The following is a 56,308-nucleotide window of genomic DNA, read 5'->3' as shown; positions in this document are numbered from 1 at the left end:
CTCTTTTTTCCATGCCAATTGTGCCAGCAGATGAAAGGCACCTGTACGGTATGCAATGGATCTACCGATCGGTGGAAACGTTCCGTCAGGCGAGATCATGCGCTCCAGCTGCTCTGCATGCCGCTGTGCCCGTATTTTCATTTTCTCAAAACGATTCGACCAATCCGGATATACCTCCCCAACTGTATCCAAGATATCGATCAGCATGGGTTGGATGACAAAGCTGTTGTAATAATCGGCATGATAGTTCACACCATCTCCATAAACGCCATCGCCTACATACCATTGTTCATGCTGCTTGATGCCATAATCAATCCTCATCGGATCCCAATCATCCTGCTGAAAGGCATACAATGCAGCCTCTATCATTCCCGAAAACAACAGCCAATTGTTAAAATGCGGTTTTCTACTGCGGGTTTGCTTCCAACCTTGGATCAAGTTAGCCTTTACACCCTTACTCTGCTGATGCCAGAGTACATTTGGCGCACGCAAGAAAGCTTCGCAAAGAAATGCAGTATCGACAATCGGTTGATAGCCTTGCGAAAGGTTCATATAGTCTTTGGCTTCAGGGTTAAACGCGTGTTCTAATGCTCTTGTAGTAAGCTGCCGCAATTCGGCTCTCAGCGCCTGCTCACGCTCATCCCCACCCTCAGCTTCCAGCCACGGTGAAATGCCGCATAATAGACGTCCTAGCGCCTCTAGGTGGGTGTATAAGGCCCTATCCTTGCCAGAGGATTCAACGGGCATAATCTCCTTCAAGCGATCTTCTGCTAGCGCTTCCAAAATTGGTCGAGATAAACGATCTAGACAATCCAGCCAATAAGCTCGATCCTGCTTGGCTTTATTATCTGCATGCACCGTCATGTGATGTTCAAGCTTGGTATGATCCACAGTCTACACGCTCCCATCTGATGGAAAAGTTCATTCTATAGTCCATTCTTCAAACATAGTAAAAAACCTCCCTCCATTATGGAGAGAGGTGCATCATCAGCTTGAATACTAGTCCTTAGTCGTAAAATGATATCGTTGCTGTTCCGCCAAACGCCTTATATACGTAGAACTCTGCTCGTTTGTTGTCACCATCTACAAAGCCGCCAATGCTGCGAAACGCTCCACAAGCACCCGGGTATAAATATACATATCCGACGCGGTCGTCAGCATTATCGGGGTCATACTCATACAAATTATAGTATCCAGAAGGACCTGATTCTAAGCAAATTAAGAAGTCTCCCCCAGCAGATTTCGCTTGAGCGCTTGTCGTGACAAATGTCGATGACCCCAAGTAATCCCATTCTCCTGCCCCCATTGGAGAAATGACATTTTCTCCGTCAGCCGCAAGCGCAGTCGATAGCGGGACACTGAACACCAATAGGAACGTCAAAACAAACATCATCGATTTCTTTGAAACCATTGCCTTCAGCATACTCTTCAAAATATCAATCCTCCATTGAAAAAGATTCATCACACAATGGAAAATGTATCACAGTCCCCTTGTCAAAGTAACCCAATGGATGTCGACTTTGTTAAAGAACTGCTAAAGAGTATATGAATTTTGCCATATAAAAAACCCCGAACCATATGATTCGGGGTTTGCAATCCTGTAAACAGGATATTAACGTTTCGAGAACTGAGGCGCACGACGTGCAGCTTTGAGTCCGTATTTCTTACGTTCTTTCATACGTGGGTCACGAGTCAAGAAGCCAGCTTTTTTCAATGCTGGACGAAGCTCAGGATCCGCTTTGAGCAACGCACGGGAGATACCGTGACGAATTGCGCCTGCTTGACCGGAGATACCGCCACCATGAGCGATAACCAACACATCGTATTTACCAACTGTCTCTGTAAGGTTCAGAGGTTGTTTTACGATCAACTTCAAAGTTTCCAAACCGAAGTATTCATTAAGGTCACGTTTATTGATAACGATGCGGCCTTCACCTGGTACAAGGCGAACACGCGCTACGGAATGCTTACGACGACCTGTCCCATAGTATTGTACTTGTGCCATGAAACTGTCCTCCCTTTTAATTAACCGCGAAGTTCGTAAACTTCAGGTTGTTGTGCTTGATGTGGGTGCTCTGCGCCAGCATATGCTTTCAAACGAAGCTTCATTTTGTTACCCATACGAGTCTTTGGCAACATACCATGAACAGCAAGCTCGATCATACGCTCAGGCTTGTTAGCCAACATTTCTTGAGCTGTTGTCACTTTCAATCCACCTGGATGCAAGGAGTGACGATAGTATTTCTTATCAGTGAGTTTCTTACCGGACAATACAATTTTGTCTGCGTTGATGATAACTACGAAGTCACCGCCATCCACATGTGGTGTGAATGTTGGCTTATGCTTACCGCGGATTAAAGCCGCTGCTTCAGTAGCAAGACGACCAAGCGTCTTTCCTTCAGCATCAATAACGAACCATTTGCGTTCTACTTCAGCTGGTTTCGCCATATATGTCGTACGCATGAGAATAATCCTCCTCTAATCATTTGCTGCGACCTAAGGGTGCTTTACAAATTCAAGTTCACTTTATATGTCATTCAGTTACGTAATTACATATCCAAAAAAGGTACTTCTCTTGTTGTGTCTCTTTACTGGGGGCCGTGGGAAGCCGTAAAGAAACACAAAATTTATTGTACAGGAATCCGGGCATTTATGCAAGTTGTTTTTTACGATAATACCGTATTACAACCGCTCTAAACCATCATACTCTACTTTCCAGAGCATAAGCCCACATGGTACTGCCGTAGGACCTGCTTTATAACGATCTCGAGCTTGAATAATCTCAGGAATTTGATCAGGTCTACGCTTGCCTTGACCAACTTGAAGTACGGTTCCTGCGATAATACGCACCATATTGTAAAGAAAGCCGTTGCCGGTGATATAAAGATGTATCCTGCCTCGATCCGGATGCCCCGTACAGCTTGGCTCATGCTCCAGCCAGGATTGATAGATGGTGCGAATATTGGAAGTCTTGGTCGACTTCGGCGAAGCGAAAGACGTAAAGTCATGCTCTCCTTCGAAATACGACATCGCTTCCTTCATCGCGTCAATCTTAAGAGGCCGTGGATGAAAGAGCTCCGTTCTACGCGTAAATAGATCCGGAACACGTTCCGAATAGATGGAGTAACGATACGTCTTGCGTTTCGCCGAATAACGAGAATGAAAGTCTAGTGGAGCCTCCCATACCTCTGTTATTACGATATCCTTAGGCAGCCTGGAATTCATGGCAATCATCCATCGTTCAACGGGAATCTGCGACTCCGTTAGGAAGTTGAAGACTTGTCCTTGAGCATGAACGCCTGCATCCGTACGCCCAGATGCCAAGATCGATATCGTTTCGCCAGTAAGCTGCTTTATCACCGCCTCAATACAACCTTGAACAGTTGGATCTTCAGGCTGTGCCTGAAAGCCGCAATAAGCAGTGCCCTCATAGGCAACAGTCATTCCAATATTTCTCATACTACCCTCCGAAACTGCCGATTACATGATAGTAGGATTCCTAGCATGACAAAAAGAAAAGCTCCTCTAAGGGAGCCTTCTTTCACACTGCTGAAGCAGTCCTCATATCGTGCGCATCAAGCATGCAATTACGCGCGGTCAACCAGTTCCAAGTAAACCATAGGCGCGGAGTCGCCACGGCGAGGTCCCAGTTTCATGATGCGAGTATAGCCACCTGCACGTTCAGCATAACGAGGTGCGATATCGGAGAAAAGCTTTTGGATTGCATCTTTTTCTCCATCAACCGTCTCGCGGCGAACGAATGCAGCAACTTGACGACGAGCATGAAGATCACCTTTTTTAGCTTTAGTGATCAGCTTTTCAGCGATAGAACGAACTTCTTTCGCTTTAGCTTCAGTCGTTTCGATACGCTCATACAAGAACAAATCAGTTACCAAGTCACGGAACAACGCTTTACGAGCGCTGGAATCACGACCTAACTTTTGGTATGCCATAATAGTTTCCCCTCCTTCTCTGTACCTAGTCCCGTATTAATCTTCTTTACGCAGACCTAAGTTCAGCTCTTCAAGCTTCTCTTGTACCTCTTCCAAAGACTTGCGGCCCAAGTTACGAACCTTCATCATGTCTTCTTCCGTCTTCGTGATCAGCTCTTGAACTGTATTAATGCCCGCACGCTTTAGACAGTTATAGGAACGAACAGAGAGATCGAGCTCTTCGATGGTCATCTCGAGCACTTTCTCTTTCTTATCTTCCTCTTTTTCAACCATGATCTCAGCGTCTTTCGCTTCGTCAGTAAGTCCTACGAATAGCATCAAGTGCTCTGTAAGAATCTTAGCGCCGAGGCTTACCGCTTCCTCAGGTCGAATGCTGCCATCGCTCCAGACTTCAAGCGTAAGCTTGTCGTAGTTCGTTACTTGACCAACACGCGTATTCTCTACACTGTAGTTCACACGAGAGATAGGCGTATAGATCGAATCTACTGGAATGACTCCAATAGGTTGATCGTCACGCTTGTTGCGGTCAGCAAGAACAAAGCCACGTCCACGATTCGCATAAATGCGCATGTGTAGTCTAGAACCTTCAGCTAAAGTTGCAATGCGGAGATCCGGGTTCAAAATTTCCACATCGCTATCCGCACGAATGTCACCTGCTGTTACTACACCTTCGCCATCCGCATCGATCTCAAGAATTTTCTCTTCATCGGAGTGGATTTTGAGCGAGAGTGCTTTTAAGTTCAAGATAATCTCTGTAACGTCCTCATAGACACCAGGAATTGTCGAGAACTCATGCAGTACGCCATCAATCTGAACAGATGTAACAGCTGCACCTGGCAGGGAGGACAGCAAAATACGGCGAAGGGAGTTCCCCAATGTTGTGCCATAGCCGCGCTCAAGCGGTTCTACCACGAACTTGCCATATGATCCTTCCTCATTGACCTCTACGGTTTCGATTTTCGGTTTTTCGATCTCAATCACTCTATAACCCTCCTTCAAAACGTCGCTCACGTTACCTTCTATACACCTACGGTCGGTTTATTCGTGCAGTAATGCCTAAACAACCATTATTACCAACAGGCGTTAGTTATATACGACATAAGCGCCCCGCGTATGAATTATACGCGGCGACGTTTTGGCGGACGGCAGCCGTTGTGCGGAATTGGAGTTACGTCTTTGATCATGCTAACTTCCAATCCTGCAGCTTGCAAGGAACGGATGGCAGCTTCACGGCCTGCGCCTGGACCTTTAACCATAACTTCAACTGTTTTCATACCATGTTCCATTGCAGCTTTAGCAGCTGTTTCAGCAGCGAGCTGAGCTGCGAATGGAGTAGACTTACGCGAACCTTTGAATCCGGAACCGCCGGAGCTCGCCCAAGAAATTGCATTACCATGCGGATCTGTGATCGTTACGATCGTGTTGTTGAACGTAGAACGGATGTGTGCTACGCCAGATTCAATATTTTTACGGTCACGACGTTTAGTACGAACTGCTTTTTTTGGTTTAGCCATTGCTACTTATCCCTCCTTACTTCTTCTTATTCGCTACCGTACGACGAGGGCCTTTGCGTGTACGAGCATTAGTTTTAGTACGTTGACCACGAACAGGCAAGCCACGGCGATGGCGGATACCACGATAGCATCCGATCTCTACCAAACGCTTGATGTTCAGGGAAATATCACGGCGGAGGTCACCCTCTACCTTAATGTTCTTGTCGATTACCTCACGGATTGCGTTTACTTCCTCTTCAGTCAAATCACGAACGCGTGTATCTTTGTTAACACCCGCTTGCGCGATCACTTTCTGAGAAGTTGTTTTACCGATCCCAAAAATGTATGTTAAGGCGATCTCAACGCGTTTATCACGTGGCAAGTCTACACCAGCTATACGAGCCATTTACGCTACACCCCCTTCTAAATTATCCTTGTTTTTGTTTGTGCTTCGGATTTTCACAGATTACCATAACATTACCTTTGCGGCGAATGACTTTGCATTTTTCGCAAATAGGTTTAACAGAAGGTCTTACCTTCATGATGAATACCTCCCAGTTCTTAAGTTGCTCACACGACGAGTGCTACTTTCGATATGTGATGCGACCTTTGCTCAAATCGTAAGGCGACAACTGTACGACCACTTTGTCCCCAGTTAGGATACGGATAAAGTGCATCCGCAGCTTTCCTGAAACATGGGCGAGAATTTGATGTCCGTTCTCGAGTTCCACACGGAATGTTGCATTGGGCAACGGTTCAATAACCGTTCCTTCGACTTCAATCACATCTTCTTTAGCCAACGTTAATCCCCCTTATCTTCCACATTTGCAGCGGACAGCTGCTTCGTATAGTTTTGTATCACGTAACGGAGCTTGCTGTTCGTAACCCGTCCGCTTTCTTTTAAACTATCGACAACCTCATGACTTATCGCTTGCTGCAGCTCTACATGAAGCATGTTTTTGCGTTTAGGCTGGTCAAACTTTCGTTTATCCCCATCCGCTATGATAACGAATCGCGGTTCTTCAATACCAATGATAACGGCGTAAGAGCCTTCATCACGACCTTGAATGACTTTAACCAACTGACCAAGCACTGGAGTCGGAATGTCTTTCATCTCCGTCACCTACTCTTCAAGTTTCGTTAAAATCTCGCAACCATCTGGTGTTACAGCTACAGTATGCTCAAAGTGAGCACACCATGTCCCGTCCACCGTCACTACCGTCCAGTTGTCCGCTAGCGTCTTCACATAACGCTCTCCGATGACAACCATCGGTTCAATTGCAAGCGTCATACCCGGCTTAAGCCGTGGTCCACGGTCAGGTGTACCGAAGTTTGGGATCTGCGGTTCTTCATGCAGATCTGCACCAACCCCATGCCCTACGTATTCACGCACGACAGAAAAACCTGCATCCTCGATCACACGTTGTATAGCATGAGATATCGTGTATAAACGAACATCTGGCTTAACAAGTTCAAGTCCGGCATAGAGCGAACGCTCTGTCACCTCAAGCAGCTTCTTCGCACTGTCTGAGATCGTGCCTACTCCATATGTCCAAGCAGAGTCACCGTGATATCCACGATACTGTGCACCAATGTCGATGCTGATGATGTCGCCCTCGTTTAAGACGCGATCACCGGGAATGCCATGCACCAATTCATCATTAACTGATGCGCAAATGCTTCCGGAGAAACCGTTATAGCCTTTGAAAGAAGGGGTAGCCCCTTGACTGCGAATGAACCGTTCCGCAATGTTATCAAGTTCACGGGTTGTTATACCCGGTTTGACGGACTCCGCCATAAGACGGTGCGTCATAGCAACAATTCGCCCAGCTTCTCTCATGAAGCCAAGTTCCACTTCGGACTTACAAATGATCATGGAGTTAACCTCTCAGTAGCGATACGATCTCGGATGTCACCGTATCGATTTCCTTCTCCCCGTCAAGCTGACGCAACAAGCCTTTTTCTGAATAGTAGTCCAGCAAAGGAGCAGTCTTGTTGATATACTCATCGAGGCGAGTACCTACTTTTTCTTCCGAATCATCGGAACGTTGGTAGAGCTCTCCTTGATCCTTATCGCAGATGCCTTCTTGTTGTGGCGGATTAAAAATGACATGGTACGTTGCACCGCAAGTCTTACAAATCCGTCTGCCAGTGAGGCGTGCAAGCAAAAGCTCACGGTCAACATGAAGGTTCACAACATGATCTAGCTTGCGTCCCATGGCTTCAAGGATGTCGTCAAGTGCTTCCGCTTGTGCCAACGTACGTGGGAAGCCGTCCAACAGGAAGCCCTGTTCACAGTCTGGCGCTGCGAGTCGTTCGCGCACGATACCGACTGTGACGTCATCCGGAACGAGCAGACCATTATCCATGTATTCCTTTGCCTTTAAGCCGATTGGCGTTCCTTCTCGCATCGCTGCACGGAATGCATCGCCTGTGGAGATATGAGGAATACCGAACTCTTGAACAATGCGTTCAGCCTGCGTCCCTTTACCTGCCCCAGGAGGCCCCATGAATAGAATGTTCATCGAATGTCACTCCCTTTATGGTAAGCATAGGCTTAACTACTTCGGAAGTGTTATCTTTCGATGGCATTCGTTAAGCCTCTGCTCTGCAAGAAACAGCACAATAGGTGCCGAGGGGCCTTAACGGCTCCATCAGAACCTATTGCCTATTTATTAATAAAACCTTTGTAATGGCGCTTGATCAATTGGCTCTCCACTTGTTTCATCGTATCCAGCGCAACGCCGACAACGATCAGCAAGGAAGTACCACCAATCTGAACTCCACGTGGCAACCCAGCAAGAGCGCCGAAGAATACCGGAAGTACAGAAATGATAGATAAGAACAAAGCACCTGCTAGCGTAATACGAGACATGACTCTTGTCAAGTATGTTGCTGTTGCTTTACCTGGACGGATGCCAGGAATGTATCCACCGTTCTTCTTCAATTGATCCGCCATTTGCTGTGGATTCATTTGAACGAACGTGTAGAAGAACGTAAAGCCGATGATTAACAGAACGTACAACACCATACCAAGCGGTTTGTCGTAGTACATGTTGTTAATAATCCATTTTGCCCAAGATTGGTCAGCCCAGAACTGAGCGATCGTAATTGGGAACATGAGCAACGATACTGCGAAGATGACTGGAATTACACCCGCACCGTTCACTTTGAGTGGAATGTGGGTATTTTGACCGCCATACATCTTGTTTCCTACAACACGTTTTGCGTATTGAACTGGAATTCTGCGATTACCTTGCTGAATGTAGATAACCCCAACAATGATGAAGATGACGAAGAGCAAAATAACAAGCACTTTCACAATGCTAAGGAACAGAGATCCTGAATTTTCGACAAACTGAGATTGATAGATCTGGCCGATATGTGTCGGGAAAGCCGCCACGATACCTGCGAAGATCAAAATCGAAATCCCGTTACCGATTCCCTTCTCGGTGATCTGCTCACCCAACCACATCAGGAATGCTGTACCTGCAGTCAATACGATTGCAATGACGATATACGTCATAAGCGTTGCATTCGGAACCATTTGCAATCCGTACAAGCGGTTGAATCCAATCGCTGTACCAAATGCTTGAATGAGACCTAAGCCGATTGTTGCATAACGCGTTACCTGAGCGATCTTACGCTTACCAACTTCACCTTCCTTGGACCATTGCGTGAACTTAGGCACGACATCCATGGAAAGCAGCTGCATAATGATCGATGCCGTAATGTACGGCATGATCCCTAATGCGAAGATGGAAAACTTGAACAAAGCGCCGCCCGAGAAAGTATTTAACAAGGCGAACAAGTCAGTACCTTGGTTTGCTGTTTCGAACACCGTCTTATCGACGCCAGGCACCGGAATAAAGGAACCGACTCGATACACGATCAAGACCATAAGGGTAAATAAGATCTTTCGTCTTAAATCCTCGACTCGCCAAATATTGGATACGGTCTTGAACATTAGATCACCTCGGATTTACCGCCGGCAGCCTCGATTTTCTCTACCGCAGATTGAGAGAACTTATTAGCTTTAACAGTCAGGCTAACAGACAATTCGCCATTACCCAATACTTTAATACCGCTCATTGGGTTGTTAACGATGCCTTGCTCCATCAACAATTCCGGAGTAACTTCAGTACCAGCTGCAAAACGGTTCAAGTCAGCCACATTCAATACCGCATACTCTTTGCGAGTTGGGTTGTTGAAACCGCGCTTAGGCAGACGACGGTACAATGGGTTCTGTCCACCTTCAAAGCCAGGGCGAACACCACCGCCGGAACGAGCATTTTGACCTTTATGACCGCGACCTGCAGTCTTCCCGTTACCAGAAGCAATACCGCGTCCTTTGCGGTAGTTCTCTTGGCGGGAACCAGGTGCTGGAGAAAGTTCATGTAACTTCATCGTTCGTCGCACCTCCTTAATGATTTATGCCACTAAATTTATGTCTTTGACACATTGAAGCTAAGCTTCGTAGCTTAGCCTTGGATTTCTTCAACTTTAACCAAGTGAGTTACTTGGTTAACCATGCCGCGAATCGCAGGGTTGTCGTTATGAACAACCGTCTGATTCAGTTTACGAAGGCCCAAAGTGTTCACCGTTTTACGATGATTTTCTGGACGACCGATCAGACTGCGAACGAGGGTAATCTGCAATTTAGCCATCGTAGTCCCCTCCTTATCCTAACAGTTCCTCAACGGATTTGCCACGCAGCTTCGCTACTTGCTCAGCAGTCTTCAAACGGGAAAGACCTTCAAGCGTTGCATTTACCATGTTCATGGAGTTAGCGGAACCAAGCGATTTCGTAAGAATGTCGCCTACACCAGCCAGCTCCAATACCGCACGAACAGGGCCACCAGCGATAACCCCAGTACCTTCAGATGCTGGCTTCAACAATACACGGCCAGCGCCGAAGTGACCAATCACTTGGTGAGGGATTGTTGTGCCAACGAAAGGAACGTGAATCAGATTTTTCTTAGCATCTTCGATTCCTTTGCGGATCGCATCCGGAACTTCAGAAGCTTTACCGATGCCAGCGCCTACCCAGCCTTTGCCGTCGCCGACAACAACGAGTGCACTAAAGCTAAAACGGCGTCCGCCTTTTACAACTTTAGCAACGCGGTTAATTTGAACAACTTTTTCAGACAGTTCTAGCGTATTTGGATCAACTCGCAAGTCGTTAACCTCCTTTTTTTACAATGATTAGAACTCAAGACCAGCTTCACGAGCAGCTTCAGCCAATGCTTGAATACGTCCATGATACAGGTATCCTCCACGGTCAAATACTACAACAGAGATACCAGCATCTTTAGCGCGCTTAGCAACCAATTCGCCTACTTTGCGTGCTGCTTCAGTATTACCACCATTACTACCAACTTGCTCACGAAGTTCTTTGTCCATAGTGGAAGCTGCTGCAAGTGTCACGCCATTAGCATCATCAATCACTTGAGCGTAGATATGTTTAGAGGAACGGAATACGTTCAAACGAGGACGTGCAGTCGTTCCTTCAATTTTCTTACGCACACGAAGGTGACGTTTCAAACGAGCTTTGTTTTTATCGCCTTTTGTAATCACGAATGTTTCACTCCCTTCAGTTTAGCAATTAAGCTATACGGGCAAGCGAGCTAGGCAAGATCTTACTTCTTCTTGCCTGCTTTACCTTCCTTACGCAGGATGCGTTCGCCTTCATACTTGATACCTTTACCTTTATAAGGCTCAGGCTCACGCACGGAGCGGATCTTCGCTGCATAAGCACCTACGCGCTCTTTATCGATACCTTTAACGATAATCTTTGTTTGAGTAGGCACTTCGAATTCGATGCCTGGCTCAGGTGTGATTTCAACTGGATGGGAATATCCAACGTTCAACACCAATTTGTCACCTGTTTTGTTTGCACGATAACCAACACCCACAAGCTCCAAAGACTTGGAGAAACCTTCTGTTACGCCGTTAACCATGTTGTTAATGACGCTGCGTGTTGTTCCGTGAAGGGAACGGTGAAGTTTATTATCAGAAGGACGAACAACATTGATTTCATTGCCTTCAACGGAAACTTGCATTTCCTTATGAACAGGTTTTGTCAATGTTCCTTTCGGTCCTTTAACCGTAATCGCGTTGTCGACCAAAGTGATCTCAACACCACTTGGTACGTTAATTGGTTTGCGACCAATACGAGACATGTGTTCTTGCACCTCCAATCATCTGCAATTCATTACCAAACGTAGCAGACTACCTCTCCGCCAGTTTTAGCTTGACGAGCTTCTTTATCCGTAACAACGCCTTTGGACGTTGAGATAATTGCAATACCAAGACCACCAAGTACACGAGGTACTTCGTTAGACTTCGTGTAAACACGCAAGCCTGGTTTACTGATACGCTTAAGACCTGTGATGACACGCTCTTGGTTTTGACCGTATTTCAAGAAGATACGGATGATCCCTTGTTTGTTGTCATCGATGTATTCTGCATCACGGATGAAACCTTCACGCTTCAGAATCTCAGCGATTTGCTTCTTCATAGTAGAAGCAGGCATTTCCACCGTCTCATGACGTACTGTATTTGCATTGCGAATGCGTGTAAGCATATCTGCAATTGGATCAGACATAACCATTAGTGTAAACCTCCTTCCCGCAAGTGGGTTGATTACCAGCTAGCTTTTTTAACGCCAGGGATCTGGCCTTTATATGCCAATTCGCGGAAACAAATTCTGCAAATTTTAAATTTACGCAATACAGAATGCGGACGACCGCAGCGCTCGCAACGTGTATATGCACGCACTTTGAACTTCGGGTTGCGTTGTTGTTTGACGAGCATCGAAGTTTTTGCCACGTGTTGACACCTCCTAAATACTTTCATTCATAATCATGAACTTTTCCGACCTTACGAACATTACTTCGCGAAAGGCATGCCGAGTTGCGTCAACAATTCACGGGATTCTTCGTCTGTTTTCGCTGTAGTAACGATAACGATGTCCATACCGCGAACTTTATCGATTTTATCATACTCGATCTCTGGGAAGATGATTTGCTCCTTAAGACCAAGTGTGTAGTTACCGCGTCCATCAAATGCTTTGTTGGAGATACCGCGGAAGTCACGTACACGTGGAAGTGTAACGTTGAACAATTTGTCCAAGAAGTAATACATTTTGTCACCGCGCAATGTTACTTTAACACCGATCGGCATTCCCTCACGAAGCTTGAAGCCTGCGATGGATTTCTTAGCGCGAGTAATGACAGGCTTTTGACCTGCAATTTGCTCCAATTCAGCAACAGCTGAATCCAAGACCTTAGAGTTAGAAACTGCCTCACCCATACCAATGTTGATGACGATTTTTTCTACTTTAGGTACTTGCATAACGGATGTATAGTTGAACTTCTGCATCAAAGCAGGAGTAATTTCGTTCAAGAAACGTTCTTTCATGCGAGCTGCCATTAGTAATGGACCTCCTTTCCTAGCGATTAGTCAATAATTTCGCCGGAGCGTTTTGCAACACGTACTTTTTTGCCGTTCTCCAATACTTTGTAACCAATACGTGTTACTTTACCGGACTTCGGATCCACGTGCATTACGTTGGAAACGTGGATTGGTGCTTCCTGCTCGATGATCCCGCCCTGTGGGTTAGCTTGGTTAGGCTTCTGGTGCTTCTTCACCATGTTCACACCCTCAACAAGCACGCGGTTCATACGAGGATAAGCCGCGATAACACGACCTTTTTTACCTTTATCCTTACCGGAAATAACGATAACTGTGTCGTCTTTTTTAACGTGCAATTTGTTGTTATGCGACTCGAGAACTTTCTTCATTCGTGGCATGTGTCACACCTCCTGAGACTTGCCTATAGCGGCAATTACTTGTTAGATCACTTCCGGTGCCAGGGAAACGATTTTCATGAAGTCTTTATCGCGAAGTTCGCGAGCAACTGGTCCGAAAATACGTGTTCCGCGTGGTCCTTTGTCGTCTTTTACGATTACCGCTGCATTCTCATCAAATGCAATGTAGGAACCGTCTTTACGGCGAACCGAACGCTTCGTACGAACGATAACCGCCTTTACAACGTCACCCTTTTTGACAACGCCGCCTGGTGTTGCTTGTTTGACAGAGCACACGATAACGTCTCCGATGTGGCCTACACGACGTCCAGTACCACCCAAGACACGGATACACATCAATTCTTTCGCACCAGAGTTATCTGCTACAGCTAAACGTGTAAATGGTTGAATCATTCTGTTTTCCTCCTTTCGGTCAAGCTAACCGAACATTAAACGATAACGGCTTTCTCTACTACTTCAACGAGTCTCCAGCGCTTGTCTTTAGACAGCGGACGAGTCTCCATGATTTTGACAGTATCACCGATTTTCGCTTCGTTGTTCTCATCGTGAGCTTTGAACTTCTTCGTATATTTAATGCGCTTGTGGTACAAGTCATGCTTTTTGTACGTTTCAACCGCTACAACGATTGTTTTGTCCATTTTGTCGCTGACCACTTTGCCAATTTGTACTTTACGAGCGTTACGTTCACTCATGAGTGTCTTGCCTCCTTCCTGGATACAGGATCTCTATTTTCAGTCAATATTGACGTCAATTAACCGCTAATCCCAAGTTCTCTTTCACGCAAAACCGTTTTAGCACGTGCAATTGCTTTACGTACGTCACGGATACGTGTTGGGTTGTCAAGCTGTCCAGTAGCCAATTGAAAACGGAGGTTGAAGAGCTCTTCCTTGAATCCAACAATCTTTTGTTCAAGTTCAGCAGTGGTCAAGTTGCGGAATTCAGTTGCTTTCATTTGCTTCACCACCCATTTCTTCACGTTTCACGAACTTCGTCTTGCACGGCAGCTTATGTGCAGCAAGGCGCATCGCTTCACGAGCAACTTCCTCAGGCACACCGGAAAGTTCGAACATGATTTTACCTGGCTTAACAATTGCTACCCATTTTTCGACGTTACCTTTACCGCTACCCATACGAACTTCGAGAGGCTTAGCTGTAATCGGTTTGTCTGGGAAGATTTTAATCCAAACCTTACCACCACGCTTGATATAACGAGTCATCGCAATACGAGCGGACTCGATTTGACGGTTTGTGATCCATACTGGTTCCAAAGCTTGCAAACCGTACTCACCGAAGTTCACAGTAGTGCCGCCTTTAGCGCGACCCTTCATTGTCGGTCTAAATTGCTTGCGATGTTTCACACGTTTAGGTACCAACATGATTAGTTGCCTCCTTCCTCAACAGCCTTTTTCTTAGCCGCAGGAAGTACCTCTCCACGATAGATCCACACTTTTACGCCGATACGGCCGTATGTGGTGTGTGCTTCAGCTGTGCCATAGTCAATGTCTGCGCGAAGCGTATGAAGTGGTACAGTTCCTTCGCTGTATCCTTCTGTTCTAGCGATCTCGGCACCGCCCAAACGACCGCTAACCGATGTTTTGATTCCTTTTGCACCAGCACGCATTGTGCGTTGGATTGCTTGTTTCAAAGCACGACGGAATGAAACGCGGCGCTCCAATTGTTGTGCGATACTCTCAGCAACAAGGATTGCATCCATGTCTGGAGTTTTGATTTCAGAGATGTTGATGTGCACTTTTTTGTCCTTCGCGATCTTTGTTACTTCGCGACGAAGTGCTTCAACTTCTGAACCACCCTTACCGATAACCATACCTGGTTTCGCAGTGTGGATAGTCACGTTCACGCGATTAGCTGCGCGTTCGATCTCGATGCGGGATACTGCTGCATCTTTCAATTTATTCTTAAGGTACTCACGAATTTTTACGTCTTCAATCAACAATGTACCGAAGTCTTTGTCAGCGTACCATTTTGATTCCCAATCACGAATGATACCCACTCGAAGTCCGACGGGATTTACCTTTTGGCCCACACATTTTCCCTCCTTATTTCTCGGATACCACGATTGTAATGTGGCTTGTTCTCTTGTTGATACGGCTTGCACGTCCCATAGCACGAGGACGGAAACGTTTCAACGTTGGACCTTCATTTGCATAAACTTGCTCGATTACAAGTTTATTCACGTCCATTTGATAGTTGTGTTCTGCATTTGCAATCGCAGAGTTCAGCAACTTCTCAACTACTGGAGAAGCTGATTTTGGCGTGTGACGCAGAATCGCAATCGCTTCGCCTACTTGCTTGCCACGGATCAAGTCGATCACGAGCTTAACTTTACGAGGAGCGATGCGAACGTTCTTCGCATGAGCTTTCGCTTGCATGGTAGTACCTCCCCTCAATTTCGATGTTCAATATTAACGTTTACCCGTTTTCTTATCGTCGTCATGACCTTTGTACGTACGAGTAGGTGCGAATTCACCAAGTTTGTGACCCACCATGTCCTCTGTTACATACACAGGCACGTGTTTACGGCCGTCATATACCGCAAATGTATGACCGATGAATTGAGGAAAAATAGTAGAACGACGAGACCAAGTCTTCACAACAGTTCTTTTCTCTGTTTCGTTCATCACTTCAACTTTCTTCATCAAGTGACCATCTACGAATGGCCCCTTTTTCAAACTGCGACCCATGTGTAAATCCTCCCTTCAGGAAACCTGTATCGTTCTTTTGTTACAATGCTTCGATATGTCACCGAGCTTATATTACTTCGTGCGTGGACGAACAATATATTTGTCGGATTGCTTACCTTTTTTACGCGTTTTGTAACCAAGTGTCGGTTTGCCCCATGGAGACAACGGAGATTTACGTCCGATTGGCGCGCGTCCTTCACCACCACCGTGTGGGTGATCAACTGGGTTCATTACAACCCCGCGGACAGTAGGACGTTTGCCCATCCAACGACTACGACCAGCTTTACCAACTTTGATAAGCTCATGGTCACCGTTACCTACGGATCCGATAGTCGCACGGCATACTTTCAGCACTTTGCGAACTTCACCAGAAGACAAACGAATTGTTACATAACGTTCTTCTTTACCAAGCAATTGCGCTTCCGTACCAGCGGCGCGAACCAACTGACCACCTTTACCTGGTTGCAATTCGATATTGTGGATAACTGTACCCACTGGAATGTTTTCAAGCGGCATAGCGTTACCGATTTTGATATCAGCACCTGCACCAGACATGATTACATCGCCAACTTTAAGACCTTTAGGAGCGATAATATAACGCTTCTCACCGTCTTCATAGTTGATCAATGCGATGTTGGAAGTACGGTTTGGATCGTACTCGATTGTAGCAACGCGGCCTTGAATGCCATCTTTGTTACGTTTGAAGTCGATCACACGGTACTTACGTTTGTGACCTCCGCCATGGTGGCGAGTCGTAATTTTACCTTGGTTGTTGCGTCCAGCCTTTTTGCTAAGAGGCGCAAGCAACGATTTCTCCGGAGTGCTTGTTGTGATTTCTTCGAATGTAGAAACACTCATAGCACGACGAGCCGGGGATGTCGGTTTATACTTTTTGATAGGCACTAGTTTTCCCTCCTTACCTCAAGACTTTTAATTATACAGTTTCAAAAAACTCAAGTGGCTTGCTATCAGAAGTCAAAGTAACAAAAGCTTTCTTCCATTCGGAAGTATAGCCACTGTGACGGCCATAGCGTTTAGGCTTGGCAGGAACACGCAAAGTGTTCACGTTCGCTACTTTTACTTTGAAAATTTGTTCTACAGCATTCTTGATCTCAGTCTTGTTAGCACGGATATCCACTTCGAATACGTACTTCAGACCGTCCATCATCTCAGCAGTGCGCTCAGTAATGATCGGACGAATAATGATATCGCGAGGATCCTTCATTATGCGAACACCTCCTCTACCTTCGAAACCGCATCCTTCGTAATGATGAGCTTTTGATGACGAAGTACGTCATACACGTTCACTCCATCAGCTGCCACCAATTTAACAGATGGGATATTACGAGCGGAGAGCGCTACATTGTCGTTGTACTCAGGCACAACCACAAGTGCTTTGCGATCTACTTTAAGGTTATTAAGCATAGCTTGGAATTCTTTTGTCTTAGGTGCGTTCATAGCCAACTCATCCAATACGATGATTTGATTTTCCAACACTTTAGTAGAAAGCGCAGATTTGATCGCAAGACGACGAACTTTCTTTGGAAGCTTATAAGAATAGCTGCGTGGTGTAGGACCGAATACAGTACCGCCGCCAACCCATTGTGGAGAACGGATCGAACCTTGACGCGCACGGCCAGTTCCTTTTTGTTTCCATGGCTTACGGCCACCGCCGCGTACCTCAGAACGTCCTTTAACTTTGTGCGTACCTTGACGCATGGATGCAAGCTGCATAACAACCGCATCATGAAGAACATGTTTGTTAGGCTCAATTCCGAATACGCTGTCTGCAAGTTCAATCTCGCCAACTTGTGCACCGGAAATGTTGTATACTGCTACTTTAGGCATTCTAAGCTCCTCCTTTCCTTAACAATTACTTCTTAACAGAAGATCTAATTTTAACGAAGCTGTTTTTAGCACCTGGAATGGAGCCTTTAACGAGGATAACATTGCGTTCTGTATCCACTTTAACAACTTCAAGGTTTTGAATCGTGATCGTGTCGGTACCCATGTGTCCTGGAAGACGTTTGCCTTTAGGGACGCGGTTCGCTTGAATGGAACCCATGGAACCTGGTCTACGATGGTAACGGGAACCGTGAGCCATTGGACCGCGGCTTTGTCCCCAACGTTTGATAACGCCGGCGAAGCCTTTACCTTTTGAAATGCCTGTTACGTCAACAAATTCGCCTTCAGTGAAAATGTCGGCTTTCAACTCCTGGCCAACCTCATATTGAGAAAGATCGATACCACGAAGTTCTTTAACGTAGCGCTTAGGCGTTGTGTTAGCTTTCTTTGCATGGCCGAGTTCAGGTTTGTTAGCGTTTTTTTCCTTTTTATCAGCATAGCCGATTTGGATCGCTTCATAACCATCATTCTCTACATCTTTCTTTTGAAGAACGACGCTAGGACCAGCTTCAATCACGGTTACCGGCAAAACATTACCTTCAGGGGTAAACACTTGAGTCATGCCGAGTTTTTTTCCTAAGATACCTTTCATGTTGACACCTCTTTTCCTTCCATAAATACAATCGTGTGTTAATTGCTAAGCTTACAGTTTGATTTCGATATCTACACCGGACGGCAGGTCCAGTCTCATCAACGCATCAACTGTTTGCGGTGTAGGATTCACAATATCGATCAAGCGCTTATGAGTACGCATCTCGAATTGCTCACGAGAATCCTTATACTTGTGCACCGCACGAAGAATAGTGATCACTTGCTTCTCAGTTGGCAACGGAATCGGACCAGATACACCTGCACCGGAACGCTTCGCTGTTTCAACAATTTTCTCTGCGGATTGATCAAGAATTCTGTGGTCGTATGCTTTCAAGCGAATACGAATTTTTTGCTTTGCCATTTCATTCCCTCCTTTAATCGCCCAATTTTGCATCGGACATACTCCGTGAAAATTTTCTGTCACACCACCCATGGCAAAGGGGCCGGGTGTGTCAGTAACCTCTCACTTCATCGCAACGTCGACGAACAACATTCACTATTATATATAAACTTCTAGGCAATTGCAAGCATTTGTCTAAATTTCATACATACAATCGACTAGAAACTTCATACAATTCATTTTGAGCCAAATCACTTTATCCATTATATATGGTCAAGCCCTGCAAAGCCACGGTAACTCATGGTACTGCAGTGGGTATTTCCCATAAATAAAACAATCCCTTAGCCAAGCGGCTAAGGGATTGAAAGAAGCGATTAGCTTCTATTATTTTTGAATGGATGCAACCGCACCTGCACCTACAGTACGACCGCCTTCGCGAATCGCGAAGCGAGTACCTTCTTCGATAGCGATAGGGTTGATCAATTTAACAGATACAGTGATGTTGTCGCCAGGCATAACCATTTCAGTACCTTCTGGCAGGTCGATAACGCCTGTTACGTCAGTTGTACGGAAATAGAATTGTGGACGGTAACCAGTGAAGAACGGCTTATGACGGCCACCCTCTTCTTTAGTCAAAACGTACACTTGAGCAGTGAACTCAGTGTGAGGTTTAACTGTACCTGGTTTAACCAATACTTGACCGCGCTCGATATCGGAACGGTCAACACCACGGAGCAATGCACCGATGTTGTCACCAGCTTGAGCGGAATCAAGAAGTTTACGGAACATCTCAACGCCTGTTACTACAGACTTGCGAGTTTCTTCTTGGATACCAACGATTTCGATCTCGTCGCCTACTTTAACAGTACCGCGCTCTACACGACCTGTAGCAACTGTACCACGGCCAGTGATGGAGAATACGTCCTCAACAGGCATCAAGAAAGGCTTGTCAGTGTCGCGTTCTGGAGTTGGGATGTAAGTATCGATTTGCTCGAACATTTCAACGATCTTGTCAGCCCACTCGCCATCTGGGTTCATAAGAGCTTCACGAGCGGAACCACGGATGATTGGAGTGTCGTCTCCAGGGAATTCATATTCGCTCAAGAGATCGCGAACTTCCATTTCAACCAATTCAAGCAACTCTTCATCTTCAACCATATCGCATTTGTTCAAGAACACTACGATGTATGGTACGCCTACTTGGCGGGAAAGAAGAATGTGCTCACGAGTTTGTGGCATTGGACCATCAGCTGCAGATACAACGAGGATCGCGCCGTCCATTTGAGCAGCACCAGTGATCATGTTTTTAACATAGTCAGCGTGACCTGGGCAGTCAACGTGTGCATAGTGACGGTTAGGTGTTTCGTACTCTACGTGAGAAGTAGAGATTGTGATACCGCGCTCGCGCTCTTCTGGAGCTTTATCGATTTGGTCAAATGCGATTGCAGCACCACCATAACGCTTGGACAATACAGTTGTGATAGCAGCAGTCAAAGTAGTTTTACCATGGTCAACGTGACCGATAGTACCAATGTTAACGTGCGGTTTATTACGTTCAAATTTTGCCTTTGCCATTTGAACAATTCCTCCTTAATCGTGGAATATAGAATGTATTTAGGAGGCCGACTCCAGCGATATTCGTCTTAAGCCGGCCATATGAAACACTACGAAACGTGATTATTCGCCTTTGTGCTTAGCAATAATCTCTTCGGAGATACTGCGTGGAACTTCTTCATAGTGAGAAAGTTCCATCGAGAACACGCCGCGACCTTGCGTACCGGAGCGAAGTGTTGTAGAGTAACCGAACATCTCAGCGAGAGGTACCTTAGCACGGATAATTTGTGCACCACCACGGGAATCCATACCTTCGATACGTCCACGACGAGAATTCAGCATACCCATAACATCACCCATGTACTCTTCTGGCACTGTAACTTCAACTTTCATGATTGGCTCAAGAAGTACTGGATTACACTTATCCTTAGCTGCCTTAAGCGCCATGGAACCAGCAATCTTAAACGCCATTTCACTGGAGTCAACGTCATGGTAAGATCCGTCGAAGATTGTTGCTTTGATATCTACGAGAGGGAAACCAGCAAGTACACCGTTCTTCATGGATTCTTCGATACCCGCTTGAACAGCAGGTACGTATTCACGAGGAACGACACCACCGACGATTTTGTTCTCAAAGGAGAAGCCTTGGCCTGGCTCTTGTGGTTGGAACTCGATCCATACGTGACCGTATTGACCGCGACCACCAGACTGGCGCACGAACTTACCTTCGACTTTAGCAGCAGACTTGAATGTTTCGCGATAAGCAACTTGCGGCTTACCAACATTCGTGTCTACTTTGAACTCACGACGCATACGGTCGATGATGATCTCCAAATGGAGCTCACCCATACCAGCCAAGATGGTTTGTCCCGTTTCTTCGTCTGTATGAGCGCGAAGAGTTGGATCTTCCTCAGTCAATTTGCTGAGTGCAACACCCATCTTGTCTTGGTCAGCTTTGGTCTTAGGCTCAACTGCGATCTCGATAACTGGATCTGGGAAGTCCATGGACTCCAAGATAACCGGATGTTTCTCATCACACAGTGTATCACCTGTACCTGTATCTTTCAAACCTACTGCAGCAGCGATGTCACCAGCGTATACTACGTCGATTTCTTCACGGCTGTTAGCATGCATTTGAAGGATACGTCCGATACGCTCACGTTTACCTTTTGTCGCATTCAGGACATAAGAACCGGAGTTCAAAATACCGGAATACACACGGAAGAACGTCAACTTACCAACGTAAGGGTCAGTCATAATCTTGAACGCAAGTGCAGCGAATGGCTCTTCATCAGAAGAGTGACGAACCACTTCTTCACCATCTTCAAGTTGACCTTTAATATCTGGAACATCCAGAGGAGATGGCAAGTAGTCAACTACTGCATCAATCATCATCTGAACGCCTTTGTTTCTGTAAGAAGAACCGCATACTACTGGGAAGATTTGAACGCTACATACACCTTTACGGAGACCAGCTTTGATTTCTTCAACCGTAAGCTCTTCGCCTTCAAGGTATTTCATCATCAATTCTTCATCAAGTTCTGCGACTTTCTCAACGAGTTCCATACGAAGTTCTTCGACTTGATCTTTGAACTCTTCTGGAACGTCGATAATATCAACATCACGACCAAGATCATCTTTGAAGATGTGAGCTTTCAGCTCAACAAGGTCAATGATGCCTTTGAAATCATTTTCTGCGCCGATTGGCAATTGAATCGCAACAGCGTTCGCTTGCAAACGATCCTTCATGGACTGGATAACGTTGAGGTAGTCAGCGCCAATGATGTCCATTTTGTTAACGTAAGCAATACGAGGTACGCCGTAACGGTCAGCTTGACGCCATACCGTTTCTGATTGCGGTTCTACGCCTTCTTTTGCAGAGAAAACGCCTACGGCTCCGTCCAATACGCGAAGGGAACGCTCAACCTCTACCGTAAAGTCAACGTGACCCGGAGTATCGATGATATTTACACGATGACCCTTCCACTGTGCAGTTGTTGCCGCGGAAGTAATCGTGATACCACGCTCTTGCTCTTGCTCCATCCAGTCCATTGTTGCAGCACCTTCGTGCACCTCACCAATCTTGTGAGTACGGCCTGTGTAGAACAAGATACGCTCCGTAGTTGTTGTTTTACCGGCATCGATGTGAGCCATGATTCCGATGTTACGCGTATTTGCCAAGGAGAACTGTCTTGCCATGTGTGGATCTCCCTTCAAATATGAGTTGGTGAAAACGAGCTAAGCTCTGCTCAATCCTACCAGCGGTAGTGTGCGAATGCTTTGTTCGCTTCAGCCATTTTGTGCGTATCTTCACGTTTCTTAACAGCTGCTCCAGTGTTGTTGGAAGCATCGATAATCTCAGCTGCCAAACGCTCTTGCATTGTTTTTTCACCGCGATTACGCGAATAGTTAACCAACCAACGAAGCCCCAAAGAAACACGACGCTCTGGTTTAACTTCGATAGGCACTTGATAGTTAGAACCACCTACACGGCGAGCTTTAACTTCAAGAACGGGCATAATGTTTTTGAGTGCTGCTTCAAATACTTCCATAGGATCTTTACCTGTGCGCTCTTCAACGGACTTGAATGCGTCGTAAAGAATGGTTTGAGCAACACCACGTTTACCGTCGATCATTACACGGTTGATCAAGCGAGTTACCAACTTGCTGTTGTATACCGGATCTGGCAATACATCACGCTTTGTTACTGGTCCTTTGCGTGGCATTGTAATCCCCCTTTCCAGAAAAGTTCATGTTTTATCATGAAACTAGCTTATTGTTTTTTCTCTTTTGGACGTTTCGTACCGTATTTAGAACGAGCTTGCATACGGTTGTTCACACCAGCAGTATCAAGAGCACCGCGAACGATGTGGTAACGAACACCCGGAAGGTCTTTAACACGACCACCACGAACGAGAACAACACTGTGCTCTTGCAAGTTGTGACCAATACCACCGATATATGCAGTAACCTCAACACGGTTCGTCAAACGTACACGAGCGTACTTACGAAGCGCGGAGTTCGGTTTCTTCGGAGTCATTGTACCTACACGAGTACATACACCACGTTTTTGAGGTGCACTCAAATCTGTTTCAGCACGTTTCAAGGCGTTGAAACCTTTTTGCAATGCTGGGGATTTGGATTTCGTTACTTTAGCTTTACGGCCCTTACGAACCAATTGGTTGATTGTTGGCATGTTGCCACCCCCTTCCCATGTAATAACACCTTTACAATTCGATCATTTATGCCCACAGACCCAGGCGGTTCATAAATGAACAAATGAAAAGTTTTTGCTTCGGAGCTTAGTTCCTCAACAAAAACATCGGTTACGAATCTTCATTAACAACAGCTACCATTGCTGCACCAACATCGATTCCACAAACTTTTCCAAGTTCCTTCATTGTCGCGACTTCTGTAATCTTAACAGCCTTCTTGCGACAAAGATTCGTGATCCTCGATATCAGCTTGGCGTCAGCGTCTAAAGCGACATAAACTTCAATGGCCAAATCCTGTTCAACCATCTTCAATGTCTGCTTCGTCCCAATCTTGACCTTGGCATCCTGTAGATTATTATCATTAGACATCGACAACATCCTCCAAAAGCACAGGCAAATGTCTTGGGCACACTACGATATCTTAGCACTTTGATTTTGTAGTGTCAAGCGATTTTTATCCATCGAAAAATTAACTCATTTTACCTGGATAAGCAAATGTTTGGAAGCCCGTCTTTCCTTCATGCAGCTAGTTCGGTGCAATTCCTAAGCGGAACTGCACCGACAGCATGCCTGTTATTTCCAAGAAGCTTATTCAGCTACGCCTACACCGGCTTGCTCAAAAGCTTCTTCCATTTGTTCGTTAAGCGGGTTGGTCACTTTTACATTACGGTAACGGCTCATACCTGTACCTGCAGGGATCAGCTTACCGATAATAACGTTCTCTTTAAGACCAAGAAGTTGGTCAACCTTGCCTTTGATAGCTGCATCTGTCAGGACACGAGTCGTCTCCTGGAAGGAAGCAGCGGACAAGAAGGAGTCCGTCTCAAGAGATGCTTTTGTAATACCAAGCAGAACTGGTTTAGCAACAGCAGGCTCTTTATCTGCAACGATCGCAACTTTATTCGCTTCTTCATACTCATGCATATCCACAAATGAACCAGGCAATAGCGTTGTATCGCCATTGTCGATAATGCGGATCTTGCGGAGCATCTGACGAATCATAACTTCAACGTGCTTGTCGTTGATTTCTACCCCTTGGTTACGGTAAACGCGCTGTACTTCCTGCAGAATGTAGTTCTGCACGCCACGAATACCTTTGATGCGAAGCATTTCCTTCGGATCAATGGAACCTTCGGTGATTTCGTCACCAGCTTCAATAGTCTGACCTTCATGGACGCGGATACGGGAACCATAGCTTGCAGCATAGACTTTCGTTTCTGCTTCGCCTTGAACCTCGATTTCACGACGGTCTTTTACCTCGCGGATCTCTTTGATGACACCATCGATCTCAGAGATTGTCGCTTGACCTTTCGGATTACGCGCCTCGAACAACTCTTGGATACGCGGCAAACCTTGTGTAATATCGTCTCCCGCAACACCACCGGTGTGGAACGTACGCATCGTGAGCTGTGTTCCTGGTTCCCCGATGGATTGAGCAGCGATAATACCAACTGCTTCCCCAATCTCCACGTGTTGTCCTGTTGCTAAGTTGCGGCCATAACACTTCTTACATACGCCATGACGCGTACGGCAGCTAAGCACAGAACGGATTTGAAGCTGCTTCACGCCAGCTTTGACGATTGCTTCTGCTTTATCAGAATCAATCAGCTCATTGCGGTTGACAAGCACTTCACCTGTCTCTGGATGCTTAACCGTCTGGAAGGAGTAACGGCCTTCGATACGGTCATACAAGCCCTCGATGACTTCTTTACCATCGGAGATGTTGCTAACCATAAAGCCTTTATCGGTTCCACAATCATCTTCACGAACAATAACATCTTGCGCAACGTCGACAAGACGACGAGTCAAGTAACCGGAGTCAGCGGTACGAAGGGCGGTATCGGCAAGACCTTTACGCGCACCGTGTGTGGAGATAAAGTACTCCAAGACCGTTAAGCCCTCACGGAAGTTCGATTTGATTGGCAACTCGATGATGCGACCAGACGGGTTCGCCATGAGACCGCGCATACCACCAAGCTGAGTAATCTGGGATTTGTTACCCCGTGCCTTGGAATCAACCATCAGCATGATGGAATTGTAACGATCCATGGACTTCAGCAAGATATCTGTCAATTGATCCTTCGACTTGGACCAAATATCGATAATACGGTCATAACGCTCTTCGTTCGTGATCAAACCACGACGATATTGGTTCATAATGACCTTAACTTTTTCTTCGGACTCTTTAAGAATCTCGACTTTTTCTTGCGGAACGACAACGTCCGCTACAGCGATAGAGATACCCGCGCGAGTCGAATACGTAAAGCCAAGCTGCTTGATCTTATCCAAGATCACTGATGTCTTCGTCGTATGGAAGACTTCGAAGCAGCGAGCAATGATTTGACCCAAGTAGTCTTTACCTACTGCACCTGATTGAGGAATGCTGTCGATAATAGCGTTGATATCCGCACCTTTATCATAGATAAAGTATTCATCTGGCGTTCCATCGAACAGGTTGCGTTTTGTCGCTTCATTGATATATGGGAAATCTTCAGGGAAGATTTCGTTAAAGATAATGCGGCCAACCGTTGTAACGAGCAGCGCATTTTGCTGTTTTTCAGTAAAGCTCGTTTTATTCAATGCACGAACCGGAATAACAACACGTGCATGAAGGGAAGCAATCTCACGTTGATATGCAGATACCGCTTCGTGAACGGAGCCGATCAGCATGCCTGAGCCTTTCGCTTCTTTGTTGTCCATCGTCAAGAAGTAAGAACCAAGAACCATATCCTGAGACGGTGTTACAACTGGCTTACCATCTTTAGGGTTCAAGATGTTACCTGCTGCCAACATGAGAAGACGAGCTTCGGCTTGTGCTTCTGCGGACAATGGAACGTGAACCGCCATTTGGTCACCGTCGAAGTCAGCGTTATACGCTGTACATACGAGTGGGTGAAGCTTGATTGCACGGCCTTCAACAAGAATTGGTTCAAATGCTTGAATACCAAGTCTGTGAAGCGTCGGCGCACGGTTCAACAGTACCGGATGCTCACGAATAACTTCCTCGAGCACATCCCATACTTCTGGACTTACACGTTCAACTTTGCGCTTTGCACTCTTGATGTTGTGTGCCAAGCCTTTATTTACAAGCTCTTTCATGACAAACGGCTTGAACAATTCCAATGCCATTTCCTTCGGAAGACCGCATTGATACATCTTCAAGCTTGGTCCTACGACGATAACGGAACGACCGGAATAGTCAACACGTTTACCGAGCAAGTTTTGACGGAAACGACCTTGTTTACCTTTGAGCATGTGGCTCAAAGATTTCAACGGGCGGTTACCAGGGCCCGTAACTGGACGGCCGCGACGACCGTTATCGATCAGGGCATCAACCGCTTCTTGAAGCATGCGCTTCTCGTTTTGCACGATGATGTCTGGAGCGCCCAGATCAAGCAAACGTTTCAAACGGTTGTTCCGGTTGATAACACGACGATACAAGTCGTTCAAGTCGGATGTAGCAAAGCGTCCGCCGTCCAATTGAACCATTGGACGAAGCTCTGGCGGGATAACCGGTAGCACATCAAGAATCATCCAATCCGGATTGTTGCCGGAATTGCGGAATGCTTCGATCACTTCAAGACGCTTAATCGCACGGTTACGGCGTTGTCCTTGTGCTGTACGAAGCTCTTCTTTCAATGCATCCATTTCTTTATCAAGATCGAGATCTTGAAGAAGCTTTTTAACGGCTTCTGCACCCATACCAGCGGAGAATGCATGACCATACTTTTCACGGTAACTGCGATATTCCTTCTCGGAAAGAAGCTGTTTCTTCTCAAGCGGCGTATCACCTGGATCTGTTACCACGTAGGAAGCGAAATAAATGATCTCTTCCAAGGAACGAGGCGACATATCAAGAGCCAGACCCATACGGCTTGGAATCCCTTTGAAGTACCAAATGTGAGAAACAGGAGCTGCAAGCTCGATATGACCCATACGCTCACGGCGTACTTTTTGACGCGTAACTTCAACTCCGCATCGGTCACAAACGACTCCTTTGTAACGAACACGCTTATATTTACCACAATGACATTCCCAGTCCTTTGTAGGACCAAAAATCTTTTCGCAGAACAAGCCTTCTTTTTCTGGCTTAAGCGTACGATAGTTAATCGTTTCTGGCTTCTTTACTTCACCACGGGACCAGGAACGAATTTTCTCCGGAGAGGCGAGACCAATCTTCATAAATTCAAAATTGTTGACGTCCATCTAGGAGCGACCCTCCTTAATCTGTACTTGAGATCACCGTCTTGATTACAGACGGCCTAGTGAACTTCGGATGAAAGCTGCCTTATGCAGCTCAACCCTAACCATCGTATATCGACAAATGGAGAAAAATCACGCCGCGGTGGCTAAGCGCCTAAATCGCCCACCACCGCAGCCTAAAAGTTTACTCCACAGCGTAATCGTCATCTAAGCCAAGATTCAGCTTATCTTGCGGTACGTCGTCATCTTCATCAAATTCGCGCATTTCGATCTCTTCTTCATTCTCAGTCAAGATCTTCACGTCCATACCCAAGCTTTGAAGCTCCTTAATCAATACCTTGAAGGATTCAGGAACACCCGGTTCTGGAACGTTCTCGCCTTTGACGATCGATTCGTACGTCTTCACGCGGCCAACCACGTCATCTGACTTAACGGTAAGAATTTCTTGAAGCGTGTAGGCTGCACCATATGCCTCAAGTGCCCATACCTCCATCTCACCGAAGCGCTGTCCACCGAACTGTGCTTTACCACCGAGCGGCTGCTGCGTAACAAGCGAGTATGGACCAGTTGAACGTGCATGGATCTTATCGTCAACCATGTGCGCCAGTTTGATCATGTACATGACGCCTACAGTTACTTCGCGCTCGAAGCGTTCACCTGTACGTCCATCATACAAGACCGTCTTACCATTGCGCTGCATGCCTGCTTCTTCCATCGTATCGAATACGTCATACTCTGTCGCACCATCAAATACTGGCGTAGCCATGTGCATACCGAGGTAACGAGCGGCCATACCCAAGTGAACCTCGAGCACCTGACCAATATTCATACGAGATGGTACACCTAGTGGGTTCAAGACGACTTGAACTGGCGTTCCATCTGGAAGGAACGGCATATCTTCTTCTGGAAGGATACGAGCGATGACACCCTTGTTACCGTGACGTCCCGCCATCTTATCCCCTTCAGAGATCTTACGTTTTTGCGCAATATAAGCACGAACGAGTTGATTAACACCTGGTGGCAACTCATCGCCATTCTCACGAGTAAAGACTTTCACGTCTACGACAATACCGTCAGTACCATGAGGCACACGCAAGGAAGTATCTCGAACTTCGCGAGCTTTTTCACCGAAGATCGCATGGAGCAAGCGTTCTTCCGCTGTCAGCTCCGTTACACCTTTAGGCGTAACTTTACCAACGAGGATGTCGCCCGCCTTGATCTCAGCACCAACACGGATAATCCCGCGCTCATCCAAGTTCTTCAGCGCTTCTTCACCTACGTTAGGGATGTCACGAGTGATCTCTTCTGGCCCAAGCTTCGTATCACGCGCTTCAGACTCATACTCCTCAATGTGAATGGAGGTATACACGTCTTCTTTCACGAGCTTCTCAGACAACAGAATCGCATCCTCGTAGTTGTAACCTTCCCATGTCATGAAGGCAACGACCACGTTGCGTCCAAGCGCCAATTCACCCATTTCTGTAGAAGGACCATCTGCAAGGATGTCACCCTTCTTCACCATGTCACCTTTTTTCGCAAGAGGACGTTGGTTGATGCAAGTACCTTGGTTGGAACGCATGAATTTTTGAAGCTTATATTTAACAAGGTCGCCGCGGACCTCTCTACCATCGATAACTTGAACCTCGCGGACTTGAATTTCATTGGCGTTTACACGTTCAACAATTCCGTCCACTTTGGATACAATACATACACCAGAGTCTTTAGCAGACTTGTGTTCCATACCTGTACCAACGAATGGCGCTTGCGGTATCAAAAGAGGTACCGCCTGACGCTGCATGTTTGATCCCATGAGCGCACGGTTGGAGTCATCGTTTTCCAAGAACGGAATAAGCGCTGTTGCGACAGATACAACCTGTTTTGGCGATACGTCCATGTAGTCAATACGTTCAGTAGGCATCGTCAAAATGTTGTCGGATTGTTTGTTATAACGAACAATCGCTGTCTCATCGCGGAACGAACCGTCATCATCCAGAGGAGCGTTCGCCTGAGCAACAACATAGTTGTCTTCTTCGTCAGCTGTCATGTAATCGATATGATCGGTAACCTTACCTGTCTTCGGATCTATCCAGCGATATGGCGCTTCGATAAATCCATACTCGTTCACACGAGCGAATGTAGACAAGGAGTTGATCAAACCGATGTTCGGACCCTCTGGAGTCTCAATTGGACACATACGACCATAGTGAGATGGGTGAACGTCTCGAACTTCAAAGCCTGCACGCTCACGCGTGAGACCGCCAGGTCCCAATGCAGACAAGCGGCGTTTATGCGTCAGCTCAGCAAGCGGGTTCGTTTGGTCCATAAACTGCGAAAGCTGGGAGCTACCGAAGAACTCCTTGATCGACGCAATCACAGGACGAATGTTGATCAATGCCTGAGGCGTAATCACGTTCGCATCCTGGATGGACATACGTTCACGAACCACACGTTCCATACGGGACAAACCAATACGGAATTGGTTCTGAAGGAGCTCACCTACGGAACGCAAACGACGATTGCCCAAATGGTCGATATCGTCTGTATCACCGATACCATGCAAGAGATTAATGAAATAGTTAATCGATGCAATGATATCAGATTGCGTGATATGTTTAACGGACTTGTCAATCAAGCCGTTGGAAATAACTTTAATGACTTTCCCGTCTTCAATCGGGGAGAATACATTAATGCATTGGAGAGGAATATCTTCCGACTCCATCACTCCGCCTGCAACTTGATAATTCTTGAAACCAACATCGGATTCAAGACGAGGCATAATCTCATCGAGAAGACGACGGTCAATCATTTGACCAGCTTCTGCAATGATCTCTCCTGTTTCAACGTCAATCAAAGTTTCAGCCAAACGTTGATTGAACAAACGGTTTTTGATATGGAGCTTCTTGTTGATCTTATAACGACCAACATTCGCCAGATCATAACGCTTTGGATCAAAGAAGCGAGCGATCAACAAGCTCTTCGCATTGTCAAGCGTAGGCGGTTCGCCCGGACGAAGGCGCTCATAGATCTCAATCAGCGCTTTCTCTGTGGAATCCGTGTTGTCCTTGTCCAGCGTATTGCGAATATATTCATCGTGTCCGAGCAACTCTAAGATTTGCTCATCCGTACCGAAACCAAGCGCACGCAAGAGAACAGTAACAGGAATCTTACGTGTGCGATCAATACGCACATAGATGATATCCTTCGCATCTGTCTCTAATTCAAGCCACGCACCACGGTTAGGAATAACGGTAGCCGAGTAGTTTTTCTTCCCGTTCTTGTCAAGTTTCGTGCTGAAATAGACACTTGGGGATCGAACTAACTGGCTGACGATTACGCGTTCTGCGCCGTTGATAATGAAGGTACCTGTTTCTGTCATGAGCGGGAAATCACCCATGAATACTTCTTGTTCCTTCACCTCTCCGGTTTCTTTATTAAGAAGGCGCACCTTCACACGAAGTGGTGCTGCATATGTTACATCACGTTCTTTTGATTCATCGACCGAGTATTTCGGCTCACCTAAGCTGTAATCGACGAATTCCAGAACAAGATTACCTGTGAAATCCTGAATTGGAGAGATGTCTTGGAACATTTCTCTCAATCCTTCATCCAAAAACCATTGGTACGATTTCTGTTGGATTTCAATCAAGTTCGGAACTTCGAGAACCTCTTTGATGCGCGCGTAACTACGCCGAGTGCGTCGTCCATTTTGAACAAGATGTCCTGCCAACTTATACTCACCCCTCATGTCTACTAAAAAAAATGGATTGCGAATCCTTTTCGTCATCCTTTATAATAAAGTCCACGAAAGGGACACCCAAAACGTAATAATTTGGAATTGTGAGAAGCAAAAGACAAAAAACGCACGATCACGACCTACGCATATAACTGCGATGGACGCCGTATGTTCGTGCCGTCATTTCTCACCGTTTCACGATCTCTACATATCCGATAGACTTGCCCAAAATGTAAACATTATACGTTAGTTAACGAAAATGTATGCATCCTTTTTCAAAAAAGGGCTTGACATTTTAGCCAAGTAAAGACATGGAGACCATCCTAATACTGACATTATATAATAATAACATAATGGTCAATCAGAGTCAACTTTAAAAAAACATTTTATTTCAATTCCTCTAATTTAACCTATATGTTGGACTTAATGGCTTGATAGATTCGATATCCTTTATCCTTCGCTACCTCTTCTACCTGCCCTTCTCCAAATAGAGATTCCAGCTTCGCTACCGCAGATGGTGCACCTTGCTTCTTCTGAATGACAATCCACAGGCTTCCACCTATCGATAGATGCTCATAAGCCTCTTCAAATATCCGATGAACAACATCCTTACCAGCTCGAATAGGAGGATTGGTCAAAATCACATCAAAGTCTCTATCATTCACCTCAGCTAAGGCATCACTTTGAAATATGGTTGCATTTGAGATTCCGTTAAGCTTGGCATTCTCCTTTGCAAGTGCTAGAGCACGTTCATTCACATCCACCATATATACCTGTCCATGCGGAGCAAGCTTTGCAGCTGTGAGACCAATCGGACCGTATCCACAGCCTACATCTAGAACCTTGCTGTTCTCTGCAATATCCATATGCTCAATCAACACTCGACTTCCATAATCGACAGCATCCTTGGAGAAGACTCCGGCATCCGACACAAATCGAAGCGGATGTCCTCTTAGATTAAACTGCAGCTGCTTTCGATCATGACCGACTTGCTGCTTATTGCTATAATAATGCTCCATGGGAGTATACCTCCTATCCCCGGCCGAACTGCAAGCCTATGTGTTCATTGTCTAAGATGCGGCTAAAGCGCCTGTATGGAAGACTGCGTATCCTAGACAATAAACCCCTTGAAGAATCTTCAAGGGGTTTATACTTACAGTCACAACGATGACTATTTAAGTTCAACAGTTGCGCCAGCTTCTTCAAGCTTAGCTTTAACAGCTTCTGCTTCTTCTTTGCTAACTTTTTCTTTAACAGCTTTAGGAGCGTTATCAACAACTTCTTTAGCTTCTTTCAAGCCAAGACCAGTGATTTCGCGAACCACTTTGATTACGTTGATTTTGCCAGCGCCTGGGCTAGTCAAGATTACGTCGAACTCAGATTGCTCAGCTGCAGCTTCTGCTGCGCCGCCGCCTACTACTGCTACTGGAGCAGCAGCTGTTACGCCGAATTCTTCTTCGATTGCTTTTACAAGATCGTTCAATTCCAATACGGACATGCCTTTAATGGCTTCCAAGATTTGCTCTTTGCTCATTAGGATACCCTCCATTTTAGTAAATAATTTATATTGCGATATCGGTTGTTCCGAACCTCAATCTTACGCTTCTGCTTCTTGCTTCTCTGCAACTGCTTTGACTGCAAGTGCGAAGTTGCGCATAGGTGCTTGGAGCACGCTGAGCAACATGGACAACAAACCTTCGCGGTTTGGCAATGCTGCAAGTGCTTGGATTTGCTCTACATCAACAACGCGGCCTTCTACAACGCCACCTTTGATTTCAAGAGCTTCATTCTTCTTAGCGAAATCGTGAAGGATCTTCGCAGGCGCTACTGCGTCTTCACGGCTGAACGCGATTGCTGTAGGACCAGTCAATGCTTGGTCAAGCTCACTCAATTCAGCTTCTGCTGTCGCACGACGTACCATTGTATTTTTCAATACTTGGAATTCAACGCCAGCTTCACGCAGTTGTTTACGAAGCTCTGTTACTTGAGCAACGTTCAATCCACGGTAGTCAGCAACTACTGTTGTTACGCTGTTGCGCAATTTGTCAGCAATTTCATTTACCGAACTTTGTTTAGCTTCGATAATTTTTGCGTTTGCCACTCGATCCACCTCCTACAAGATTGTTTATCAACCGCATCCTGTCCGACAATTCCGGCCTACTCGAGCATAAGAAAAGCCTCTGCAAGTATTCTACAGAGGCATCACGAGCGAATGATGTGCAGGTGAACTACACACCTTCGCACTCCTTCTATTCGAACACCTCGGTAGGAGATTAAGCCTTACGGCACCTACTGTCTACGGTACGATTATTCAATGTTAGATCACGTTGTTCACAACAACTTCATTAGAGTACCACGTCTGATTGACAATTGTCAACAGATACCGTGACTTACCAATTCAGAACCAAATCTTAACGGTAAGAAGCTGTGTTTACACGTGCTGCTGGCCCCATCGTAGAAGAAACGGAAATGTTCTTCAGATATACACCTTTTGCAGAAGCTGGCTTCGCACGGTTCAAAGCATCGATCAAAGACTTCAAGTTTTCGTTCAACTTGTCAGCATCAAAGGATACTTTACCGATAGGTGCATGGATTTGACCTGCTTTATCCAAACGGTACTCGATTTTACCAGCTTTGATTTCTTGAACAGCTTTAGTAACGTCGAAAGTAACCGTTCCGGCTTTAGGGTTAGGCATGAGACCTTTACCACCGAGGATACGTCCCAATTTACCTACTTCACTCATCATGTCTGGTGTTGCTACGCAGACATCGAAGTCGAACCAGCCTTGTTGGATTTTGTTGATGAGATCTTGATCTCCAACATAGTCCGCACCAGCTGCTTCCGCTTCTTTTGCTTTATCGCCTTTAGCGAATACGAGTACGCGTTTTGTTTTACCTGTTCCGTGAGGAAGGACAACAACACCACGAACTGCTTGGTCTTGCTTACGAGGGTCTACACCCAAACGAACAGCTGCTTCAACTGTTTCGTCAAATTTAGCTACTGCTGCTTTTTTCACCAACTCAATTGCTTCAGCTGGCTCATATACTGCATCTTTATCGATAAGCTTTGCAGCTTCGATATACTTTTTACCGCGTTTTGCCATTAGTATTTCCTCCTTTGTGGTATTAACGGATAAACCTCCCACAGCGTATGAAGACTACGAATTAGTCTTCGATAACGATACCCATGCTACGAGCTGTACCTTCAACCATGCGCATTGCTGCTTCCACAGTTGCTGCGTTCAAGTCTTCCATCTTCGTTTGAGCGATTTCTTGAACAGCGCTGCGTTTTACTGTAGCAACTTTTTTCTTGTTAGGTTCGCCGGAACCCTTCTCGATTTTAGCCGCTTTTTTCAGCAATACTGCAGCTGGCGGAGTTTTTGTGATGAATGTGAAGGAACGGTCTTCAAATACAGAGATCTCAACAGGAATAATCAAACCTACTTGTTCTGCAGTTCTCGCGTTAAATTCCTTCGTGAACGCCATAATGTTCACACCTGCTTGACCCAATGCAGGACCAACCGGTGGTGCAGGATTCGCCTTACCTGCAGGAATTTGCAATTTCACAACTTTAATGACTTTTTTCGCCACGTCGTGCACCTCCTTACGCTAATTAAGTGGGCGGAAGTTCCCTTACCCACCATACAGAAACCTATGCAAGATCTATTAAATCTTCTCCACTTGATGGTAATCCAATTCAAGAGGGGTTTCTCTACCAAACATGTTAACGTGAACTTTAAGCTTCTGCTTATCCGTCACAATCTCCTCAACTGTACCTACAAAGTTAGCAAAAGGACCAACTTTAATGCGTACAGATTCTTTGAGATCGAATTCGACTGAAGGTCTTGGCTCTTCCATCCCCATCGTCTTCAAGATCTGTTCAACCTCTTCTGGAAGCAACGGGATAGGCTTGGACCCTGAACCGGTAGAACCGACAAAGCCAGTCACTCCTGGTGTATTGCGGACAACATACCAAGACTCGTCTGTCTGAATCATTTCCACTAGCACGTATCCTGGATAAACCTTACGCATGACGGTCTTTTTCTTACCGTCTTTGTTTACCACTTCTTCTTCCATAGGAACAAGAACGCGGAAGATCTTATCCTCCATGCCCATGGATTCTACACGCTTCTCCAAATTCGCCTTAACCTTGTTTTCATACCCGGAATAGGTATGAACAACATACCATCTTTTTTCCATAATTCAGGCCACCTTGGGACTTATATTAGATAATCGCTTCGACGATCGCAGAAATCCCGATGTCCAACACCCAAAAATAAAGCGCAACAAACACGACCGTGCAAAGTACTACAATCGTATAACTTGTAAGCTCTTTACGGTTAGGCCAGCGAACTTTCTTTAACTCGCCCCAACTGTCGGCAAAGAAGGAAAACATCGAACCGAAACTTTGTTTCATCTTACCTAAGAAAGCCACGGACTACCCCTCCTCTGACTTATCTTGTTTCGCGATGTGCAGTTTGCTCGTTGCAGAATTTACAATACTTCTTCAACTCGATGCGGTCTGGGTGATTACGCTTATTCTTCGTAGTTGTATAGTTGCGTTGTTTGCAATTCGTGCAAGCCATCGTAATAATAACGCGCATGTCGTACACCTCCTGAAAGACACCACTATTAGATAAGAAGCGCCAAAAATTAACCTAAAACGTACGCAAATTTAGGGCTACCTGATACACTTTATCACACGGGTCATATTGTGTCAATGCTTAGATACCGTAGCCATGGGGGATTACGCCCTTTCACTCTACCATAGGCGACTGCCATAATACAAAGGAAATGATCGTTAATTCTATTCAACTAAAAGAGTCCTACGTATCATATAGAGAGGTGTAACCTACACCCATTTGCGAATTGTCGAAAAAGGTTTTCATCTTTTTTCAGGGCGAACCTAGCATTTCTGCGATCTATGCTACAAGTCAGTATGGGATATTCTAATCCCTGCTAAACCTCTAACGATGAAACTTATCTTTGACGTATATTGGCGCTTCTATTATCGCCCATCTCATAACGCGCAAGCGTAAAATTGCACCCTTTTCCATTTAGACTAAGCTAATATTGATAACACCTTAAGCAAAAAGCCGCACCTTTCACTCAAGTGAACGTTACGGCTGTGTGAATGCATATGAATGTCTAGGGATAAAAGGAACCTTACTCTTGCCCGCCGTCACGAACCTCTAGATAGCGTTCAAGCTTGCGCTTTACTCTCTGCAAAGCATTATCAATGGACTTTACATGGCGATCAAGATCAACAGCGATCTCTTGATAGGATCGTCCGTCCAAATAAAGCATGAGCACCTTACGCTCCAGATCACTTAAGATCTCAGACATCTTATCTTCTAAACCAACGAATTCTTCACGATTGATAATGAGCTGTTCGGGATCGGATACTCGAGAGCCGCCGATAACATCCAGCAAAGTTCGGTCAGAGTCTTCTTCGTAAATCGGCTTGTCCAAGGATACATAAGAGTTCAGGGGAATGTGCTTCTGACGGGTAGCAGTCTTGATAGCTGTAATGATCTGTCGAGTAATGCAAAGCTCCGCAAAAGCCTTGAAAGAGGCTAGTTTATCACCGCGGAAATCACGAATCGACTTGTACAGGCCAATCATGCCCTCCTGTACGATATCCTCTCGATCCGCGCCAATTAAGAAATAGGAACGAGCCTTTGCGCGTACAAAGTTACGATACTTATGAATCAGATACTCCAGCGCATCGCTATCACCTTCACGAACCGCCTCCACAAGCTGCTCATCCGTTAACCTGTCGTGTGGAAACGTGCTTATTTCTTTTAGGTTAACACTCACTAGCAATCCCTCCGGCCTGCAACGCGATCTATTGTCACACAAGATAATTCTCTGTCCACTCTCTATATATGTACAAACCCAACATGAAGGGCTGTTCTCTATCATCCAACAGGAAGCATCCGTACTTTCTATGATCTAGCAGTCCAATCATGACAAAAATGATAGATTCAGTATATATGAGTTTATCTAACAGCGTCAACCGCGCGGTCAGTCATTTTAAGCGAAAAAAAATTACCTATCTTGCCTAAAACGTGGAATTATTTAGAATCCTCTTGATTTCCGCGACGCATTCGTTCAAGCTTCAGTAAAATATCGAGACTCAATTTATCCTCTAAAGGATTGCGCTTTAAAGGGGCCTGCGTCCTCTCCTTAATCTGCGCTTCAATCTCCTTCTTCGCTTGTCCGATCACGAGTTTCAGTTCTCGGGCAGAGATGCGAAGCGCTCCTTGAGCGAAGGTCACATGCTGCTCGACCAAGTCTGAAGTCGCGACATAGATCTGGCGTCTGCGATGCCTCATCTCCCGAACAAGGCGTTCAATGCATTCATCAGCGGTCTCTTTTTCTTTGGTAAAATAAACCTGAATATTTTTTTGTTTATACGTTACTCCTAAGCCCGGAACTCGGTAAGCATCGAATATCACCAGCACCCGTCTTCCAGAGTAGGCTTGATAATCCGCCAGCATATCGAGCAGCTGATCTCTCGCCTCTTCTAAGTTCGTTTGGGAGAGCTGCTTCAACTCCCCCCAAGCTCCAATCATGTTGTAGCCATCTACGAGCAGGATATCCCGCCAATCCTCCACCTTCACCATAACGGCCTAGTCCCGGCGACGACGAACGACCTCATACATGAAGATTCCTGCAGCCACTGAAGCATTCAACGAGTTAATCTGACCTGACATTGGCAGCTTCAAGAGGACGTCGCAGGACTCTCGAATCAAGCGGCCCATCCCTTTATTTTCATTTCCGATGACGATCGCTACTGGCGAATCTAAAATGTTCGCATCATAAATCACCTGTGTAGCCGAGACATCAGTCCCTACAATCCATACGCCCCGCTCCTTCAATTCTTCTATCGTTTGAGCGAGATTCGTAACACGAGCGACCGGAACATATTCCACTGCGCCTGCTGAGATCTTGGACACCGTTGCCGTTAAGCCCACAGACCTGCGCTTTGGAATGATGACACCGTGTACCCCTGTGCAATCAGCCGTACGAAGCATCGAACCCAGATTGTGCGGGTCTTCAATCTCATCGAGGATGAGCAAAAACGGCTTCTCTCCACGTTCCTCCGCGCGAGCAAGCAGATCATCCACTTCTACATAGTCGTAAGCGGCAACCTGAGCAACGACACCTTGGTGCTGAATACCTTCAGCCATTTGATCAAGCTTACGCTTGTCCACATTCTGCACGACGATGCCCGCCTTTTTCGCTTCTGCGATAATCGGCTGCGTCAGATGCTTCTGTGCCTGTTCCGCGATCCAAATTTTATTGATTGTTCGTCCGGAACGCAAAGCTTCCATAACGGAATGCTTCCCTGCAATTAATTCTTCTTGCATATCAGTAGTCTACCTCCTCGTGCTGCAACCGCATGAGCACGTACGATTTCTTTGATGTATATTACTTCTGGTCTTCAAATAGCAGTCCTGCGATCTCGCGAAGACGATCCATCTTGTTCTCGATATATAAATACCCAAACAGCGCTTCAAGCGCCGTTGCTTGCCGATAGTCGTTCATATCTGCATTTTTAGGCACCGCAGACTTGGCATTGCGCCCTTGTCTTACGATATCCGCTTCTTCTTCTGACAATTGGTCCTGAATCTTGTTCAACAGTCTCGCTTGTGCCTTGGCTGATACAAAGCTTATCGCTTCGCGATGCATATGATGAGGGCGGTGATTCGGCTGAGACAAGATCCACTGCCGAACCATAACTTCATAAATGGCATCTCCGATATAAGCAAGAGTGATCGGATTCATTTGCTTGCTTGGCTTAGAAGGAGGGAATGGAAACATCCACCCCTCCGCCAAACCTATTGGTTGTTCATTCATTCGCGATTCTCCTATCCGATGCTTACGCTCTCTTCCAGCGAACACCTTGCGGTGTATCTTCTAGCACGATGCCTTTTGCTGTCAAGAGATCTCGGACCTCATCTGCGCGGGCCCAGTTTTTCGCCTTTCTAGCATCCGTACGCTCTTGAATCAATTGGTCGATCTCCTCATCCAGAAGCTCATCTTCCTGATCTGCAACGAGACCAAGCACTCCATTCATCGCTTCAAAGGTATCCATGATCAAGAGAAGATCGGCAGCTTCCACTTGCTCGCCTTTTTGCTGGACATACACATTCGCTTCGCTAGCCCATTCAAACATTGCCGTGATCGCATCTGCTGTGTTGAAGTCATCCTGCATTTTAGCATCAAACGCTTCAAGAATCCCAGCCATTTTAGCCTGAAGTTCTGCATTCGGCTCACCGCTTGCTTCTCTTGCTTCATCTACAGACTGCACACCTGCTGCCTGCAGTGCATGCTTCACGTTGCCGAAGGCATTAGCTAGACGCTCCTGCGAATTTACAGCTTGCTGCATTGCCTCATTCGTAAAGTTCAATGGATTGCGATAATGCGTAGACAGCATGAAATAACGAATAGCTGCTGGGTTGTAAGTCGTTCGCAAATCTTTTACTAAAATGCCATTGTTCAGCGACTTCGACATTTTCTCGTTGTTAATATTAATATAACCATTGTGCATCCAAATGTTCGCAAGCGGCTTGCCTGTCATGCATTCGGATTGCGCCACTTCGCACTCGTGATGCGGGAATTGGAGATCTTGGCCGCCGCCATGAATATCAATGGTGTCACCGAGATATTGATGCGCCATTGCAGAGCACTCTATATGCCAGCCTGGGCGTCCCTCGCCCCAAGGACTTGGCCAAGCAATTTCACCAGGCTTCGCAGCCTTCCACAGCACAAAGTCTTCTGCGGATTCCTTGCGTGCATCCACTTCTATCCGAATGCCAAACTGCAGCTCATCCAGATTCTGATGCGATAGCTTGCCGTAATCCGGGAACTTTTTCGTATGGAAATAGACGTCTCCACCGGATTCATAGGCAAATCCTTTGTCCACAAGACCAGAAATAAACGCAATAATCTGATCCATATGCTCCGTTACGCGCGGATTAATCGTAGCTCGTTGAATGCCTAACGCATCGGTATCCTCATAGTAAGCTTCGATAAATCGATTTGCGACCTCAGGAACCGTAAGATTCATTTCATTGGCTTTATTGATCAGCTTATCATCGACATCGGTAAAGTTCATGACATACTGAACCTCATACCCTGTCGTCTCCAAGTAGCGTCTAACGACATCGAATACGATAGCGGGCCTTGCATTACCAATATGAATATACCCATATACGGTTGGACCACATACATACATGTTTACTTTGTCAGGATGTTCTGGCTGTAATGGCTTTTTCGTACGAGAAAGCGTGTCATAAATGTGTAGTGTCATACGCGGATGACCTCCTTTGATCGTTCTGACTTTGGGTCAAGTTGTTCATTCCTTAGCTCTTCGTAATCTTTTCTCAAGGTCTTCAGTTCATCATACAAGCGATGGATCTCGTCTTCGAGTGACCGAACCATGTCAATCATCGGATCAGGCAGCTGGGCATGATTCAATCGATCAATGCGCATGCCGTCCCGCTTCACAATTCGACCTGGGATTCCAACCACCGTACAATTTGCAGGAACCTCTTTTAGGACGACTGAATTCGCCCCGATATTGGAGTTATCTCCTATTTTGAAAGAGCCCAGCACTTTTGCTCCTGAAGCGATAACCACGTTGTTCCCAACCGTCGGATGCCGCTTGCCCTTTTCTTTACCGGTACCACCTAAGGTTACACCTTGATAGATCACGACATTGTCGCCGATCTCACAGGTTTCCCCGATAACAACGCCCATCCCATGGTCGATAAACAGCCGTTCACCAAGCTTAGCGCCTGGATGAATTTCAATTCCTGTAACAAACCGGCTGAATTGCGAGATGATGCGCGCTAATGTGTGCCATTTACGGACATATAAACGATGAGCTAACCGGTGCATCCAGATTGCATGCAGACCTGAGTACGTAAAGATGACTTCGAATCGGCTTCTTGCGGCAGGATCGTTTTCAAATACGGTTTGAATGTCGGATCGCATCCGTTTAAGTACACGTCCCATGACCAGACCCCCTACGATTTCTCTAGTGTACGTTGAAAAAATAAAGGAAATTTGATTGAAGTCCATTTTCTTGTCAGCATGATTTGCTTCATCTTCTGCCGCATCATTATGTTGGACCAAATGACTTGCAAGAGATAAGCATGATATACCCTGTAGCTCAGATTGCGCGAGCCTCTCTTTGAGGCCATAACATGAAACATCAGAGCAGATGGTGGACCGATTGAACGTCATCTTTGCCTGACCTGATGAATATGCACGATTAGAGTAAAAAAGCGCCCCTGCAGCATCGCTGCAGAGACGCTTCGCGCGGTCCCACTCTGCTTGAAAAAGGAGATATACCAACAGCATATAACGATATCAGATATCGCCATTCTGTTAATGATTCCCTCTTTCCCCTTCACGTTCGGTAACGAGAACGAATCGTCATCCTCTACCTGATTCACGCGAGCTTCTGTTAAGGAAGAAGCTTCTGCGCTATCACCGCTCAAGGATGAAGCTCACGGGTGCAATGCAATGTAGCGAGGGATGAAATGGCTCTCAGCTAGATGAAGGAACGAAGCAAGTTCCTCACCTATCCATTCTCTCTGGGCATCCCTACTTGCTACATGCTCTCCCGCTCCATGCATGTATGGATATATAGGCCTGCATGATTGACAGGCTCTAATCACTTACTGATATTGATCTTGAACTCAGTATACTGGATCTGAGCTTCAGTTGACAATTGATTTTATGCTTGCTTAAGGCGCTGCAGCACTTTTTCACGGCCAAGAAGCACAATCGTCTCATTGAGGTCGCGACCATGCGTTTGTCCAGATACCGCAACGCGAACGGGCATGAACAAGCCTTTGCCTTTAGCGCCTGTTTCTTTCTGAACTTCCTTGATTGCGGCTTTGACCGTATCCACGGTCCATGCACCCTGAGCCTCAAGCTTCGCATGAAGCGTGCTAAGCACTGCCGGGACCTGCTCTTCTTGCAGGACTGCTTTGCCCTCTTCTTCAACGACTAAGTCGTCGCGGAAGAACATCTCGGACAAGGAGACGATATCCGAAGCGCAGTTCATTTGCTCTTGATACAGTTTCACCAGCGCACGCGCCCACGCATCTTGCTCAGCCGTAAGCTGCTCAGGCAGGCGTCCTGCCTTTTGCAAATGAGGGATCGCAAGATCAGCAATGCGGTCTGGGTCCGCTTTTTTCATATACACATTATTAATATGGCTCAGCTTATTCGTGTCGAATACAGCGGGGCTCTTAGACAAGCGATTCGTATCGAAGATAGAGATAAGCTCTTCACGAGAGAAGATCTCTTCTTCTCCTTCTGGTGACCAGCCAAGGAGCGCGATAAAGTTTATCATCGCTTCTGGCAGATAGCCAAGCTGATCATACTGCTCAATGAATTGAAGGATCGATTCGTCGCGTTTACTCAGCTTTTTGCGGTTCTCATTGACGATAAGCGTCATATGTCCAAAGATCGGAGCTTCCCAGCCAAACGCTTCGTAAATCATCAATTGACGAAGGGTGTTGGTGATGTGATCCTCTCCGCGAAGGACATGCGACATTTTCATCAGATAATCATCAATAACGACTACGAAGTTATACGTTCCAATGCCGTCCTTTTTAATAATAACCCAGTCACCCGTTGTCTCGGATTCAAAGGTAATCTCGCCTTTAACCATGTCGTTGAACGTGTAAGAGCGACCTTCCGGTACCAAGAAGCGAATACTTGCTTTACGTCCTTCTGCCTCTTTCGCTGCACGCTCTTCTTCAGTCAGGTGACGGCACTTTCCGCTGTACTTTGGCGTTTCGCCGCGATTGGTCTGATCTTCTCGCTCCGCAGCCAGTTCTTCTTCCGTACAATAGCAGGGGTAGGCAAGACCTCGATCCATCAGATCCTGCGCATATTTATTATAAATATCAATGCGTTCCGTTTGGCGATATGGTCCGTATTCACCACCTACGTCGATGCTCTCATCCCAGTCCATACCCAGCCATTTCATATATTTAAACTGGTTCTCTTCCCCACCAGCCACATTGCGCTTCACATCCGTATCTTCAATACGAACAATAAACGTTCCGCCATGATGGCGGGCAAATAAATAATTGAACAACGCTGTACGCGCATTCCCAATATGTAGATGTCCTGTAGGACTTGGAGCGTACCGTACTCGGATGTCTTTATTCATGATCTTTATCCCTCCGTACAATCCTTATCATCGACCTATCATACCATATCGCGAATTAAGCAGACAACCGCCTGTGCAGCGATTCCCTCGCCTCTTCCGGTAAATCCAAGCTTCTCTGTCGTTGTGGCCTTCACATTCACCTGCGTTACATCCGCATCCAGAATCCGGGCGATATTCTCCACCATCTGAGGGACGTACGGCAGCATCTTCGGCTGCTGAGCAATAATGGTGCAATCCACATTGCCAAGCTTGTACCCTCGTTCCTTAGCCAGATTCCATACATGCTCCATGAGCTTGACGCTGTCTGCATCCTTGTATGCTGGATCGGTATCCGGGAAATGCTTGCCGATATCTCCAAGACCTAATGCGCCTAGTACGGCATCACTAACCGTATGAAGCAGAACATCCGCATCAGAGTGTCCCAACAAACCTTTTTCATAAGGAATATGAACGCCGCCAATAATACACGGTCGCCCTTCCACTAACTGATGGACGTCGAAGCCTTGTCCTACACGAATCATGATTCAACTCTCCCTTATAATGATGATAATGACGTGCGAGCCAACCACCATTCCGCCCATAGCAGGTCTTCTGGTGTTGTCAGCTTCACATTAGTATAATCCCCTTCTACGACGTGGACCGGTACCCCCATCTGCTCAACAAGCATGGCATCGTCGGTACTTGTCCTTTCGAATTGCTTCGCCTGCCGATGTCCCTCCATGACGACCTCAAGACGAAAAGCTTGTGGCGTTTGAATCGCCCACAAGCTATTACGGTCTGGTGTTGCCGTGATAACACCTTGTTCATTCACCTGCTTGATCGTGTCCTTCACCGGTACAGCTAGAACCGCAGCACCTTGAGTCAAAGCAGCCTCAAAGCAGGCTAGAATATGCTGTTGCTGAACAAAAGGCCGAACCCCATCATGAATCAATACCGTATCAAGCCCATAGGACTCAATCGCCTTTAGTCCCTCATACACGGAATCCTGCCGTTCCTTGCCTCCAGCACGTACCTCGCGTACTTTTGTCATCCCATACTGCTCAATCCAGCTGCGGCAGCGTTCATGATCCTGTACGCCTGTTACTAAGACAATCGACTCGCATTCCTCAATGGCTTGAAACACCTCTAATGTATGTACAAGAACAGGCTTGTCTTGAAGCAGCAGATATTGCTTGCTCTCCGTCGTCCCCATTCGGGTCCCTTTTCCTGCAGCGACCACGACGACACCAAACCGTTGTGCCATGCCTTCAAAACCTCCACGATGATCAACTTACTTTCATCATACCTGTTTATTGGGCTTTTTCCAACAGTTTCGGCTTCGCAAATATCATTCTTCCTGCAGATGTTTGAAGCACGCTCGTGACGAGGACCTCCATCGTATTGCCGATATACTCGCGTCCTCCCTCAACAACAATCATCGTTCCATCATCTAGATATGCAACGCCTTGGCCGTGCTCCTTGCCATCCTTAATGACTTGAACAACGATCTCCTCGCCTGGAAGCACGACAGGCTTCACCGCATTGGCAAGGTCGTTGATGTTTAAGACAGATACACCTTGAAGCTCGCAGACTTTATTTAGATTGAAGTCATTGGTGACTACTTTGCCCTTCAGCAGCTTAGCCAGCTTGACCAGCTTGCTATCTACTTCTGAGATCTCTTCAAAGTCCCCTTCATAGATGAGCACCTTTACTTCTGGCTCCTTCTGAATCTTGTTCAGAATATCTAGACCGCGACGGCCACGATTACGCTTCAGTAGATCAGAGGAATCCGCGATATGCTGAAGCTCCTCCAGAACGAACTCAGGGATCACAATGGTGCCCTCAATAAATCCCGTCTTGCAGATATCTGCGATTCTGCCGTCAATAATAACGCTCGTATCTAATATTTTGTGCTCTTCAAAACCCATGCTACTTTTGCTTGGCTCGCTCTCAGGAGAGCGTCTTACAAACGATGCGCCAAGCGAAATCATGTCCTGCTCTTTCCAGCGAGCGATCTGTACGCCCATCATTCCACAAGTTAATGTAAGGATAACCGCAAGCAATTCACCAACCATCCCAAATGGATGCAATAAAGGCATAAGCAGCGCTGCAAAACATAGACCGACTAAAAGTCCACAAGTGTTAATGATAAGCTGCGATGGAGTCATCTCACCAATACGTGATTGTAATGAGTGCCACATGCGTCCAGCCGGAGCCGATAATGCCTGACATATCGCAAGTGCTAGAATTGCTCCACCCAATGCCCACCAGATTCGACCTGACGTCCACCCATTCACAGCCTGTGACCACTCTGACGTCTGTACAAATATCATCGAATGTAATTCCATCCCACTCCAAGCGCCTAAAACACCGGATGCTGCCATCATGGTGCGTTTGAACATGAACGTCCACCTCCTCATTTCATCATACATTCTTTAGCATTATGGCCCAATGAATGGAGGCTTAATCCCTATACGTCCGTTTTTTTCCATTTGACGCAGGTTGTAAAATGGGAATTATTAGTTTTATAATAAGATGGTATGAACAAACCCGATGACAGCTTATTCATGTGCACGGGCGAATCCCGCTGCACCACTTAAAGAATAGAGGTGGATGTGAAATGAGCACTTCCAATTTGCAAACGTTTCAAGAGCAAGTTGCCGACTTATTGCTTCGGCATCGTAGTCTACTCGATGTTTTGTCCAAACATGGACAATCTGAAGCCGCCGTTAATCGCGCCGTTACGAAAGCCATTACTGAATGCGGCTGTTTGGAGCTCCATGCCAAGAGACAACCTTATGAAACGAATATGGACGTGACTCAGGCTAAGCAGTCTCTGGAATCCCATATTCAAGGTCAGCTTTGTGAAAACTGCAATGACGTCATCCGTGCTGAGCTTGGAAAGCACTTGTTCTACACGTCAGCGCTGTGCAATCTTCTCGACATTCAACTTGACGATGTCATCAAGCAAGAGTCCAGTAAATGCTCGACGCTTGGCATTTTTAATCTCTCTTAGAGAGCGTTTACTTTTTAGAGAACAGGATACGTGATCTACCATGTTCTCATGATTTCGCATGAAAGAAACTTCAGGCTTGTCTATAAAAAATGAATATCAACGAAAAAAGCACCCGTTCCTAAGAACAGGTGCTTTTATTGTTTATTGGTTTAATAGGCGTCTCGAGAGAATGGCATGATTAAGACAATATACCTTTATACATTTGCAACACTTTCTCAAGAATAAAGCTCTTCTATTAGTTATGAAGAATGCTTGGTTTCCGCCCACTCTTCCGTTTTCTTGCTTTTTTTACCTCGCCGAATTATCATTCTAACGTTTTTTTTTATACCTAGAAGCGCATACAGCACAAGCGGAACGAAGATGAGCTTCGGTGTTTGTTCTGGTTTCCATACCGCTATTGCAACAGCAGCCGCAATGACGATAGGCGTAATCCAAATCGCTTTTTTCGGAATGCCAACCTTCTTAAAGTTCGGATAGCGAACCGTGCTGACCATCAAATAAGACAACAGCAGTACAGCTACGATCAGATAAGGAACAGCAATGCTGTCATGGAATAAAGCTAATGTAGCAAGCACACCGCCTGCTGCTGGAATAGGCAGTCCCGTAAAATACCCTGGAACTCCATCCACAACATTGAAACGTGCCAATCGGAGCGCACCGCAGATCGGGAAGATCGCCGTTGCGGTCCAGGCCAGCACAGGATTAATCTCGGTAAATGCACATACATACATGACAAAAGCAGGTGCTACACCAAATGAAATGACGTCCGATAACGAATCCAGTTCCTTTCCGAACTCACTCTGAACATTCAATGCTCGTGCCACTCGACCATCAAGGCCATCTAACAGCATTGCGATGATGATCATTAAAGCGGCGAAGCTGTAGTTATCATTAAACGCAAACATAATTGAAATAATGCCAAGGAACAAGTTACCGATGGTAAATAGGTTCGGAATGGACTTTGTAATCATAGGTTCACCTCTAATTTTACTATGCCCAACGATCAATTTTTCATTTTAGGAAATTTATATCTGCCTGTCGATGAATACTTGTTCCTGAATACGCTTCAATCCTTCTTTGATCGTTCGAGCACGTACTTCCCCGATTCCATCGACTTCATCCAGCTCCTCGATGGTTGCCATCATGACTTTAGGGAGGGTTGTAAAGTTGTCCACAAGGTTCGAAATCACGACGTTCGGCAATCTTGGAATCTTATTCAGAACGCGATAGCCGCGCGGCGATATCGAATCGTCATGGGCGTTGCTGGTCACAGGGTAACCTAGGATTCGGATCAAATGATTCGTATCCAGCAATTCTTCGTCATTCAGCTTCTTCAGCTGAACGAAGATATCTCGAATCTTGTCGTCACTAGGATCCTTGGCATAATCTTTAAAGAGCAGCCAAGCATCGTCCTCTGTATTGCTAACCAGCTCTTCAAGCTGCATGCTAATAAGACGGCCTTCGGTGCCAAGCTCATTAATATAACGCTTGATCTCCATCTTAATACGTAATACCATCTCAACACGTTGCATAACATTTACGACATCATACAATGTAACCAATTCCTCGAACTCAGAGGCTGTCAGATTGGTCAGACTTTGGACGAGAACAGCTTTATATTTTTCAAGCGTTTGGATCGCTTGGTTCGCCTTCGTCAGGATCACACCCATATCCTTGAGCGCATAGCGCAGACTGCCTTGATAAAGGGTGATGACGTTACGTCGCTGTGAGATGGATACAACAAGTTTTCCTGTTTGCTTCGCGACCCGCTCCGCAGTACGGTGACGAATCCCCGTTTCTATCGATGGAATGGACGAGTCCGGGATCAGCTGCGTATTGGCATACAGGATCCGCTTCAAATCCTCGCTAAGGATGATTGCTCCGTCCATCTTAGCAAGCTCATATAGGTAGCTTGGTGAGAAGTCGCAGTTAATGGAGAAGCCGCCATCTACGACTTCCATCACCTCAGGACTGTATCCGACAACGAGCAGAGCTCCGGTCTTAGCACGAAGAACGTTTTCAAGCCCATCTCGAAACGCCGTCCCCGGCGCCACGAGCTTAAGTAGATCATTCATAATCTCTTGTTGAGTTTGTGATTCTTTCATCTATATTCTAAGCCCCCTAACCTAATGCTGCAGTTAAAGCTTCTGCAACGGTTTGTACGCCAATAATCTCGATTTGCTTAGGAGGCGTCCAACCGCGAAGACTGCTCTCCGGCATAATGATGCGCTTAAAGCCAAGCTTCTCTGCTTCCTTAACGCGCTGTTCCGCTCGGGATACTGCCCGAACCTCTCCTGTAAGGCCTACCTCACCAATAACGACATCAAATGGTTGTGTAGGCATATCTCGAAAGCTTGAAGCAATCGCTACGGCAATCGCTAAATCGACTGCCGGCTCATCAAGCTTCATTCCACCCGCTACATTGACGTATGCATCCTGATTCTGCAGGAACATGCCCATCCGCTTCTCCAAGACTGCAATAATAAGTGCAAGCCGATGGTGATCTATCCCCGTTGCCGTTCGTCTTGGCGACGGAAAGTTCGTTGCTGCCACCAAAGCCTGCATCTCCACTAGCACAGGCCGGGTACCCTCCATGCTCGCTACAACAATGGAGCCTGACACGCCTAATGGACGCTCTTGAAGAAACAGCTCCGAAGGATTCTTAACTTCTCGAAGGCCACCTTCCGTCATCTCAAAGATACCCATCTCATTCGTTGAGCCAAATCGATTCTTAACCGCTCGAAGGATTCGATAGCTGTGATGACGCTCTCCTTCAAAGTAAAGAACACAATCCACCATATGTTCAAGCAGGCGAGGGCCCGCAATAGCTCCTTCCTTCGTGACGTGTCCCACGAGGACGGTTGCGATGCCTCTACCTTTAGCGATGCGCATAAATGCACTTGTACATTCACGAACTTGTGCGACACTTCCCGGGGCAGATTCAACCGTCGGTTGATAGACAGTCTGAATGGAGTCAATCACGAGGAAATCCGGTTTCATCAACTCAATGGCTTCTTCGATGTATTGTAAATTCGTCTCGCTCAAGACAAACAACTGATCAGACAGCTTGCCTAGGCGATTGGCACGAAGTTTGGTCTGTCTTAACGACTCTTCACCTGATACATAAAGTACTTTAAGCCCTGTTCCTGCAAGGGCATTAGAGGATTGAAGAAGCAGTGTGGACTTGCCGATCCCGGGATCGCCGCCTACCAAGATCAATGACCCTGGGACGACTCCTCCACCAAGTACACGATCAAGCTCAGTGAATGTCGTGCTTAATCTAGGTTCTTGGCCACTCTCTATATGTATGATAGCTTGCGGCTTTTCTTTCGCCTGAGTAAGAGAAGATTGAACCCCCGCTGTCTTCACAATGGTCTCTCGTTCTTCGACCATCGTGTTCCATTCGCTGCATCCCGGGCACTTCCCCATCCACTTCGGCGACTCATAGCCGCATTCCGAGCAGTAAAACTTCGTCTTAACTTTAGCCATTGCCAGCCAACACTCCTTCACTTGCAAATCTGAAACGATCATCCTTGCACCTGCTCAACAACGCATGTCGTTCCAGGTTCTCACTTTCAAGAGAAGGAAAGACTAGCAGATGATCTCTTGAGAATCCCCGAAAAAATCTGTCAATCTCAAGTTTACCATTTTTGACGATTCGAGGAAAGGTAAGAACTAAAAAAACGGGCCCTTTTCGGGCCCGCTCTGCTGTTTGTTAATATATGGTTCACTTTATCCTCTTGCTTACGACGAGGCTGGGGTTGTTTCTACAGCTGGTTCTGTACTGCGCTCAACGACTAGCTGACCATCACGCTCATCGATCACGACAGAGTCTCCTTTGCTGATTGCCCCCTTAAGCAATTCTTCGGACAAACGATCCTCGATATGCTTTTGAATCGCACGACGGAGTGGACGCGCACCATAAGCAGGATCATAGCCTTCTTTCGCAAGAAATGCTTTGGCTTGGTCTGTCAAATTGAACGCTATGCCTTGCTCATTCAAGCGTTTCTTCAGATCATCGACCATCAGGGTTACAATTTCCCCAATGTGCTTCTCATCCAAGGAATGGAATACGATAATCTCATCGATACGGTTCAGGAATTCAGGACGGAAGCTCTTCTTCAACTCTTCCATCACTTTATCCTTCATGTTGTTGTAATCGCGGCTTGCATCGTCAGCTGCAGTAAAGCCGAGCGTTTTGTTGCGCTTAATGGCTTCTGCCCCTACGTTCGATGTCAGAATGATCAGTGTATTGCGGAAGTCCACAACACGTCCTTTGGAGTCTGTCAGTCGGCCATCCTCAAGCACCTGCAGCAAAATGTTGAATACTTCAGGGTGAGCTTTTTCAATCTCATCCAAAAGGACAACCGAATAAGGCTTGCGGCGAACTTTCTCTGTCAATTGACCGCCTTCTTCATAGCCTACATATCCTGGAGGCGCTCCGACAAGACGAGCCGTGGAATGCTTCTCCATGTACTCGGACATATCAATGCGAACAACCGCATTTTCGTCGCCAAACATGGATTCAGCAAGTGCTCTTGCAAGCTCTGTCTTACCTACTCCTGTAGGTCCAAGGAAGATGAAGGAGCCCATTGGGCGCTTCGGATCTTTAAGGCCTGCACGCGCACGACGGATCGCACGGCTGACAGCCTTAACCGCTTCATCTTGGCCAATGACACGCTCATGAAGAATCTCTTCCATTTTGAGAAGACGATCTGTCTCTTCTTCCTTAAGCTTCACAACCGGTACACCAGTCCAGTTCGCAACGATTTGTGCAATGTCCTCAGGCGTAACCTCGGAGTCCATACGGCCTTGCTTTTCTTTCCACTGATTGCGAACCGTTTCAAGCTCCTCACGCATCTTCTGCTCTGTATCACGCAAAGCAGCTGCTTTTTCGAACTCTTGGCTTTGAACAGCAGCATCCTTTTCCTTGCGGATATCTTCAAGGCGCTGTTCAAGCTCTTTCAGATTAGGTGGAACCGTATATGTGTTGAGCCTTACTTTGGAGCTCGCTTCGTCAATCAAGTCGATCGCTTTGTCTGGCAAGAAGCGATCTGTAATATAGCGATCAGACAGCTTCACGGCTGCTTCAATCGCATCATCCGTAATTTTCACACGGTGATGGGCTTCATAGCGATCACGTAAGCCGCTCAGAATCTGAATAGCTTCTTCTGGAGTTGGCGGGTCAACCGTAATTGGCTGGAAGCGGCGCTCAAGCGCAGCATCCTTTTCGATGTATTTGCGATATTCATCAAGGGTAGTTGCCCCGATGCACTGCAGTTCTCCACGAGCCAAGGAAGGCTTCAGAATATTGGAGGCATCAATTGCGCCTTCTGCTCCACCTGCACCAATCAAAGTATGGAGCTCATCGATAAAGAGAATGATGTTACCCGCTTGACGAATTTCATCCATAATCTTTTTCAAACGATCTTCAAATTCTCCGCGATATTTCGTACCTGCAACGACAGAACCCATATCCAGGGTCATAACACGCTTATCGCGCAGCGTCTCAGGAATTTCATTCTGAATAATACGTTGTGCCAATCCTTCAGCAATCGCTGTCTTACCTACCCCAGGCTCCCCAATAAGGACTGGGTTGTTCTTCGTACGACGGCTAAGGACTTGAATCACTCGTTCAATTTCCTTGCTGCGGCCAATAACCGGATCCAAGTTGCCCTCTTTCGCAATGGCCGTTAGATCACGAGCCAGGCTATCCAGCGTTGGCGTGCTCACATTTTGCGATGCTCCGTGGTGGCTCGATACCGCTTCACTGCTGCCAAGAAGCTGCAACACTTGCTGGCGCGCTTTGTTCAAGCTGACGCCTAAGTTATTCAACACACGAGCGGCAACGCCTTCTCCCTCGCGAATAAGTCCAAGGAGGATATGCTCTGTACCAACATAGGTATGACCGAGCTTGCGAGCCTCATCCATGGAAAGCTCGATTACTTTTTTCGCACGAGGCGTATATGCAATATTGGTAGGCTGTTCTTGACCTCTGCCGATCAAGGATTCCACTTCATCCTGAATTTTTTCGAGGCTCAAGCCTAGAGCAACAAGTGCCTTAGCTGCAATGCCTTCCCCTTCGCGAATTAAACCGAGCAAAATATGCTCTGTACCAATATTGTTGTGACCTAAGCGAACGGCTTCTTCTTGAGCCAACGCCAATACCTTCTGGGCACGCTCTGTAAATCTTCCAAACATCATCGACTTGCACCTCCACATGATTAATGTACGTATTTCATTGCTTTTTTAAATATCAATCTTGAGCTTTGGGCTCATCTTGATGGTCTATTCGGTTTGCCACTTCGGCAGATGCTTTACTTCCTTTCGCCAATGTTTCTCGAATGAGTCTAGCTCGGTAAATATCTCGATCATCCGCATTCATTGGCTTGTTATAAATATGCTGCAAAAATCCAGGTTGAGTCATTACCATCAATTCATTCAACATGACAGGCGAAACTTCCTTCAACAATTGAAGATCCGCTCCCAGCCGAATATCAGACAAACGCTGTGCAGCCTCTTTGGAATCCATAATCGCGGCATGCTTCAAGATCCCATATGACCGGCATACGCGGTCTGTCAGCTTCGTCATCATGCTCTGCTGCAACTGCTCGCGGGCAGCGCGCTCATGCTCGATGATTTGTTTTACTACGCCAAACAGATTCTCCATGATTTCCTGTTCAGATTGACCTAGCGTAATCTGATTCGAGATTTGAAACAGGTTGCCAATCGCTTCACTGCCCTCACCATACAGGCCACGAACAGCCAAGCCGACCTGGTGTACAGCTTGCAGAATTCGATTTATCTGAGAAGTTATAACCAATGCTGGCAAATGCATCATCACAGATGCTCTGATCCCGGTTCCAACGTTCGTTGGACAGCTAGTGAGATAGCCTCGCTTCTCGTCAAAGGCATAATCGATATTGGATTCAAAGATATCGTCAATATAGCTAGCTGCCTCCCAAGCCTTCTGAATTTGCAGACCTGGGTATAAGCATTGAATGCGCAAGTGATCCTCTTCGTTCACCATAATGCTGATGGATTCGTCTTTGCTGAGAATAACGCCACCGTTACGGGATTCATTTGCAAGATTAGGACTAATCAAATGCTTCTCGACGAGCACTTGGCGCTCCATCTCATTGAGATCCGCCATATTAAAGAATTCGAATGGCCCTAGTTTAGACAATGCTTCAGATTGTCCTACTTCCGTAAGCTTCTCCAGCGATTCAGCCGATTGCTGTGTCGTCGCAAGCAATGGAAACGGAATACCGTGCAGATTACGGGCGATCCGTATTCGACTGCTAATTACGATGTCTGAATCAGGCCCCGTACCCCGCATCCAATCACTTACTGGTTGGTTCATAAATGCTTGATTGGACATGCCACATATTCCTCCTTACCCCAATATTGTAGTTGTTACGCTTGCTCAGCATCAGAGGCTCCATTCATCTTAAGCTCCAGCTCTCGGATTCGGTCGCGGAGCTCTGCTGCCGTTTCGAATTGTTCAAGCTGAATGCTTTCCTGGAGCTGCTTGCGGAGATCCTCCAGCTCTCTGCGCTGGTTCATCACGACGCCGCTTCTCTTTGGAATCTTGCCGACATGCACGACATTTCCGTGCACTCTTTTTAAAATTGGATCTAGACGTGAACTAAACGCATGATAGCATTCGTCACATCCAAAGCGTCCCATCTTGCTGAATTGCTCAAAAGTTAATCCACAATGATCGCACTTTAACTTCTCGGGTACTGGCTTGTTCATTGAAAAGCCATAAAGTCCATTTTGCAACCCTGTTGGTTGATCTAAATTCATTAATCCAGACAATAAGTTATGGATAGAGAAGCTGTCGTTTGCACCTTGAAGAATATCTCCTTTTTCGCGTGCGCAGCTCTCACATAAATGAAATTCCGTTTTCTGGCCATTTACGATCTTTGTAAAATGCAAGGTAGCAGGCTTTTCCCCACATTGTTGACACATCATCTTGCACTCCTCCTCTTCTACAGCACCTAAGTGACGATTCGCGAGCTCTACTCCGATTGCTTGTGTCCTTGATGTATATTAAAGCAGCACGATGCCCTATGAGTTCCCTAGCAGTGCAATCAGCATTGCCCTTAAAAGACGTGCACGTAGTTCATCTCGATAAGGAAGCTTGATATACAGGTTATCTCTCGATATAGCTGCACGAAGCAATTGAGCTTCACGTCGGGAGATCGTCTTGCTTTCTTCCAGCTGATAGATCAGACCTTCTGCTGTATCTTGACCAATTCGGTCGCCAATTGTATCACATACATGAGCATGTATAACCTGCTGAGAAGGTAGTTGAATCCGTTGGATACGAATATACCCGCCGCCACCGCGCTTGCTCTCTACAACATAGCCCTTCTCCAGCGTAAATCTTGTGCTTATCACGTAATTGATCTGAGAAGGAACGCAAGAGAACTGCTGAGCTAAATCATTTCGCTGTATTTCAACAAAGCCTTCCCTGCTGTCAATCAGCAAGACCTTCAAGTGCTGTTCGATCATATCTGAAATATTGCGCATCTCTCTCCCTCCTTTCAATGCATCTATATTAGGTTTAACCCAATATGATGGGGGATTATTCGACTTTGACTATATTTATTGACTTTGACTTTCTTTGACCTTGACATTATTATATGCCTCTTTTGTCATTTTGCCAATACCTTATAACGAAATTATCAATTTTAATAGCATTAAATACATTTTAATTATCTATGCACATTTTCTTTACTTAGAATAAATATTAGGTTGGATAATTGTGTGGATAAATCATTATTAAAGTAGAAATAAATAGCTAAAAAGCCTTGTGAGTGTGAACATGTCGTGACATTTCCACAATCCGTGGAAAAGAGGTGGATAAGATTGTTTACAACGTTAAAGATTCATCGCATAAAAGGAGAAAAAGAACCGTTTATGGGGTCAAATGTGGAAAAAAAGTTTTTATATATTCCTCATGCTGTCTTAAAGTAACCAACAGCTTATGCACATTTCATTGTCACCTTCCGAATTAGTTATATCGCAAGGTTTGAAAATTTCGTGGTTATATTAAGTTAAATACTTAAAACCAATGATCATGACACGTTGATCTTGGCCTAAGCTACGAGTATTACATGTAAAATTGATTTTAATATGTATTGTTAGTCTGGATATTGATTCATTTACTGTTCTGGCTGTTTTGAGTCGATTATATAACTGCGCAGCTAAAAAGCTAGTCTGGTAATAGGCTATCACCTTTAGGGGTTAGAAAGTCAGATATTAGAGATAAATTTAGACAAGAAAAAAATCCACTGACTCATGTCAGTGGATTTCTCTGCTTGGCAACGTCCTACTCTCCCAGGACCCTGCGGTCCAAGTACCATCGGCGCTGAAAGGCTTAACGGTCGTGTTCGGGATGGGTACGCGTGGAACCCTTTCGCCATCGTCACCAAACTCGATTTTTCCGAAGGAAAATATCGTCCATTTAAGGATATATTCAAGGTTTGCACCCTGAAAACTGATCGTGAAGGAAGTAAAGTTATCTTTTCTTTAGGATAAGCCCTCGACCGATTAGTATTGGTCAGCTCCACACA

The 56,308-nt window shown here is 46.1% G+C and carries 69 protein-coding genes, 1 rRNA gene and 1 other annotated feature (1 of these 71 cut by a window edge); of the genes, 1 reads left to right on the top strand and 69 read right to left on the bottom strand.

Going from position 1 to position 56,308, the window contains the following annotated elements; all coding sequences use genetic code 11:
• The 61 genes from I2H74_RS23705 to I2H74_RS23400 all read right to left on the bottom strand — a co-directional run.
• Positions 1–864 carry the 5' portion of a DUF2264 domain-containing protein gene (locus I2H74_RS23705; RefSeq protein ID WP_195576717.1) on the bottom strand. 300 nt of this gene lie to the left of the window's left edge, so 864 of the gene's 1,164 nt are visible here — the first part of the coding sequence; its start codon is at positions 862–864; its stop codon lies off the left edge, out of view.
• 142 nt (positions 865–1,006) lie between these two features.
• The gene (locus I2H74_RS23700) at positions 1,007–1,423 is read right to left on the bottom strand and encodes a hypothetical protein (protein WP_229506162.1); all 417 of its coding nucleotides are present in this window, start codon (positions 1,421–1,423) and stop codon (positions 1,007–1,009) included.
• A 189-nt stretch (positions 1,424–1,612) separates the two neighbouring features.
• Positions 1,613–2,005, bottom strand: a complete 393-nt coding sequence (rpsI, locus tag I2H74_RS23695; RefSeq protein WP_085499048.1) for a 30S ribosomal protein S9 — start codon at positions 2,003–2,005, stop codon at positions 1,613–1,615.
• A 20-nt stretch (positions 2,006–2,025) separates the two neighbouring features.
• Positions 2,026–2,463, bottom strand: a complete 438-nt coding sequence (gene rplM, locus I2H74_RS23690; RefSeq protein WP_195576706.1) for a 50S ribosomal protein L13 — start codon at positions 2,461–2,463, stop codon at positions 2,026–2,028.
• A gap of 219 nt (positions 2,464–2,682) precedes the next feature.
• Positions 2,683–3,459 carry a tRNA pseudouridine(38-40) synthase TruA gene (gene truA / locus I2H74_RS23685; protein ID WP_195576705.1) on the bottom strand — a complete coding sequence of 259 codons (777 nt, stop codon included), beginning with the start codon at positions 3,457–3,459 and terminating at the stop codon, positions 2,683–2,685.
• A gap of 128 nt (positions 3,460–3,587) precedes the next feature.
• Positions 3,588–3,953 (bottom strand): 50S ribosomal protein L17, encoded by a 366-nt coding sequence (gene rplQ, locus I2H74_RS23680; RefSeq protein WP_085499042.1) that lies wholly within the window; start codon positions 3,951–3,953, stop codon positions 3,588–3,590.
• A gap of 36 nt (positions 3,954–3,989) precedes the next feature.
• Positions 3,990–4,934, bottom strand: coding sequence for a DNA-directed RNA polymerase subunit alpha (locus I2H74_RS23675; RefSeq protein WP_195576704.1), 945 nt, complete (start codon positions 4,932–4,934; stop codon positions 3,990–3,992).
• A 137-nt stretch (positions 4,935–5,071) separates the two neighbouring features.
• The gene (gene rpsK, locus I2H74_RS23670) at positions 5,072–5,467 is read right to left on the bottom strand and encodes a 30S ribosomal protein S11 (protein WP_085499038.1); all 396 of its coding nucleotides are present in this window, start codon (positions 5,465–5,467) and stop codon (positions 5,072–5,074) included.
• Between the two features lie 16 nt (positions 5,468–5,483).
• Positions 5,484–5,852 (bottom strand): 30S ribosomal protein S13, encoded by a 369-nt coding sequence (gene rpsM / locus I2H74_RS23665; RefSeq protein ID WP_195576703.1) that lies wholly within the window; start codon positions 5,850–5,852, stop codon positions 5,484–5,486.
• Between the two features lie 22 nt (positions 5,853–5,874).
• Positions 5,875–5,988: a 50S ribosomal protein L36 gene (rpmJ, locus tag I2H74_RS23660; RefSeq protein ID WP_003333770.1), complete on the bottom strand. Its 114-nt coding sequence runs from the start codon at positions 5,986–5,988 to the stop codon at positions 5,875–5,877.
• 42 nt (positions 5,989–6,030) lie between these two features.
• On the bottom strand, positions 6,031–6,246 hold the full coding sequence (infA, locus tag I2H74_RS23655; RefSeq protein WP_006676514.1) for a translation initiation factor IF-1: 216 nt from the start codon (positions 6,244–6,246) through the stop codon (positions 6,031–6,033).
• 2 nt (positions 6,247–6,248) lie between these two features.
• Positions 6,249–6,560: a KOW domain-containing RNA-binding protein gene (locus I2H74_RS23650; RefSeq protein ID WP_195576702.1), complete on the bottom strand. Its 312-nt coding sequence runs from the start codon at positions 6,558–6,560 to the stop codon at positions 6,249–6,251.
• 9 nt (positions 6,561–6,569) lie between these two features.
• Positions 6,570–7,322, bottom strand: a complete 753-nt coding sequence (map, locus tag I2H74_RS23645; protein WP_195576701.1) for a type I methionyl aminopeptidase — start codon at positions 7,320–7,322, stop codon at positions 6,570–6,572.
• A 4-nt stretch (positions 7,323–7,326) separates the two neighbouring features.
• Positions 7,327–7,971, bottom strand: coding sequence for an adenylate kinase (locus I2H74_RS23640; protein WP_195576700.1), 645 nt, complete (start codon positions 7,969–7,971; stop codon positions 7,327–7,329).
• A 143-nt stretch (positions 7,972–8,114) separates the two neighbouring features.
• A complete protein-coding gene (secY, locus tag I2H74_RS23635; RefSeq protein WP_195576699.1) occupies positions 8,115–9,413 on the bottom strand; it encodes a preprotein translocase subunit SecY in 1,299 nt (432 codons plus the stop codon).
• The gene (rplO, locus tag I2H74_RS23630) at positions 9,413–9,853 is read right to left on the bottom strand and encodes a 50S ribosomal protein L15 (RefSeq protein ID WP_085499024.1); all 441 of its coding nucleotides are present in this window, start codon (positions 9,851–9,853) and stop codon (positions 9,413–9,415) included. The genes secY and rplO overlap by 1 nt, the downstream gene beginning before the upstream one ends.
• A 74-nt stretch (positions 9,854–9,927) precedes the next feature.
• The gene (gene rpmD / locus I2H74_RS23625; RefSeq protein WP_195576698.1) at positions 9,928–10,113 is read right to left on the bottom strand and encodes a 50S ribosomal protein L30; all 186 of its coding nucleotides are present in this window, start codon (positions 10,111–10,113) and stop codon (positions 9,928–9,930) included.
• Between the two features lie 13 nt (positions 10,114–10,126).
• On the bottom strand, positions 10,127–10,624 hold the full coding sequence (gene rpsE / locus I2H74_RS23620; protein WP_085499020.1) for a 30S ribosomal protein S5: 498 nt from the start codon (positions 10,622–10,624) through the stop codon (positions 10,127–10,129).
• Between the two features lie 27 nt (positions 10,625–10,651).
• Positions 10,652–11,023 carry a 50S ribosomal protein L18 gene (gene rplR / locus I2H74_RS23615; protein WP_195576697.1) on the bottom strand — a complete coding sequence of 124 codons (372 nt, stop codon included), beginning with the start codon at positions 11,021–11,023 and terminating at the stop codon, positions 10,652–10,654.
• A gap of 62 nt (positions 11,024–11,085) precedes the next feature.
• Positions 11,086–11,628 (bottom strand): 50S ribosomal protein L6, encoded by a 543-nt coding sequence (gene rplF, locus I2H74_RS23610; RefSeq protein ID WP_195576696.1) that lies wholly within the window; start codon positions 11,626–11,628, stop codon positions 11,086–11,088.
• Positions 11,629–11,660: 32 nt separating this feature from the next.
• Positions 11,661–12,059, bottom strand: coding sequence for a 30S ribosomal protein S8 (gene rpsH / locus I2H74_RS23605; RefSeq protein WP_085499014.1), 399 nt, complete (start codon positions 12,057–12,059; stop codon positions 11,661–11,663).
• Between the two features lie 32 nt (positions 12,060–12,091).
• Positions 12,092–12,277, bottom strand: a complete 186-nt coding sequence (locus I2H74_RS23600) for a type Z 30S ribosomal protein S14 (RefSeq protein ID WP_085499012.1) — start codon at positions 12,275–12,277, stop codon at positions 12,092–12,094.
• Positions 12,278–12,337: 60 nt separating this feature from the next.
• Positions 12,338–12,880, bottom strand: a complete 543-nt coding sequence (gene rplE / locus I2H74_RS23595; RefSeq protein ID WP_195576695.1) for a 50S ribosomal protein L5 — start codon at positions 12,878–12,880, stop codon at positions 12,338–12,340.
• A gap of 26 nt (positions 12,881–12,906) precedes the next feature.
• On the bottom strand, positions 12,907–13,260 hold the full coding sequence (rplX, locus tag I2H74_RS23590) for a 50S ribosomal protein L24 (RefSeq protein WP_085499009.1): 354 nt from the start codon (positions 13,258–13,260) through the stop codon (positions 12,907–12,909).
• Between the two features lie 42 nt (positions 13,261–13,302).
• Positions 13,303–13,671: a 50S ribosomal protein L14 gene (gene rplN / locus I2H74_RS23585; RefSeq protein ID WP_195576694.1), complete on the bottom strand. Its 369-nt coding sequence runs from the start codon at positions 13,669–13,671 to the stop codon at positions 13,303–13,305.
• Positions 13,672–13,706: 35 nt separating this feature from the next.
• Positions 13,707–13,970, bottom strand: a complete 264-nt coding sequence (rpsQ, locus tag I2H74_RS23580) for a 30S ribosomal protein S17 (protein WP_085499006.1) — start codon at positions 13,968–13,970, stop codon at positions 13,707–13,709.
• Between the two features lie 59 nt (positions 13,971–14,029).
• On the bottom strand, positions 14,030–14,230 hold the full coding sequence (gene rpmC / locus I2H74_RS23575; protein ID WP_085499004.1) for a 50S ribosomal protein L29: 201 nt from the start codon (positions 14,228–14,230) through the stop codon (positions 14,030–14,032).
• On the bottom strand, positions 14,217–14,654 hold the full coding sequence (rplP, locus tag I2H74_RS23570; protein ID WP_085499002.1) for a 50S ribosomal protein L16: 438 nt from the start codon (positions 14,652–14,654) through the stop codon (positions 14,217–14,219). Before rplP ends, rpmC begins: the two co-directional genes overlap by 14 nt.
• Before the next feature lie 2 nt (positions 14,655–14,656).
• Positions 14,657–15,322 carry a 30S ribosomal protein S3 gene (gene rpsC / locus I2H74_RS23565; RefSeq protein WP_085499000.1) on the bottom strand — a complete coding sequence of 222 codons (666 nt, stop codon included), beginning with the start codon at positions 15,320–15,322 and terminating at the stop codon, positions 14,657–14,659.
• Positions 15,323–15,335: 13 nt separating this feature from the next.
• Positions 15,336–15,668: a 50S ribosomal protein L22 gene (rplV, locus tag I2H74_RS23560; protein ID WP_085498998.1), complete on the bottom strand. Its 333-nt coding sequence runs from the start codon at positions 15,666–15,668 to the stop codon at positions 15,336–15,338.
• Positions 15,669–15,701: 33 nt separating this feature from the next.
• Positions 15,702–15,980, bottom strand: coding sequence for a 30S ribosomal protein S19 (gene rpsS, locus I2H74_RS23555; RefSeq protein WP_195576693.1), 279 nt, complete (start codon positions 15,978–15,980; stop codon positions 15,702–15,704).
• Positions 15,981–16,052: 72 nt separating this feature from the next.
• Positions 16,053–16,883, bottom strand: coding sequence for a 50S ribosomal protein L2 (gene rplB, locus I2H74_RS23550; RefSeq protein WP_195576692.1), 831 nt, complete (start codon positions 16,881–16,883; stop codon positions 16,053–16,055).
• Between the two features lie 31 nt (positions 16,884–16,914).
• Positions 16,915–17,205, bottom strand: a complete 291-nt coding sequence (gene rplW / locus I2H74_RS23545; protein WP_195576691.1) for a 50S ribosomal protein L23 — start codon at positions 17,203–17,205, stop codon at positions 16,915–16,917.
• A complete protein-coding gene (gene rplD / locus I2H74_RS23540) occupies positions 17,205–17,828 on the bottom strand; it encodes a 50S ribosomal protein L4 (protein WP_195576690.1) in 624 nt (207 codons plus the stop codon). Before rplD ends, rplW begins: the two co-directional genes overlap by 1 nt.
• Positions 17,829–17,853: 25 nt before the next feature.
• Positions 17,854–18,477, bottom strand: coding sequence for a 50S ribosomal protein L3 (gene rplC, locus I2H74_RS23535; RefSeq protein WP_195576689.1), 624 nt, complete (start codon positions 18,475–18,477; stop codon positions 17,854–17,856).
• Between the two features lie 51 nt (positions 18,478–18,528).
• On the bottom strand, positions 18,529–18,837 hold the full coding sequence (gene rpsJ, locus I2H74_RS23530) for a 30S ribosomal protein S10 (protein WP_006676490.1): 309 nt from the start codon (positions 18,835–18,837) through the stop codon (positions 18,529–18,531).
• A gap of 363 nt (positions 18,838–19,200) precedes the next feature.
• A complete protein-coding gene (gene tuf, locus I2H74_RS23525; RefSeq protein WP_195576688.1) occupies positions 19,201–20,391 on the bottom strand; it encodes an elongation factor Tu in 1,191 nt (396 codons plus the stop codon).
• Between the two features lie 102 nt (positions 20,392–20,493).
• Positions 20,494–22,569 (bottom strand): elongation factor G, encoded by a 2,076-nt coding sequence (gene fusA / locus I2H74_RS23520; protein WP_195576687.1) that lies wholly within the window; start codon positions 22,567–22,569, stop codon positions 20,494–20,496.
• 56 nt (positions 22,570–22,625) lie between these two features.
• The gene (gene rpsG, locus I2H74_RS23515) at positions 22,626–23,096 is read right to left on the bottom strand and encodes a 30S ribosomal protein S7 (RefSeq protein ID WP_195576686.1); all 471 of its coding nucleotides are present in this window, start codon (positions 23,094–23,096) and stop codon (positions 22,626–22,628) included.
• Positions 23,097–23,143: 47 nt separating this feature from the next.
• On the bottom strand, positions 23,144–23,566 hold the full coding sequence (gene rpsL / locus I2H74_RS23510) for a 30S ribosomal protein S12 (RefSeq protein WP_195576685.1): 423 nt from the start codon (positions 23,564–23,566) through the stop codon (positions 23,144–23,146).
• 130 nt (positions 23,567–23,696) lie between these two features.
• Entirely contained in the window at positions 23,697–23,954 is a 258-nt protein-coding gene (locus I2H74_RS23505; RefSeq protein WP_195576684.1) for a ribosomal L7Ae/L30e/S12e/Gadd45 family protein, read from the bottom strand.
• A gap of 219 nt (positions 23,955–24,173) precedes the next feature.
• Positions 24,174–27,791 (bottom strand): DNA-directed RNA polymerase subunit beta', encoded by a 3,618-nt coding sequence (gene rpoC / locus I2H74_RS23500; protein ID WP_195576683.1) that lies wholly within the window; start codon positions 27,789–27,791, stop codon positions 24,174–24,176.
• Positions 27,792–27,972: 181 nt separating this feature from the next.
• Positions 27,973–31,515 (bottom strand): DNA-directed RNA polymerase subunit beta, encoded by a 3,543-nt coding sequence (gene rpoB / locus I2H74_RS23495; protein WP_195576682.1) that lies wholly within the window; start codon positions 31,513–31,515, stop codon positions 27,973–27,975.
• Positions 31,516–31,931: 416 nt separating this feature from the next.
• The gene (locus tag I2H74_RS23490; RefSeq protein WP_195576681.1) at positions 31,932–32,540 is read right to left on the bottom strand and encodes a class I SAM-dependent methyltransferase; all 609 of its coding nucleotides are present in this window, start codon (positions 32,538–32,540) and stop codon (positions 31,932–31,934) included.
• 152 nt (positions 32,541–32,692) lie between these two features.
• Positions 32,693–33,055 (bottom strand): 50S ribosomal protein L7/L12, encoded by a 363-nt coding sequence (gene rplL / locus I2H74_RS23485; RefSeq protein WP_195576680.1) that lies wholly within the window; start codon positions 33,053–33,055, stop codon positions 32,693–32,695.
• Between the two features lie 63 nt (positions 33,056–33,118).
• Complete coding sequence (gene rplJ / locus I2H74_RS23480) at positions 33,119–33,622, bottom strand: 50S ribosomal protein L10 (RefSeq protein ID WP_195576679.1); 504 nt, start codon at positions 33,620–33,622, stop codon at positions 33,119–33,121.
• Between the two features lie 60 nt (positions 33,623–33,682).
• Positions 33,683–33,841: a sequence feature (ribosomal protein L10 leader region), on the bottom strand.
• A gap of 91 nt (positions 33,842–33,932) precedes the next feature.
• A complete protein-coding gene (gene rplA / locus I2H74_RS23475; RefSeq protein WP_195576678.1) occupies positions 33,933–34,625 on the bottom strand; it encodes a 50S ribosomal protein L1 in 693 nt (230 codons plus the stop codon).
• Positions 34,626–34,686: 61 nt separating this feature from the next.
• A complete protein-coding gene (rplK, locus tag I2H74_RS23470) occupies positions 34,687–35,112 on the bottom strand; it encodes a 50S ribosomal protein L11 (protein ID WP_085498963.1) in 426 nt (141 codons plus the stop codon).
• A gap of 75 nt (positions 35,113–35,187) precedes the next feature.
• A complete protein-coding gene (gene nusG / locus I2H74_RS23465; protein ID WP_195576677.1) occupies positions 35,188–35,721 on the bottom strand; it encodes a transcription termination/antitermination protein NusG in 534 nt (177 codons plus the stop codon).
• Positions 35,722–35,746: 25 nt separating this feature from the next.
• The gene (gene secE / locus I2H74_RS23460) at positions 35,747–35,938 is read right to left on the bottom strand and encodes a preprotein translocase subunit SecE (protein WP_195576676.1); all 192 of its coding nucleotides are present in this window, start codon (positions 35,936–35,938) and stop codon (positions 35,747–35,749) included.
• Positions 35,939–35,975: 37 nt separating this feature from the next.
• Entirely contained in the window at positions 35,976–36,125 is a 150-nt protein-coding gene (gene rpmG / locus I2H74_RS23455) for a 50S ribosomal protein L33 (protein WP_085498959.1), read from the bottom strand.
• 562 nt (positions 36,126–36,687) lie between these two features.
• Positions 36,688–37,341, bottom strand: coding sequence for an RNA polymerase sporulation sigma factor SigH (sigH, locus tag I2H74_RS23450; protein ID WP_195576675.1), 654 nt, complete (start codon positions 37,339–37,341; stop codon positions 36,688–36,690).
• A 257-nt stretch (positions 37,342–37,598) separates the two neighbouring features.
• On the bottom strand, positions 37,599–38,141 hold the full coding sequence (locus I2H74_RS23445) for an NYN domain-containing protein (protein ID WP_324254152.1): 543 nt from the start codon (positions 38,139–38,141) through the stop codon (positions 37,599–37,601).
• 15 nt (positions 38,142–38,156) lie between these two features.
• Positions 38,157–38,897, bottom strand: a complete 741-nt coding sequence (rlmB, locus tag I2H74_RS23440; RefSeq protein ID WP_195576673.1) for a 23S rRNA (guanosine(2251)-2'-O)-methyltransferase RlmB — start codon at positions 38,895–38,897, stop codon at positions 38,157–38,159.
• Positions 38,898–38,958: 61 nt separating this feature from the next.
• Positions 38,959–39,387 carry a Mini-ribonuclease 3 gene (locus I2H74_RS23435; protein WP_195576672.1) on the bottom strand — a complete coding sequence of 143 codons (429 nt, stop codon included), beginning with the start codon at positions 39,385–39,387 and terminating at the stop codon, positions 38,959–38,961.
• Between the two features lie 22 nt (positions 39,388–39,409).
• Complete coding sequence (gene cysS, locus I2H74_RS23430) at positions 39,410–40,843, bottom strand: cysteine--tRNA ligase (protein ID WP_195576671.1); 1,434 nt, start codon at positions 40,841–40,843, stop codon at positions 39,410–39,412.
• Positions 40,840–41,550, bottom strand: a complete 711-nt coding sequence (gene cysE / locus I2H74_RS23425) for a serine O-acetyltransferase (protein WP_195576670.1) — start codon at positions 41,548–41,550, stop codon at positions 40,840–40,842. The genes cysS and cysE overlap by 4 nt, the downstream gene beginning before the upstream one ends.
• Before the next feature lie 727 nt (positions 41,551–42,277).
• Complete coding sequence (gene gltX, locus I2H74_RS23415; protein WP_195576668.1) at positions 42,278–43,729, bottom strand: glutamate--tRNA ligase; 1,452 nt, start codon at positions 43,727–43,729, stop codon at positions 42,278–42,280.
• Positions 43,730–43,767: 38 nt separating this feature from the next.
• Positions 43,768–44,250 carry a 2-C-methyl-D-erythritol 2,4-cyclodiphosphate synthase gene (ispF, locus tag I2H74_RS23410; RefSeq protein WP_195576667.1) on the bottom strand — a complete coding sequence of 161 codons (483 nt, stop codon included), beginning with the start codon at positions 44,248–44,250 and terminating at the stop codon, positions 43,768–43,770.
• A gap of 14 nt (positions 44,251–44,264) precedes the next feature.
• Complete coding sequence (gene ispD / locus I2H74_RS23405; RefSeq protein ID WP_195576666.1) at positions 44,265–44,972, bottom strand: 2-C-methyl-D-erythritol 4-phosphate cytidylyltransferase; 708 nt, start codon at positions 44,970–44,972, stop codon at positions 44,265–44,267.
• 46 nt (positions 44,973–45,018) lie between these two features.
• Positions 45,019–46,110 (bottom strand): PIN/TRAM domain-containing protein, encoded by a 1,092-nt coding sequence (locus I2H74_RS23400; RefSeq protein ID WP_195576665.1) that lies wholly within the window; start codon positions 46,108–46,110, stop codon positions 45,019–45,021.
• Positions 46,111–46,328: 218 nt separating this feature from the next.
• Between I2H74_RS23400 and I2H74_RS23395 the strand changes: the two genes are divergently transcribed.
• The gene (locus tag I2H74_RS23395; RefSeq protein WP_195576664.1) at positions 46,329–46,724 is read left to right on the top strand and encodes a DUF1573 domain-containing protein; all 396 of its coding nucleotides are present in this window, start codon (positions 46,329–46,331) and stop codon (positions 46,722–46,724) included.
• Positions 46,725–46,963: 239 nt separating this feature from the next.
• Here the strand turns inward: I2H74_RS23395 and pssA are convergent, their stop codons facing one another.
• From pssA to rrf, 8 genes are all read right to left on the bottom strand, one after another.
• The gene (gene pssA / locus I2H74_RS23390) at positions 46,964–47,695 is read right to left on the bottom strand and encodes a CDP-diacylglycerol--serine O-phosphatidyltransferase (protein ID WP_195576663.1); all 732 of its coding nucleotides are present in this window, start codon (positions 47,693–47,695) and stop codon (positions 46,964–46,966) included.
• Positions 47,696–47,749: 54 nt separating this feature from the next.
• A complete protein-coding gene (gene disA / locus I2H74_RS23385) occupies positions 47,750–48,829 on the bottom strand; it encodes a DNA integrity scanning diadenylate cyclase DisA (protein ID WP_195576662.1) in 1,080 nt (359 codons plus the stop codon).
• A 16-nt stretch (positions 48,830–48,845) separates the two neighbouring features.
• Positions 48,846–50,213, bottom strand: coding sequence for a DNA repair protein RadA (radA, locus tag I2H74_RS23380; RefSeq protein ID WP_195576715.1), 1,368 nt, complete (start codon positions 50,211–50,213; stop codon positions 48,846–48,848).
• Between the two features lie 255 nt (positions 50,214–50,468).
• On the bottom strand, positions 50,469–52,928 hold the full coding sequence (clpC, locus tag I2H74_RS23375; protein ID WP_195576661.1) for an ATP-dependent protease ATP-binding subunit ClpC: 2,460 nt from the start codon (positions 52,926–52,928) through the stop codon (positions 50,469–50,471).
• Positions 52,929–52,980: 52 nt separating this feature from the next.
• Positions 52,981–54,105, bottom strand: a complete 1,125-nt coding sequence (locus I2H74_RS23370) for a protein arginine kinase (RefSeq protein WP_195576660.1) — start codon at positions 54,103–54,105, stop codon at positions 52,981–52,983.
• A gap of 35 nt (positions 54,106–54,140) precedes the next feature.
• On the bottom strand, positions 54,141–54,701 hold the full coding sequence (locus I2H74_RS23365) for a UvrB/UvrC motif-containing protein (protein ID WP_195576659.1): 561 nt from the start codon (positions 54,699–54,701) through the stop codon (positions 54,141–54,143).
• Positions 54,702–54,797: 96 nt separating this feature from the next.
• On the bottom strand, positions 54,798–55,262 hold the full coding sequence (locus I2H74_RS23360) for a CtsR family transcriptional regulator (protein ID WP_195576658.1): 465 nt from the start codon (positions 55,260–55,262) through the stop codon (positions 54,798–54,800).
• A gap of 789 nt (positions 55,263–56,051) precedes the next feature.
• A 5S ribosomal RNA gene (gene rrf / locus I2H74_RS23355) occupies positions 56,052–56,168 on the bottom strand.
• Positions 56,169–56,308: the final 140 nt, after the last annotated feature.

Origin of the sequence: Paenibacillus sp. 1001270B_150601_E10, assembly GCF_015558675.1 — a bacterium.
In the GTDB taxonomy this organism is placed as follows: Bacteria; Bacillota; Bacilli; order Paenibacillales; family Paenibacillaceae; genus Paenibacillus_B.
This window is presented reverse-complemented; position numbering and strand designations above follow the sequence as displayed.

What these genes read in the sequence shown, in the direction of transcription:
- rlmB (WP_195576673.1), bottom strand. Translation starts at nt 38,897, where the DNA reads ATGCAAGAAGAATTAATTGCAGGGAAGCATTCCGTTATGGAAGCTTTG.
- rplW (WP_195576691.1), bottom strand. Translation starts at nt 17,205, where the DNA reads ATGAAGGATCCTCGCGATATCATTATTCGTCCGATCATTACTGAGCGC.
- disA (WP_195576662.1), bottom strand. Translation starts at nt 48,829, where the DNA reads ATGAAAGAATCACAAACTCAACAAGAGATTATGAATGATCTACTTAAG.
- rplA (WP_195576678.1), bottom strand. Translation starts at nt 34,625, where the DNA reads ATGGCAAAACGCGGTAAAAAGTATATCGAAGCTGCAAAGCTTATCGAT.
- I2H74_RS23395 (WP_195576664.1), top strand. Translation starts at nt 46,329, where the DNA reads ATGAGCACTTCCAATTTGCAAACGTTTCAAGAGCAAGTTGCCGACTTA.
- rpsJ (WP_006676490.1), bottom strand. Translation starts at nt 18,837, where the DNA reads ATGGCAAAGCAAAAAATTCGTATTCGCTTGAAAGCATACGACCACAGA.
- rpsI (WP_085499048.1), bottom strand. Translation starts at nt 2,005, where the DNA reads ATGGCACAAGTACAATACTATGGGACAGGTCGTCGTAAGCATTCCGTA.
- ispF (WP_195576667.1), bottom strand. Translation starts at nt 44,250, where the DNA reads ATGATTCGTGTAGGACAAGGCTTCGACGTCCATCAGTTAGTGGAAGGG.
- rplP (WP_085499002.1), bottom strand. Translation starts at nt 14,654, where the DNA reads ATGTTGGTACCTAAACGTGTGAAACATCGCAAGCAATTTAGACCGACA.
- rpsL (WP_195576685.1), bottom strand. Translation starts at nt 23,566, where the DNA reads ATGCCAACAATCAACCAATTGGTTCGTAAGGGCCGTAAAGCTAAAGTA.
- rpoC (WP_195576683.1), bottom strand. Translation starts at nt 27,791, where the DNA reads ATGGACGTCAACAATTTTGAATTTATGAAGATTGGTCTCGCCTCTCCG.
- secE (WP_195576676.1), bottom strand. Translation starts at nt 35,938, where the DNA reads ATGAAACAAAGTTTCGGTTCGATGTTTTCCTTCTTTGCCGACAGTTGG.
- rplM (WP_195576706.1), bottom strand. Translation starts at nt 2,463, where the DNA reads ATGCGTACGACATATATGGCGAAACCAGCTGAAGTAGAACGCAAATGG.
- I2H74_RS23640 (WP_195576700.1), bottom strand. Translation starts at nt 7,971, where the DNA reads ATGAACATTCTATTCATGGGGCCTCCTGGGGCAGGTAAAGGGACGCAG.
- rplD (WP_195576690.1), bottom strand. Translation starts at nt 17,828, where the DNA reads ATGCCTAAAGTAGCAGTATACAACATTTCCGGTGCACAAGTTGGCGAG.
- rpmC (WP_085499004.1), bottom strand. Translation starts at nt 14,230, where the DNA reads ATGAAAGCAACTGAATTCCGCAACTTGACCACTGCTGAACTTGAACAA.
- I2H74_RS23365 (WP_195576659.1), bottom strand. Translation starts at nt 54,701, where the DNA reads ATGATGTGTCAACAATGTGGGGAAAAGCCTGCTACCTTGCATTTTACA.
- rplF (WP_195576696.1), bottom strand. Translation starts at nt 11,628, where the DNA reads ATGTCTCGTATTGGTCGCAAACCAATTAACGTACCAAGTGGTGTTGAG.
- I2H74_RS23700 (WP_229506162.1), bottom strand. Translation starts at nt 1,423, where the DNA reads ATGCTGAAGGCAATGGTTTCAAAGAAATCGATGATGTTTGTTTTGACG.
- radA (WP_195576715.1), bottom strand. Translation starts at nt 50,213, where the DNA reads ATGGCTAAAGTTAAGACGAAGTTTTACTGCTCGGAATGCGGCTATGAG.
- gltX (WP_195576668.1), bottom strand. Translation starts at nt 43,729, where the DNA reads ATGAATAAAGACATCCGAGTACGGTACGCTCCAAGTCCTACAGGACAT.
- I2H74_RS23650 (WP_195576702.1), bottom strand. Translation starts at nt 6,560, where the DNA reads ATGAAAGACATTCCGACTCCAGTGCTTGGTCAGTTGGTTAAAGTCATT.
- rpsG (WP_195576686.1), bottom strand. Translation starts at nt 23,096, where the DNA reads ATGCCACGCAAAGGACCAGTAACAAAGCGTGATGTATTGCCAGATCCG.
- rplQ (WP_085499042.1), bottom strand. Translation starts at nt 3,953, where the DNA reads ATGGCATACCAAAAGTTAGGTCGTGATTCCAGCGCTCGTAAAGCGTTG.
- cysE (WP_195576670.1), bottom strand. Translation starts at nt 41,550, where the DNA reads ATGGGACGTGTACTTAAACGGATGCGATCCGACATTCAAACCGTATTT.
- rplC (WP_195576689.1), bottom strand. Translation starts at nt 18,477, where the DNA reads ATGAAAGGTATCTTAGGAAAAAAACTCGGCATGACTCAAGTGTTTACC.
- I2H74_RS23435 (WP_195576672.1), bottom strand. Translation starts at nt 39,387, where the DNA reads ATGAATGAACAACCAATAGGTTTGGCGGAGGGGTGGATGTTTCCATTC.
- I2H74_RS23360 (WP_195576658.1), bottom strand. Translation starts at nt 55,262, where the DNA reads ATGCGCAATATTTCAGATATGATCGAACAGCACTTGAAGGTCTTGCTG.
- cysS (WP_195576671.1), bottom strand. Translation starts at nt 40,843, where the DNA reads ATGACACTACACATTTATGACACGCTTTCTCGTACGAAAAAGCCATTA.
- secY (WP_195576699.1), bottom strand. Translation starts at nt 9,413, where the DNA reads ATGTTCAAGACCGTATCCAATATTTGGCGAGTCGAGGATTTAAGACGA.
- pssA (WP_195576663.1), bottom strand. Translation starts at nt 47,695, where the DNA reads ATGATTACAAAGTCCATTCCGAACCTATTTACCATCGGTAACTTGTTC.
- rpmJ (WP_003333770.1), bottom strand. Translation starts at nt 5,988, where the DNA reads ATGAAGGTAAGACCTTCTGTTAAACCTATTTGCGAAAAATGCAAAGTC.
- map (WP_195576701.1), bottom strand. Translation starts at nt 7,322, where the DNA reads ATGATCATTTGTAAGTCCGAAGTGGAACTTGGCTTCATGAGAGAAGCT.
- nusG (WP_195576677.1), bottom strand. Translation starts at nt 35,721, where the DNA reads ATGGAAAAAAGATGGTATGTTGTTCATACCTATTCCGGGTATGAAAAC.
- rpsQ (WP_085499006.1), bottom strand. Translation starts at nt 13,970, where the DNA reads ATGAGTGAACGTAACGCTCGTAAAGTACAAATTGGCAAAGTGGTCAGC.
- rpsH (WP_085499014.1), bottom strand. Translation starts at nt 12,059, where the DNA reads ATGGTTATGTCTGATCCAATTGCAGATATGCTTACACGCATTCGCAAT.
- rplL (WP_195576680.1), bottom strand. Translation starts at nt 33,055, where the DNA reads ATGAGCAAAGAGCAAATCTTGGAAGCCATTAAAGGCATGTCCGTATTG.
- rplN (WP_195576694.1), bottom strand. Translation starts at nt 13,671, where the DNA reads ATGATTCAACCATTTACACGTTTAGCTGTAGCAGATAACTCTGGTGCG.
- rplX (WP_085499009.1), bottom strand. Translation starts at nt 13,260, where the DNA reads ATGCCACGAATGAAGAAAGTTCTCGAGTCGCATAACAACAAATTGCAC.
- rplV (WP_085498998.1), bottom strand. Translation starts at nt 15,668, where the DNA reads ATGCAAGCGAAAGCTCATGCGAAGAACGTTCGCATCGCTCCTCGTAAA.
- fusA (WP_195576687.1), bottom strand. Translation starts at nt 22,569, where the DNA reads ATGGCAAGACAGTTCTCCTTGGCAAATACGCGTAACATCGGAATCATG.
- rpsM (WP_195576703.1), bottom strand. Translation starts at nt 5,852, where the DNA reads ATGGCTCGTATAGCTGGTGTAGACTTGCCACGTGATAAACGCGTTGAG.
- I2H74_RS23400 (WP_195576665.1), bottom strand. Translation starts at nt 46,110, where the DNA reads ATGTTCAAACGCACCATGATGGCAGCATCCGGTGTTTTAGGCGCTTGG.
- I2H74_RS23490 (WP_195576681.1), bottom strand. Translation starts at nt 32,540, where the DNA reads ATGGAGCATTATTATAGCAATAAGCAGCAAGTCGGTCATGATCGAAAG.
- truA (WP_195576705.1), bottom strand. Translation starts at nt 3,459, where the DNA reads ATGAGAAATATTGGAATGACTGTTGCCTATGAGGGCACTGCTTATTGC.
- rplO (WP_085499024.1), bottom strand. Translation starts at nt 9,853, where the DNA reads ATGAAGTTACATGAACTTTCTCCAGCACCTGGTTCCCGCCAAGAGAAC.
- clpC (WP_195576661.1), bottom strand. Translation starts at nt 52,928, where the DNA reads ATGATGTTTGGAAGATTTACAGAGCGTGCCCAGAAGGTATTGGCGTTG.
- I2H74_RS23505 (WP_195576684.1), bottom strand. Translation starts at nt 23,954, where the DNA reads ATGTCTAATGATAATAATCTACAGGATGCCAAGGTCAAGATTGGGACG.
- rplE (WP_195576695.1), bottom strand. Translation starts at nt 12,880, where the DNA reads ATGGCAGCTCGCATGAAAGAACGTTTCTTGAACGAAATTACTCCTGCT.
- rpmD (WP_195576698.1), bottom strand. Translation starts at nt 10,113, where the DNA reads ATGGCTAAATTGCAGATTACCCTCGTTCGCAGTCTGATCGGTCGTCCA.
- rpmG (WP_085498959.1), bottom strand. Translation starts at nt 36,125, where the DNA reads ATGCGCGTTATTATTACGATGGCTTGCACGAATTGCAAACAACGCAAC.
- tuf (WP_195576688.1), bottom strand. Translation starts at nt 20,391, where the DNA reads ATGGCAAAGGCAAAATTTGAACGTAATAAACCGCACGTTAACATTGGT.
- I2H74_RS23370 (WP_195576660.1), bottom strand. Translation starts at nt 54,105, where the DNA reads ATGTCCAATCAAGCATTTATGAACCAACCAGTAAGTGATTGGATGCGG.
- rpsK (WP_085499038.1), bottom strand. Translation starts at nt 5,467, where the DNA reads ATGGCTAAACCAAAAAAAGCAGTTCGTACTAAACGTCGTGACCGTAAA.
- rpsS (WP_195576693.1), bottom strand. Translation starts at nt 15,980, where the DNA reads ATGGGTCGCAGTTTGAAAAAGGGGCCATTCGTAGATGGTCACTTGATG.
- ispD (WP_195576666.1), bottom strand. Translation starts at nt 44,972, where the DNA reads ATGGCACAACGGTTTGGTGTCGTCGTGGTCGCTGCAGGAAAAGGGACC.